Annotated in this window: 51 protein-coding genes and 1 pseudogene (1 of these 52 only partly in view); 35 read left to right on the top strand and 17 right to left on the bottom strand. The window is 35.8% G+C overall.

What is annotated here, in order from left to right; all coding sequences use genetic code 11:
- The first annotated feature begins 96 nt into the window (after window positions 1-96).
- From DRF60_RS21380 to DRF60_RS13030, 6 genes and pseudogenes are all read left to right on the top strand, one after another.
- Window positions 97-333 (top strand): hypothetical protein, encoded by a 237-nt coding sequence (locus DRF60_RS21380; protein ID WP_116012469.1) that lies wholly within the window; start codon window positions 97-99, stop codon window positions 331-333.
- Between the two features lie 97 nt (window positions 334-430).
- Entirely contained in the window at window positions 431-1,459 is a 1,029-nt protein-coding gene (locus DRF60_RS13045) for a terpene synthase family protein (RefSeq protein WP_116012468.1), read from the top strand.
- A gap of 190 nt (window positions 1,460-1,649) precedes the next feature.
- Window positions 1,650-1,823, top strand: a complete 174-nt coding sequence (locus DRF60_RS21895) for a transposase (protein WP_202974460.1) — start codon at window positions 1,650-1,652, stop codon at window positions 1,821-1,823.
- A complete protein-coding gene (gene tnpA, locus DRF60_RS21445) occupies window positions 1,792-2,031 on the top strand; it encodes an IS200/IS605 family transposase (protein WP_202974459.1) in 240 nt (79 codons plus the stop codon). Before DRF60_RS21895 ends, tnpA begins: the two co-directional genes overlap by 32 nt.
- Window positions 2,032-2,117: 86 nt before the next feature.
- Window positions 2,118-2,946, top strand: a pseudogene (locus tag DRF60_RS13035) (transposase).
- 367 nt (window positions 2,947-3,313) lie between these two features.
- On the top strand, window positions 3,314-4,342 hold the full coding sequence (locus DRF60_RS13030; RefSeq protein ID WP_116012467.1) for a terpene synthase family protein: 1,029 nt from the start codon (window positions 3,314-3,316) through the stop codon (window positions 4,340-4,342).
- 37 nt (window positions 4,343-4,379) lie between these two features.
- On the opposite strand, the gene DRF60_RS13025 is transcribed toward DRF60_RS13030, so the two are convergent.
- Window positions 4,380-5,990 carry a hypothetical protein gene (locus DRF60_RS13025; protein ID WP_116012466.1) on the bottom strand — a complete coding sequence of 537 codons (1,611 nt, stop codon included), beginning with the start codon at window positions 5,988-5,990 and terminating at the stop codon, window positions 4,380-4,382.
- Between the two features lie 1,092 nt (window positions 5,991-7,082).
- Entirely contained in the window at window positions 7,083-7,295 is a 213-nt protein-coding gene (locus tag DRF60_RS13020) for a hypothetical protein (RefSeq protein ID WP_116012465.1), read from the bottom strand.
- Between the two features lie 101 nt (window positions 7,296-7,396).
- Here DRF60_RS13020 and DRF60_RS13015 point away from each other — a divergent pair, with 101 nt between their 5' ends.
- Window positions 7,397-9,079 carry a helix-turn-helix domain-containing protein gene (locus tag DRF60_RS13015; protein ID WP_116012464.1) on the top strand — a complete coding sequence of 561 codons (1,683 nt, stop codon included), beginning with the start codon at window positions 7,397-7,399 and terminating at the stop codon, window positions 9,077-9,079.
- Window positions 9,080-9,082: 3 nt separating this feature from the next.
- Here the strand turns inward: DRF60_RS13015 and DRF60_RS13010 are convergent, their stop codons facing one another.
- Entirely contained in the window at window positions 9,083-9,301 is a 219-nt protein-coding gene (locus DRF60_RS13010; protein ID WP_116012463.1) for a hypothetical protein, read from the bottom strand.
- 301 nt (window positions 9,302-9,602) lie between these two features.
- Between DRF60_RS13010 and DRF60_RS21025 the strand changes: the two genes are divergently transcribed.
- The 6 genes from DRF60_RS21025 to DRF60_RS13000 all read left to right on the top strand — a co-directional run bounded on the left by DRF60_RS21025 (window position 9,603) and on the right by DRF60_RS13000 (window position 17,204).
- Entirely contained in the window at window positions 9,603-9,803 is a 201-nt protein-coding gene (locus DRF60_RS21025; RefSeq protein ID WP_123902685.1) for a hypothetical protein, read from the top strand.
- A gap of 261 nt (window positions 9,804-10,064) precedes the next feature.
- The gene (locus DRF60_RS21020) at window positions 10,065-10,277 is read left to right on the top strand and encodes a hypothetical protein (protein WP_123902684.1); all 213 of its coding nucleotides are present in this window, start codon (window positions 10,065-10,067) and stop codon (window positions 10,275-10,277) included.
- Between the two features lie 21 nt (window positions 10,278-10,298).
- Window positions 10,299-10,481, top strand: coding sequence for a hypothetical protein (locus DRF60_RS21015; protein ID WP_123902683.1), 183 nt, complete (start codon window positions 10,299-10,301; stop codon window positions 10,479-10,481).
- Window positions 10,482-10,546: 65 nt separating this feature from the next.
- A complete protein-coding gene (locus DRF60_RS21170) occupies window positions 10,547-10,720 on the top strand; it encodes a hypothetical protein (RefSeq protein ID WP_157967963.1) in 174 nt (57 codons plus the stop codon).
- 111 nt (window positions 10,721-10,831) lie between these two features.
- Window positions 10,832-12,406 carry a vitamin K epoxide reductase family protein gene (locus tag DRF60_RS13005; protein WP_116012462.1) on the top strand — a complete coding sequence of 525 codons (1,575 nt, stop codon included), beginning with the start codon at window positions 10,832-10,834 and terminating at the stop codon, window positions 12,404-12,406.
- Between the two features lie 490 nt (window positions 12,407-12,896).
- Complete coding sequence (locus DRF60_RS13000) at window positions 12,897-17,204, top strand: PKD domain-containing protein (protein WP_116012461.1); 4,308 nt, start codon at window positions 12,897-12,899, stop codon at window positions 17,202-17,204.
- Between the two features lie 250 nt (window positions 17,205-17,454).
- On the opposite strand, the gene DRF60_RS21950 is transcribed toward DRF60_RS13000, so the two are convergent.
- On the bottom strand, window positions 17,455-17,658 hold the full coding sequence (locus tag DRF60_RS21950) for an ISAon1 family transposase N-terminal region protein (protein WP_449384867.1): 204 nt from the start codon (window positions 17,656-17,658) through the stop codon (window positions 17,455-17,457).
- A gap of 181 nt (window positions 17,659-17,839) precedes the next feature.
- Window positions 17,840-19,498 carry an NUMOD4 domain-containing protein gene (locus DRF60_RS12995; protein ID WP_123902682.1) on the bottom strand — a complete coding sequence of 553 codons (1,659 nt, stop codon included), beginning with the start codon at window positions 19,496-19,498 and terminating at the stop codon, window positions 17,840-17,842.
- 1,112 nt (window positions 19,499-20,610) lie between these two features.
- Between DRF60_RS12995 and DRF60_RS12990 the strand changes: the two genes are divergently transcribed.
- Entirely contained in the window at window positions 20,611-21,648 is a 1,038-nt protein-coding gene (locus tag DRF60_RS12990) for a L,D-transpeptidase (RefSeq protein ID WP_116012459.1), read from the top strand.
- Here the strand turns inward: DRF60_RS12990 and DRF60_RS12985 are convergent.
- From DRF60_RS12985 to DRF60_RS12975, 3 genes are all read right to left on the bottom strand, one after another.
- Complete coding sequence (locus DRF60_RS12985) at window positions 21,641-22,168, bottom strand: hypothetical protein (protein WP_116012458.1); 528 nt, start codon at window positions 22,166-22,168, stop codon at window positions 21,641-21,643. The two genes, DRF60_RS12990 and DRF60_RS12985, sit on opposite strands and share 8 nt — an antisense overlap.
- A 3-nt stretch (window positions 22,169-22,171) precedes the next feature.
- Window positions 22,172-23,500 (bottom strand): PDZ domain-containing protein, encoded by a 1,329-nt coding sequence (locus tag DRF60_RS12980; RefSeq protein WP_116012457.1) that lies wholly within the window; start codon window positions 23,498-23,500, stop codon window positions 22,172-22,174.
- A 121-nt stretch (window positions 23,501-23,621) separates the two neighbouring features.
- The gene (locus DRF60_RS12975; protein WP_116012456.1) at window positions 23,622-24,260 is read right to left on the bottom strand and encodes an alpha/beta hydrolase; all 639 of its coding nucleotides are present in this window, start codon (window positions 24,258-24,260) and stop codon (window positions 23,622-23,624) included.
- A 225-nt stretch (window positions 24,261-24,485) separates the two neighbouring features.
- Between DRF60_RS12975 and DRF60_RS12970 the strand changes: the two genes are divergently transcribed.
- Complete coding sequence (locus tag DRF60_RS12970) at window positions 24,486-24,908, top strand: hypothetical protein (RefSeq protein ID WP_116012455.1); 423 nt, start codon at window positions 24,486-24,488, stop codon at window positions 24,906-24,908.
- A gap of 46 nt (window positions 24,909-24,954) precedes the next feature.
- Here the strand turns inward: DRF60_RS12970 and DRF60_RS12965 are convergent, their stop codons facing one another.
- The gene (locus DRF60_RS12965) at window positions 24,955-25,599 is read right to left on the bottom strand and encodes a response regulator transcription factor (protein WP_116012454.1); all 645 of its coding nucleotides are present in this window, start codon (window positions 25,597-25,599) and stop codon (window positions 24,955-24,957) included.
- The gene (locus tag DRF60_RS12960; protein WP_116012453.1) at window positions 25,589-27,556 is read right to left on the bottom strand and encodes a tetratricopeptide repeat-containing sensor histidine kinase; all 1,968 of its coding nucleotides are present in this window, start codon (window positions 27,554-27,556) and stop codon (window positions 25,589-25,591) included. The genes DRF60_RS12965 and DRF60_RS12960 overlap by 11 nt, the downstream gene beginning before the upstream one ends.
- Window positions 27,557-27,754: 198 nt before the next feature.
- Here DRF60_RS12960 and DRF60_RS12955 point away from each other — a divergent pair, with 198 nt between their 5' ends.
- Complete coding sequence (locus tag DRF60_RS12955; RefSeq protein ID WP_116012452.1) at window positions 27,755-28,171, top strand: hypothetical protein; 417 nt, start codon at window positions 27,755-27,757, stop codon at window positions 28,169-28,171.
- Window positions 28,172-28,249: 78 nt separating this feature from the next.
- Here DRF60_RS12955 and tyrS read toward each other — a convergent pair whose 3' ends face one another.
- Window positions 28,250-29,545 (bottom strand): tyrosine--tRNA ligase, encoded by a 1,296-nt coding sequence (tyrS, locus tag DRF60_RS12950; protein WP_116012451.1) that lies wholly within the window; start codon window positions 29,543-29,545, stop codon window positions 28,250-28,252.
- A gap of 145 nt (window positions 29,546-29,690) precedes the next feature.
- Here tyrS and DRF60_RS12945 point away from each other — a divergent pair, with 145 nt between their 5' ends.
- Complete coding sequence (locus DRF60_RS12945) at window positions 29,691-30,251, top strand: RNA polymerase sigma factor (RefSeq protein WP_116012450.1); 561 nt, start codon at window positions 29,691-29,693, stop codon at window positions 30,249-30,251.
- A 96-nt stretch (window positions 30,252-30,347) separates the two neighbouring features.
- Here the strand turns inward: DRF60_RS12945 and DRF60_RS12940 are convergent, their stop codons facing one another.
- A complete protein-coding gene (locus DRF60_RS12940; RefSeq protein ID WP_116012449.1) occupies window positions 30,348-30,980 on the bottom strand; it encodes a hypothetical protein in 633 nt (210 codons plus the stop codon).
- Window positions 30,981-31,089: 109 nt separating this feature from the next.
- Between DRF60_RS12940 and lipA the strand changes: the two genes are divergently transcribed.
- The gene (gene lipA / locus DRF60_RS12935; RefSeq protein ID WP_116012448.1) at window positions 31,090-31,956 is read left to right on the top strand and encodes a lipoyl synthase; all 867 of its coding nucleotides are present in this window, start codon (window positions 31,090-31,092) and stop codon (window positions 31,954-31,956) included.
- A gap of 198 nt (window positions 31,957-32,154) precedes the next feature.
- Here lipA and DRF60_RS12930 read toward each other — a convergent pair whose 3' ends face one another.
- Window positions 32,155-33,015 (bottom strand): AraC family transcriptional regulator, encoded by an 861-nt coding sequence (locus tag DRF60_RS12930; protein ID WP_116012447.1) that lies wholly within the window; start codon window positions 33,013-33,015, stop codon window positions 32,155-32,157.
- Window positions 33,016-33,209: 194 nt separating this feature from the next.
- Between DRF60_RS12930 and DRF60_RS12925 the strand changes: the two genes are divergently transcribed.
- Window positions 33,210-34,412 (top strand): MFS transporter, encoded by a 1,203-nt coding sequence (locus tag DRF60_RS12925; protein ID WP_185144590.1) that lies wholly within the window; start codon window positions 33,210-33,212, stop codon window positions 34,410-34,412.
- A 100-nt stretch (window positions 34,413-34,512) separates the two neighbouring features.
- Here DRF60_RS12925 and DRF60_RS12920 read toward each other — a convergent pair whose 3' ends face one another.
- Window positions 34,513-34,893, bottom strand: coding sequence for a SpoIIAA family protein (locus tag DRF60_RS12920; protein ID WP_116012446.1), 381 nt, complete (start codon window positions 34,891-34,893; stop codon window positions 34,513-34,515).
- 115 nt (window positions 34,894-35,008) lie between these two features.
- Here DRF60_RS12920 and DRF60_RS12915 point away from each other — a divergent pair, with 115 nt between their 5' ends.
- Window positions 35,009-36,214, top strand: a complete 1,206-nt coding sequence (locus DRF60_RS12915) for an NAD(P)/FAD-dependent oxidoreductase (protein WP_116012445.1) — start codon at window positions 35,009-35,011, stop codon at window positions 36,212-36,214.
- 91 nt (window positions 36,215-36,305) lie between these two features.
- Here the strand turns inward: DRF60_RS12915 and DRF60_RS12910 are convergent, their stop codons facing one another.
- Both DRF60_RS12910 and DRF60_RS12905 read right to left on the bottom strand, forming a co-directional pair.
- A complete protein-coding gene (locus tag DRF60_RS12910; protein WP_116012444.1) occupies window positions 36,306-37,502 on the bottom strand; it encodes a vWA domain-containing protein in 1,197 nt (398 codons plus the stop codon).
- Between the two features lie 200 nt (window positions 37,503-37,702).
- Entirely contained in the window at window positions 37,703-38,377 is a 675-nt protein-coding gene (locus DRF60_RS12905) for an SIMPL domain-containing protein (protein WP_116012443.1), read from the bottom strand.
- 369 nt (window positions 38,378-38,746) lie between these two features.
- Here DRF60_RS12905 and DRF60_RS12900 point away from each other — a divergent pair, with 369 nt between their 5' ends.
- From DRF60_RS12900 to DRF60_RS12875, 6 genes are all read left to right on the top strand, one after another.
- Window positions 38,747-40,528 carry a histidine kinase gene (locus DRF60_RS12900; RefSeq protein WP_238640208.1) on the top strand — a complete coding sequence of 594 codons (1,782 nt, stop codon included), beginning with the start codon at window positions 38,747-38,749 and terminating at the stop codon, window positions 40,526-40,528.
- Window positions 40,529-40,624: 96 nt separating this feature from the next.
- Window positions 40,625-41,359 (top strand): LytR/AlgR family response regulator transcription factor, encoded by a 735-nt coding sequence (locus DRF60_RS12895; protein WP_185144589.1) that lies wholly within the window; start codon window positions 40,625-40,627, stop codon window positions 41,357-41,359.
- Between the two features lie 73 nt (window positions 41,360-41,432).
- Window positions 41,433-41,975 (top strand): lipocalin family protein, encoded by a 543-nt coding sequence (locus tag DRF60_RS12890; RefSeq protein ID WP_116012441.1) that lies wholly within the window; start codon window positions 41,433-41,435, stop codon window positions 41,973-41,975.
- Window positions 41,976-42,402: 427 nt separating this feature from the next.
- The gene (locus DRF60_RS12885) at window positions 42,403-43,653 is read left to right on the top strand and encodes a CinA family nicotinamide mononucleotide deamidase-related protein (protein WP_116012440.1); all 1,251 of its coding nucleotides are present in this window, start codon (window positions 42,403-42,405) and stop codon (window positions 43,651-43,653) included.
- A gap of 115 nt (window positions 43,654-43,768) precedes the next feature.
- Window positions 43,769-45,826: a M13 family metallopeptidase gene (locus DRF60_RS12880; RefSeq protein WP_116012439.1), complete on the top strand. Its 2,058-nt coding sequence runs from the start codon at window positions 43,769-43,771 to the stop codon at window positions 45,824-45,826.
- A gap of 325 nt (window positions 45,827-46,151) precedes the next feature.
- On the top strand, window positions 46,152-48,248 hold the full coding sequence (locus DRF60_RS12875) for a M13 family metallopeptidase (RefSeq protein WP_116012438.1): 2,097 nt from the start codon (window positions 46,152-46,154) through the stop codon (window positions 48,246-48,248).
- A 63-nt stretch (window positions 48,249-48,311) separates the two neighbouring features.
- On the opposite strand, the gene DRF60_RS12870 is transcribed toward DRF60_RS12875, so the two are convergent.
- The gene (locus DRF60_RS12870; protein WP_116012437.1) at window positions 48,312-49,358 is read right to left on the bottom strand and encodes a hypothetical protein; all 1,047 of its coding nucleotides are present in this window, start codon (window positions 49,356-49,358) and stop codon (window positions 48,312-48,314) included.
- Between the two features lie 354 nt (window positions 49,359-49,712).
- On the opposite strand from DRF60_RS12870, the gene DRF60_RS12865 reads away from it, so the two are divergent.
- The 9 genes from DRF60_RS12865 to DRF60_RS12825 form a co-directional block, all read left to right on the top strand.
- Window positions 49,713-50,159, top strand: a complete 447-nt coding sequence (locus DRF60_RS12865; RefSeq protein ID WP_167443735.1) for a type VI secretion system contractile sheath small subunit — start codon at window positions 49,713-49,715, stop codon at window positions 50,157-50,159.
- A gap of 21 nt (window positions 50,160-50,180) precedes the next feature.
- On the top strand, window positions 50,181-51,542 hold the full coding sequence (locus DRF60_RS12860) for a DUF5458 family protein (RefSeq protein ID WP_116012435.1): 1,362 nt from the start codon (window positions 50,181-50,183) through the stop codon (window positions 51,540-51,542).
- A gap of 28 nt (window positions 51,543-51,570) precedes the next feature.
- A complete protein-coding gene (locus tag DRF60_RS12855) occupies window positions 51,571-52,080 on the top strand; it encodes a hypothetical protein (protein WP_116012434.1) in 510 nt (169 codons plus the stop codon).
- A gap of 195 nt (window positions 52,081-52,275) precedes the next feature.
- Window positions 52,276-53,310: an A/G-specific adenine glycosylase gene (gene mutY, locus DRF60_RS12850; protein ID WP_116012433.1), complete on the top strand. Its 1,035-nt coding sequence runs from the start codon at window positions 52,276-52,278 to the stop codon at window positions 53,308-53,310.
- Window positions 53,311-53,354: 44 nt separating this feature from the next.
- Window positions 53,355-53,912, top strand: coding sequence for a gliding motility lipoprotein GldD (gene gldD, locus DRF60_RS12845; RefSeq protein WP_116012432.1), 558 nt, complete (start codon window positions 53,355-53,357; stop codon window positions 53,910-53,912).
- Window positions 53,913-53,939: 27 nt separating this feature from the next.
- Window positions 53,940-54,863, top strand: coding sequence for a PfkB family carbohydrate kinase (locus DRF60_RS12840; protein WP_116012511.1), 924 nt, complete (start codon window positions 53,940-53,942; stop codon window positions 54,861-54,863).
- A gap of 87 nt (window positions 54,864-54,950) precedes the next feature.
- Window positions 54,951-56,315 carry a peptidylprolyl isomerase gene (locus tag DRF60_RS12835; protein ID WP_116012431.1) on the top strand — a complete coding sequence of 455 codons (1,365 nt, stop codon included), beginning with the start codon at window positions 54,951-54,953 and terminating at the stop codon, window positions 56,313-56,315.
- A 90-nt stretch (window positions 56,316-56,405) separates the two neighbouring features.
- Window positions 56,406-57,395: an NAD(P)H-dependent flavin oxidoreductase gene (locus tag DRF60_RS12830; protein ID WP_238640207.1), complete on the top strand. Its 990-nt coding sequence runs from the start codon at window positions 56,406-56,408 to the stop codon at window positions 57,393-57,395.
- Window positions 57,396-57,405: 10 nt separating this feature from the next.
- Window positions 57,406-57,671, top strand: partial view of an alpha/beta fold hydrolase gene (locus DRF60_RS12825; RefSeq protein ID WP_116012430.1) — the start only. 502 nt of this gene lie beyond the right edge of the window; 266 of the gene's 768 nt are visible here — the first part of the coding sequence; its start codon is at window positions 57,406-57,408; its stop codon lies beyond the right edge, outside the window.

Below are 57,671 nucleotides of genomic sequence, written 5' to 3'. Positions count from 1 at the left end.
TACCTAAACTATAAGAGCCTGTTTAAATCCACCGTTTACAAACGTTGGCTTGCCACTTAGTTACTTTTTTCAATGAAGTACAATCGGTAATAAAAGATGAAGCAACCGACAGTATTTATTACCATATCGAAGGTGATCCAGCATGAGCGCCAAATGTCCTTGAAAGAAGTCTGCCTTGAAGATTTGCGTCTACATAACGAAGACTTGAAAGAATTTGTAGAATTACAGACTTCTCTTCCAGATTTTGGGATATGGCAGGATGCAGTAGTAAATTGGGGTACACTATATGAGCGTCGTTTTAAGTGGTTGGAAGAATATTTCCACAAAACTTGATCGTTACAATGCTATGGAATTTCCAAATGCAGCGGAATTAAAAGAAAGACTAAGCCAAATATAATTTATTTTTCATTTACAAATAAAAATCAAATCCATGAGAGAAGAATTAATTGTTCCCGTATGTCATTATCCTTGGCCTACGGTGAATAGCCCAATTGCCAATGCCTTTGACGAGGAAGAAAAAGATTGGTATGATAATGATTACACTTTTATTTCTGAAGAAGGGATAAAAAGATGTAAACCACAGTTCCTGTCGCGAGTTGCCACATACATGAATCCGACCTGCGACAGCATAGAGCGTATGCGTCCCTGTGCCAGAATGATGATCTATATCACATTATTTGATGACTATTTCGGAATGACACCAGCCAAGGAGTTGGAAGCTATTGCGGACCGGGTATATGAAGTGATGATGGGCGAAGATCCACGTGAAGATGAAATCGGTATTCTACGTCAGATGGCAGAAGCAAGAAAGGAGTGGATTGCAAATGGCATGCCCCAATTCTGGATAGAGCGTATTTCCATCAATTTTTATGAATTTATCATGTATGGTATAGCGGAAGAAATACCTTTCAAACAGTCTGAAAACAGAACGTATCCTTTGCTAGCTCATTATCTTAGTTTCCGAAGATATTCAATCGGCATGATGCCTTATGGTGACCTTACGGATCCAGCCATTAATTTCGCATTACCCGTTCATGTTTACAATCATCCTATTATGCAGCGCTGTAGGGAGCTTCTATGCCTACTTATTGCGGTTCAGAATGACTTTGTTTCTCTGAAAAAAGAAATAGAAATAGATCATGAATGTCTGAATATTATCTTCGTTCTAAGAAATCAGTATAAGCTTTCTTATCAGGAAGCCTGCACGGAGGCGATGAGAATACATAATGCTCATGTACAGGAACTCGATCATCTACATAATAATCTTCCTGATTTTGGCGATTTCCAGGAAGCAGCATATGATCATGTTTATCATATTAAACTTCATGTAAGTGGCTGTGCAAATTGGTATTATAATTCCGGGACCAAACGGTATGAGCCTAAAGCATTTATTGTACCGAAGTACGGTAGAGAAGGAGATGACATCATTATTCCACACAGTATTTTTGTGAAAAAATAACTATGAAATTTTCGAATATGTTTTTTTGTAATACTAACTGTTGTGTATTTGTAAAAAATTAACCAATTTATAATCAGTGAATTAAATTTAATCTAAAGAATTTCTCGAGGCTCTACCTAGGGGTTAAAAGAGGAAGAGTTTGAAAAGCGGATGGTTTTTCAAAATAATAAAAAAGCTGTAGTTTTGATTTATGGACGATCATATTTTGAAAAGACATAATAAAACCTTACTTCTTTACCATATTGTTTTTCCTGTGAAATATAGGAATTCGGTTATTAGTGAAGAAGTTGGAATTGGCTTGAAAGAAATATGTATTGAATTGTTTCATCGCTATGAAATTCATTTTTTTAGAAATTGGTTATGAAGAGAACCATGTTCATTTTTTGATACAAAGTGTTCCAAATTTGTCAATTAGTGAAATTTGTATGAAAGTAAAAAGTATCATAGCTAAAGAAATTTTCAAACGTTTTCCTGAAGTTAAAGCTAAGCTTTGGGGTGGAAATTTTTGGACAAGTGGTTATTACGCAAACACAGTAGGTCAATATGGAAACAAAGATGTAATTAAAAAATAGAAGTGATCTTGACTTTTGAAAGATTATGAAAACTAAAAAGGGTTGTCGATATTTGTTTTGCGAACTATATCAAAGACAACCCCATTATGTACTATGTACTTAGCAAAGATACGATAGAAGATGAAATAATTCCAAATTTATCAAAAGGCAAACGAGGTTTTAAGCCAACAGCTTCTTTGGCTGAGATTATTAACTGTATTTTGTACAAATTAAAGACAGGGATCCAGTGGCACCTTTTGCCCGTTAGGAGTTTGTTCAGCCGTATTGTTCTTAGCTATAAAACAGTTTTTGGGCATTATAGAAATTGGTGCAAACAAGGATCATGGAAAAGTTGTTGGATACAATTATTAAAAAAATATAAATCCTTGTTAGATCTCTCAAGTTCAGATCTGGACGGCAGTCATACCACGGCATTACGAGGCGGCGAAGAGGTAGGATATCAAGGGCGAAAAAAAATAAAAACGACTAATGCTTTATACCTAACTGACAGACAGGGTCTCCCTATAGCAATGTCTTCACCTGTATCAGGTAACCATAATGATCTCTATAATATCAAGCTTCAATTTGAAGAAATAACGGATACCCTTGAATCAGCATCAATTTCCGTAAAAGGTCTTTTTATGAATGCCGATGCAGGTTTTGATTCTGTAGATCTACTTTTGGCTTGCGAACAAAAAGAAATAATTCCTAATATAGCATATAACAGAAGAAATAATAGCCAATACACTGAGCGTATATTAGATAAAAAGCTTTATAGAGAACGATATTTGATCGAAAGAACAAAGCTTGGAGAATAGTTATCGAACTATTCTTAATCGATTTGAAACAACTGTTTCAAGTTGGATAGGATTTAATTTTATCGCATTCATAATCATTGCAATTAAGAAATTTATAAAAACTAAAAAGTCAAGATGACTTCATATAGAAAATCAAGGAAAAGAAAAAGAATATCAAAAAGTGCATGAGGCTCAACTTACACTTTTTGACTTTTAATACTTCGGGCCCCTGCCCCGGGGTAGTTTATTATTTTTTTTGCAAATTTTATTCATGTTCTTATCCCGAACTCAGGTTATATTATTAAATTAAAACAAAGTCATACTTTTATTTCACAAAATTAATTTCACATATAAATATATTCTAAAACTACATACCCATAAACGAATAAAATATGAAAACACCAATTAATCAAAAGACTCCACTTCGTTATTATCTGCGTGCCTATTATGAACCATTCCAATATAAATGCTGTCCTCATTACGGTCGAGAACTTGCAAAAGAATTAATGGAATGGGCTATCAAAATAGGAAAACTCAAAACGGAAGCACAGGCAATCCACACAATCGGGTGCGACTTGGTATATTGGACTGCTTTGTGTTTTCCCTTGACAAAGAATAAAGACAAATTTATTCAGCTGAGCAACTACTTCCAGCTCTATTGTATCTTTGACGACCAGTCAGACGAACCTTGGGGAGAAGGTCAGGGTGATCCGGAAATCATCCAAAAATACTGGGACAAAAATATTGCCATAATCGAAACATTGAGAGATGAAAGTCCGTGGTTGAAAAAACACCTATACGATATTGTACTGAAAACCTCAGGCCATTCTTATCAGCGCCTTATATTTAAATATATGAAACAGATTCTGAAATCAGGAACACCTTCTTTTCGCAAAAGATATATTGATCGTTTCAGAGAGTATATGGAAAATGCAGCCATGCAAGGTCATATGCGCGGAAAGGAAAATGATCTGACCATAGAAGCATACAAACAGTACCGCCTTGCTTGTATAGCATGCATCACCAGCATATTAATGGCTGAATATCTGTATGAAATACAGTTGACTGATGATGAATACTATCACCCTGTAATGCAAGAGTTGGAAAAGGCCTGTACCTGGCAGGTCACATTGACAAATGACCTTTTTTCTCTGTATAAAGAGTGTAAAGAAGGTACACTGGAAAATGTGAACAACATTATCCCTATACTTGTTTCTGGCGGAATGACGCTCCAAGAAGCTGCGGAGGAAACCTGCAATCAGATTGAAACAACATATCGGGATTTTATAAGAATAAGAGATGATTGGTACGATAGTGGCGAAGCGATATCTCATGACGCCAGAATGTTTGTAACTGCTATGGAACATTTTATGTCCGGAAATACCCAATGGCATCGAATGAGTAAGAGATACCACGGAAAGGATTTTGAAGATGTTGTTACAACTGGTATAATGGAATGGGGCCCTGATGGAACAATCTTTCATAAAGATGTCCAGATAGGTTCAGCCATGCCTCAAACTTTTGAAATGACATAAAACACGACATAATCAATAAAGTCGTGGCTATTACAATTTAGTCAATTCTATAGGCAACAATCTGGTCTTCCTGCCAGTGAAAACCCCCGAATAAACTTAGATCCTTTACACTATTAATAATGTGGTTGTCTCCTGCTACATAATAGTACCTTGTTGTAGCAGAACCTGTATTATTAATTACAATTGTACCTTGTACCAGACTGTATAAAGAACTGCCCGGAAGGTTCCCACTAATCAGATAACTTCCCTGAATATATGAAGGAGCCCCAGTAATAGTCACTGTATCAGCATTGCTTGTTGTAAAAGTGGTTCTCAACCAATAAGATGTATCCGCATTAGTTGTAGCGGCAGGAAGTGTAGCTCCAATTGATCTCATTAACATAGTAACATTAACTCCCCATTTTCCCGGTGGTAAATCAATATAGGCTCCGGTATGCAGAAATTTACCTGAATTGCCATTTTGAAAACCCTGTGTGGTAGGAATATCTCTTCCATCCCATCCGGCTTCCTTCACTCCTAAAACTGTATTGATTGTCTGACTTTTCCAACTGGCATTACCATTTGCGTCAGAGGTAAGTACTTTTCCATTACCCTGTGTGCCATCAACCAGTTTGAATGTTCCGTTCACATCAAGTTTAGCAACTGGAGCGATTGTTCCGATTCCCACATTTACGGCATCTGCACCTGTACCTCCTAACACCAAACTGTTGCTTTGTCCTACTTTTGCATTATATCCTATGGCCGTGGCATTCGTCAAGCCACTCATACTTAAATTAGCCAAAGAGCCTATTAATGTATTTTTTTCACTATTACTGGTTTGTCCTGCGTTGTATCCTATAATAGTATTATCATTACCAATAATGCCGAAACCGGCAATGGAACCTACTGCAATATTCCTGTTATTATCAGAACTTGAGTTCTGAAATGTATTGAATCCAATTCCTATATTATCATTTCCGGTTTGATTTTGAGCCAGCGCAAAACTACCCAATGCAGTATTTCTGGTTCCGGAATTATTTCCGGTTAATGCATAGAATCCAACCCCTGTATTGCGCCCTCCTTGATTATTTTGTAATACTCTATCTCCAATGGCCGTTACTGCAGCTCCAGAATTACTGGCTGCTGCTAAATATCCAAAACTGGTTTGTCCCCCATTACCTGTCGGGCTTGGTCCGCCTGCATAATAACTGATGCGCCCGGAATTCAGGTTATTTACTTTAAATATCAAATGTTGTGCATCTGAAGTGCCTACGAAATTCGTACCTGGAGTAGTTCCTACGTTACCTGTGATATGCCAATCATTTGTATCAGGAACTGCAGGTCCAGATTCAAACTTAATCCAGATTGTACCATCAAAATAATAATAACCTTCTGATATGATGTTGATCGTTTTTCCAGCAGGTATCCCTGTAACTGCTGATGTTGCATAAACAATTGCTCCTTTTTGAGGTGTATCATATTGCAAATCTTTTCCTTTGATTTCATCTCCTGATAATCTCGGGGCGATGATACCCTCTGCTGTTGTGCTGCCTGTTGTTTTTGCAACAATGTCTAAAGTTGCTTTCGGATTTTCATGATTAATACCAACCTGGGAGTAGATTGCTGTAGAAATTGTTAAAGCAACTAAAAGAATAATACTTTTTTTCATTTTAATGTTTTTTATGTTTAATTGGAATTTATATCGTTACAAGAAGGCATAATATGCTTAATTCTGGATGAGAGAAGAATTGTTTTTTACATAAAGAGCAGCTTTGAATTTTCTGTATTAATGTCTATTTGAGCAATAAGTAAATGAATGTAATAAAAGAGGAAATACACCAAATATTTTTCAGATTATTGATATCTGAAAATATGTTTATATAAGAGGAACGCCATTTAATAATATTTGATCGCAAAAGTCAATCATTTTTATCCCTTAAAAAAAATATGCATGTAATGTTTTCAGAAAAAAGCACATCAAAAATTAATATAAAATACATCCTAATATATGTAAATAAGATATTTATTTTTCAATTAAAAATTACTGTTCAGTTGGTACTCTGGTGTCAGAATCTAATTGATAATGGAACAATTCCGCATTGATATAATTTACTGTACCTGCCATCCAATGTACTTCAAGTGATACCAAATAAAGAGTGGAGTTGCTAACTTTGTTAGAGCACAATTCTTATACTCTTTAACTTTAAGAGTATGAAAAAGATCAGAAAAAATTACAGTTTAGAGTTTAAAATAGGGGCGGTATCTTTAAGTGAGCAGTGAGGAATGTATCTTTAGGAGCTCAAGAATTGAGTATTTGTAAAGAAAGTTTAGTCAATTGGAGAAAACTTCACAAATAAGATAAGCTTACCAAGGAAAAACAAATTTCCTCTGACCCCATAAGAGAAGAGCTGTTAAGACTTTGCAAAGAACCTGAAGAAACAAAACCTGAGCGTGACATCTTAAAAAAGAAGGTAGGCATCTTCTCCAAGAGAGAGGTAAGACATAAATTTATCAAAGAATACGTTAGTGTGTTTTCTGTCGGGAAGATGTGCGGGGTATGGGGGCCTCACTCCTTATGATAAAGCGATCATTGATTATTACTGGTGATTATTAGCATAATCTAAAAAAGAAAGAGAGAATTTGGTACACGGAGACAATCATTATGCGATCATCTTTTTGAAATTGTACTATCTTTGAGGATTTACAATGAAGTTATCTTAAGTGATTTCAAAATTGATATCAATCATTCAAAACGATATATCTATTCAACTCCAAACTCCTCCAGCAATTTTTTATCGATCAACCCATCAAGGAAAAGATTGAGAATCCCCTGCTTATACGATTTATTGATTACATTGTACATGAAACGGTAGTTTTCTTTTTGTTCCTGTATAATCTCTTCGACCAGTTCGGGTGTTAAGAACTGGGCCCTAAACTCCTCTGCTATCTGAATTTTTGCCGGGGATTGTTGCATTATTTTGCAAATTGAAAGTTGTCTTTTTAATGAATGATGATCAATAGGAAAGGTCAATAATTAACTCTCTTTTTTTGTTACATTTGTAGAAACCACAATAAATGAAAATTCTTTTTTTTGCATTTTTATTTTTAATAAATCCACTTTTTTTATTTTCTCAAACCTCAAGTAAGATAGAATACTATAAAAGTAGATTTTTCTTATACCCTAGTATAGGAACTGATAGTGCAATAATATATGTGGATAAGGTTTTTATTTCTAAAAAACCTATTGATTTAGCTTTTGCGTATGTTGCTAAAAGACATTTGCTCACTATTACCAACGAAAATTTTAATGATGAAGAATATATTAGTAAACTCCATTCTTTACTAGCAAATATTTATGATGATAAGAATAACTATTTGGATTTGTCCAATATTTACAATATTGCAGGAAATAGCTATTTGTTTAAACAAAACAATAAAGAAGCATTAAATTATTTCTTACCCGCTTTAAAATATGCTGAAAAAACGGATAATATAGCGCAAATTATAAAAGTGAGGAATAATATTATTTCTGTGAAAGGAAATATAGATTTATATAATGAAGCTTTAGAAGAAATAGGGAATAATATTGCATTGCTTGAAAAGAATAAAAATTCTTTGCAGGCAGAATATTATCATTCGCAACAGGTGACCAATTATGTGAATTCAGGTATTTTTAATACAGAAATGTATATAAAGGATAAAAAAAATAACACAAAGTATGCGGAACTTTCCTTTCAAAATTATCAGAAGGCATTAGAAATTTCGGGTAAAATAAAAGATTTTAAAAAGTCGAATATATTATATAAAATAGGAATACTTTTCAATGAAAAAGGTAAATATGACGAAGCAAGAAAATATTTGATGAAGAGTATCATATTGGCAAAAAAGACGAAAAATATTAACGATTTATTATTATCTTATTTCCATAGCGGAGTTAATTTTTTTGAGACCCAACAATATAACCTTTCTAAAAAAAACTTCTTAAAAGTAGATTCTATTTATAAAAAAGATTCTTTGATTAGAGAAGCTTACCTGGATGCGGCTTATTATTTGGCAAAGATATATAATAAGCAAAGAAACAGCGATTCGGCTTCTTTGTATTCCGATATTTATTTAAAGTATAAAAAAGAAGAGTTTGAGAAAAGCAAAAAAGAATTTATTTCCATTACTGATTCCTTAAAACTAAATGAAATACAAAAAATAAATGAAGAAAAGGATAAACTCGGTGCGGGTTTAAAAATAGTTATTGTGGTTTGTCTTTTATTATTAATTTTTGGGATATTTTATTTTGTAAAATACAAAAAAAATAAAAAAACATCTGAAAAAAGACTAAATGAATTATTAGTAAAACTGCAAAATAATCAACCCTTAAAACCGATTATTGAAACCCAACTAATTTCCAACGAACAAGAAGAGAAAATATTAAACAGCATCAAAAAGCTGGAGGACAGTTTATATTTTCTAAAACCCGAATTAAGCCAACATACGATGGCTAAGAAAATAGGCACCAACACCACTTACTTGTCAAAAATAATTAATACCCATAAAAAAATGTCTTTCAACGAATATATAAATGATATAAGAATCAATTATATTATTACAAAACTATATGAAGATAAATCATTCAGAAAATATACTGTACAAGCAATAGCAGAAACGGCAGGATATAAAAACTCCAATTCTTTCCATAAAATATTTAAGGAAAAAACCGGAGCTACGCCTATGCAGTTTATTGAAAAAATCACCAATCAGGATTAACCTTTATGGGCATGAAATGGAAATAGTACCATTTTGTAATCTATTCGTACATTCAAGCCATGCGCAGTATTCTAAGGATTGCTTATCCTTCGGTGGTTGCCCGCAACTACCACCTGTTGGATTAAGATGACCATCAATACTCGCAGCACCATTACCCGCTTTCATTAATTTCAATTCCTCTCTGGTTAGTTTCGTGCCAGAAAAATTCATTCTTTTTCTCATAATTCATTAATTTAATATTAGTCCCTTAAAATTAATATTTTGCTCACCTTTAGAATCAGATCATGCACAATAATCTAGTCTTTTGGTTTTAAATGATTTAATATCAATAATTTATAATCATTTTTATGTCTCATTATTTATAAATCCACAGTCAAAATTTGTAAATAATTAATCCTGTTATTATTTTTTTTAGTCAAAAACCATAATATTTGTTTTTAAGATTTCTTGCAAGAGTCCGAAAGACAAAAATCTCAATGTCTTTAAATGTTTGGGGTACATATTTAATTTAAACATTTATAAAATGAAAAATTTAAAGAATTTAAAGGGTGTTCAAGTATTGAATAGAGAAAATCAAAAATCTATTACGGGAGGTTGGGATTCCGGTTATTGTGCAAGATTATATTTAACCCATAATTGCAATCATACAAATTGGGTTAGATGTGGTTTCAATCCAAATGATCCAAGTTGTTATACTGTAGGATGGGAAGTTAAAAATAATTAATTCACAAAATATAAAATTAGTGTTTAACAAAAATCAATCATTATGAAAAAAATATTTTAAACTTAAAAGGAGCTAAGAAATTAAACAAAAGTGAACAGAGTTTAATTACAGGAGGTTATTTGGAGGCAATAGAAAAGTGCTGCAAAGATGGTCATATTTGGATTTGTAATTCTACTCCCTCTCCTAGTTGTAGAAAAACAAACAATCCTATTTGATAGTTCGAAAGGCTAAAAGAATATTAAAATTAAAAAATTAGTAAAAATGAAAAATTTGAAGAATATAAAAGGCGTTCAAAATTTGAGCAAAGAAAATCAAAAATTTATTACAGGAGGCTACTATTATGGTCCTTGTTGTAGATGGGATACCAATGGTAACTGTATCTGTCACAGAGGATTAGTTTTAGCGGGAGGGGGAACTTCTTCACCTTGTAATGTTGGACCGCATTGTAATGTATTTGAACCTACTGAAAAATAATCTTAATCAAAAATAATTATTATGAAAAATTTAAAAAACTTAAAAGGCGTTCGTGTTTTAGGAAATATAGAACAAAAAGAAATTTCTGGTGGAAGGATGATTGGTAGATTTTGCTGCCTGTATTGTCCAAATACAGGTTGCCATGCATGGGCGGCAAGCAGTACATCTCCTTGCCCAAGTACAATTGGATGTGGGGGACAATAAAAAAATACTAAAAAAAGCGGAATCCGAAAAGCTAAAGAGTAGGAAAATATTTAAAAATTTATAAAATGAAAAATTTAAAGAATTTAAAAGGTATTCAGAAATTGAACAGAAAAGATTTGAAAGAAATTATTGGAGGTCGTAAAAACGGCGGACTAGTTTGCTGTGAATGGTGTAATGATGGTTCTTGCAACGGTTGGAATTCTGGAAGCGGACCTTGTGCATTGGCAGTGGCTTGCTAATTAGTTCAAAACAAGATTATATAATTTTACTAAAAGGCGCAATTTAAATATACTAAAACAAACAATTCCAAATTTTTGGAATTGTTTGTTTTTACCTCAAGAAAGAGAATTATGATAAAATTAGTAGAAAAATACATTCATGACAATAAGTATTTCCCAAACAGTGAAGAGTTTAATGATTATTACAATTCTCATCCGGATTATCCCAGTTTATATGCGGTAACGGATACTTTGGATTTTTTTAATATCGAAAACCTCGCAGCCAAAGTCCCCATAGATCAATTTGATAATCTTCCAGAAAAATTCATGACCCTGTTTAGTACCGAAAAAGGCGAAGAATTTATCTATATTACTTCAAAAAAGGATGCTTCTATTACCTATCTGAATGAAGAAAACAAAACCACCACAATCACTAAAAACCAGTTTCTATCCAATTGGAGAGAAATTATTGTAGCTATTGATGAAAATGAAAATCCTATTGAAAGTAAAATTTCAAGCCAGAATAAATTCCAATGGACTGTCATTTTTATTATCGCATTGGGATTAACTGTTTTTACAAGTTTATTTATAGGTTTCTCTTGGGTTTCCCTAGCATATTCTATTTTATCATTACTTGGTTTAGGTTTAACGATCTTGATACTTCAAGAAAATTTTGGATTAAGCAATCAAATCACTTCCAAAATATGTGGTGTAACCCAAACCGACAAGGGCGGATGTTATGATGTATTATCTTCCGAAGGTGCTAAAATGTATAAAGATTATACTCTTTCCGATGCTTGTTTGGCATTATTTGGAACCTTTTCAATACTTAGTATCTTCAGTATTGGAAATTTACTATATCTACAAATAATCAGTATTTTTTTTATTCCTGCTATATTATATTCCATTTGGTACCAAAAATTTAAAGTAAAAAAATGGTGTCCGTTATGTTTAGGAATCTCCATTGTATTGATTGGAATAATCATAATTTCTTTTTTACATTACGATTTCAGTAGCATAAAAAAAACACTTATTTCTCTACTCTATTTCACTCTTTCGTTTGCTTTTACAACAGCAGTTTGGGTAAGTCTAAAGCCCCTAATAAAAGGATATTTTGAGTTAAAAAAATCAGATAGAGACTATAAACGTTTCAAACGAAACGTAAATACCTTTAAAGCCATATTAGATACAACACAAAAGTTACCCATACAAGAACTAGAATCTTTACAAAAAATAGAAATAGGAAATTCAAGTTCAAATGTAGAGTTAGGGCTATTTTTAAGTCCATCTTGCGGGCATTGTCACAAAGCTTTTGAAGATGCATATCATTTATTTCAGAAATTTCCGAAAAAATTAAAACTATCCGTTTATTTTAACATTAATATTGAAAATGAGCAAAACCCTTATTCAAAAATTTATGAAATTATTGTAGAAAAATATCTTTCTGAAGGACAAGAAAAAGCCATAGAACTATTAAAAGACTGGCATATAAATAGAATATCCTTGGAAAATTTCAAAAAGAAGTATATCGTAGAGACCTCTGAGAAATCCCAATCCATGATTTTGTCCCATTTCAATTGGTGCAGAAATAATGATTTGAATTATACACCCATAAAGATTTTCCAACAAAAACTAATGCCTAATGACTATAATATTGAAGAGTTGAAATATTTTATAAATGAATATTTTGATAATGATAAAATGTAAAATACACTAAATGATGAATTTTATCACTATAAAAAGATCGCAATTTTACTAGGCTTTTATTTTAGTAAGGTTACATGAGAATGGAGTATGTATTTTATTGATAATAAGTGATCTGTGTTTGTTTTTTATGTCTTGATATTTATAAATATACAGTCGAAATTTGTAAATTACTAACCCTGTCATTATTTTTTTAAGTCAAAAATTCTAACATTTGTCTCAAAATTTCTTGCAAGAAACAGAAAAGACAAAACCTCCATTTTTTTAATGTTTGAGAAAAATTTAAAATAAAATTCACTATTTGAAAAAAACTATTGAAATCTGAACCCTAAAACAATCAATGGAGGAATACAGGGATGTTATGATTTAGCAAATGAAACAAAATTTTCCCTTATAGAGATGCATATTTAAGATGTAGTTCTAATGATCCTTGTGTAATCCAAGGTACATCATGTCTTAAAAATATTAAAACTTATAAACCTAAAAAAACATTATGAAAAAAAGTATTTTTCTTTTTTTGCTATTCTGTGCAATGCTTATAAATGCACAAAATACAATTGCTAAGTTTTTAATAGAAACAGGTACAACAACCAATTCTGTTAAATATACAAATCAGAGCTCTGATGTCCCATCAGGCGCAACGTATGAATGGGAATTTCCATCAGGTAACCCAATTACTTCTACAGATACCGCACCGCTAATTACCTATGCCGGTTTAGGTAATTATACTGCAACATTGAAGGTGAAAAATGCATCCGGAGAAATAATTTCTACAGTTACCAAAACATTTTCAATTTCGGAAAGAACAAAAATAGATTTGAGTACCGGAAGGAATGACGACGGAACATTAATGCCTATCACTAGTGTAGCAGATAATGATTGGAAGTATACAGATCCTAACGGATTGGTAAGTACACCAATAACCAGATATAAAGCTTCTGGTTGGTCTTATGCCCAATTGTTGCAAGGTGTACAAAATAGTGAATGGATAACAGGAAATAATGTGATTGCCGGAAATCATATTTATGAAAGTAAATCATTCATTATTCCTGAATCAGTATCGGATGCCAAACTAAGTCTCAGAGCCTTAACATTTCTTAGAAATTGGGTTTATTTGGTAAAAGAAAATCAGGATAATACGACTACTGAAAATCAAATAATTAGTACAGAGCTCATGTATGGAACGAAATGGTATGGTTGGCTCAACAGTTGGAATCCACCTGTCAACGAACTCCCAGTCAGCCCTGGTAAATATCATTTAAAAGTAGTTGGCTACACAAATAGTACGGCTCAAAGACAGGCTATAGATGTAAATGCTAATGTGGTTTACGGAACAGGCATTGTAGAAAACCCTTCAGTAGAGTTTACAACAAATAGTTCTTCACTATGTATAGGAAACCCCGTTACTTTCACCACATCCACACAAGGGAATTTATATAACTGGACTTTTACCAATGGAGCAACCACGCTAAATTCAACGAACCAAAATCCGGTAATTAATTTTACTGTTCCCGGAAAATATGATGCAACACTTCAGGTTACTTATCCAAATGGACAAATTTCCACGCTATCTATCTCAGACTATCTAGATGTGCAAAATTGTGATAATACAAGAGCTCCCAATAGTTATATTTTTACAGGAAAAGACAAAAGTGGAAATGATGTTGATGGATTATATATTCCTGTAAAAAAAGCATATGCGATGTGGGATAATGATGCATACATAGGAGGAGAACCTATTATAGCCGGTACTCAAAATGCATCTTTATATTGGGAAGATGTTTCCGGACTTGTAAAATCTGTAAACTTAGAAGGAAGCGGAGAAAATTCTAAAATTAAAATACTGATAGACAAAGCTAAAGGAAAAGGAAATGCCGTGATTGCTTTCAAGGTAAATGGAGAAATTAAATGGAGTTGGCATATATGGGTGACTGATGATCCTACCCATGGAAGTACTTACAGAAAAGGTTTTGAAAAAAATAAGAATGGACAATTAATTCCGGATAATCAATGGCAGTGGATGGATAGAAACCTCGGAGCCACAAATGCCTCATTTTTAGGCAATGACTGGAACAAATCAGCAGGTCTTATGTATCAATGGGGAAGAAAAGACCCTTTTCCGCCACTTCAGTACAAAGACGGAACAGGCTATGAGATATATGGTGAGATAGGGGAAAAACAATATGGAGATTTTAAAAAAATAGATGAAAACAATACTACCAATCCAATCGGTTGGGTATTCAGACCTTTCAACAGTGCAGGAAATCATAATGAAGTAGCACAAAATCTAAAATATGCTGTAAAAAACCCATTAAGAATGATTACGTTTTTGGGGAGCGCGGGGAGTACTAATAAAGAAACATGGTTTTCTGACAGCAGATTCAAAGTTGATGCTTCAGATGTTTTGCAAAGGGTTAATTTTGATTTGTGGGGAGACACCAGAAAAGGTTTCGCTTCTCGTGTAAACACAGGTGATGCAGCTCTTAAGCTAGACTCTGAAACCTATGAATTGAAGTCTGCATTTGATCCTTGTCCTAATGGCTGGAGAATACCTTCTCATTATGGCAGTTCCAATGGAGCATCTGGTGGAATGAACTTAAGCAGTCCTTGGGGAAGAGGAGGTGGAGGAAATGATGACATTTGGAATGACTATTCAACTACATTTTTCCTAAACAACAATAAAAACAAAAACTATCAAAATATAGGTTCTCCAAGTTCGAACTTTACGATAGGAGGCTATGATGCAACCACTACCAATAACATGCTTCCAGATGTTAAAGTATATCCATCGCTTGGATTTGATTTTAATGATCAGGCAAACAGGAATTTAGGATTTATGCCAATGCCTGGTGCTTATTGTTTTGTAGGACCTTATGAAGTGGGTGATTATGTGAACGAAACACCACAATTAAAGTATTTTTTATCGCTTAACAGAGGAATTTTACATACTTCTACATTATCAACTTATAGTAGTAACGGAGAAATGGGTCTTTGGTTTAGAACAGATAATTATAAAACGGCACAAGAAGGAAATTTTATATTTGCAGTAGGACAAACAACCTCATTGAAAGGAGCCGAACCCTGCAGATGTATCAAAGATCCTAACCTTGAATTCATAGGAGATTTTGAAACAGAATATGTAGCGGCTACGAATTCTGTAGATTATGAATTATTGAAAGAATGGTCAAAAGATGCAAATAGCTACATTGTGATGACCAATGAAACTCAAAATCAAAAAATAAAAACAAGAAAAGCCTATGCGATGCATAAGTTAAAATTGTCAGGAGAAAATTTCGAGTTTCCAAGTAATTTATCTGTACATGCAGTTTGGACAACCAATGCGAATTTGATAAATAGTCTCACATTGACTAATACGACTATTGAAAATTCAGAGATAAACGTTAAGCTGAATGCAAATCAATTTGGAAATGCTGTAGTTGCACTTCACGCAGGAAATTCTAACGAAGATCCTATACTGTGGAGCTGGCACATTTGGGCACCAGAAACAAATCCGGAAGAGAACACTATAACCTATCAGACGGAAAGTGTTGTAAACCATCCGAATTCCCAAATCATCAATCATACAAAACACGCTGTAGTTCCACCATTAAAAACAATTTTTATGGATAGGAATTTAGGAGCAATTGATGTTTTACCTGTAGAAAACCCTACACAACAGGCTTATGAAAAGTCAATTGGGCTGCATTATCAATGGGGTAGAAAAGATCCAATACCTACATTTTTAGATCAAAGCAATATAATGATCAAAGGTTTAAGTAATACCTCTTCTCAATACAATACTTCATTTATAACCGATATTTCTCATTTCAATTCTATTTTTAATGATGCGGGGTTGAGACAAAACGAAAAAGACAGTAAGGTTATAAAATATACGGTTGAAAACCCCTTGAATTTCATTTACAATTCTTCCAAAAAAGATTGGATCAGCAATAAGCAAGGGATGAAAACTGACAGATGGGGGCATGCTACGGAAAAATCACCTTATGATCCTTGTCCTGAAGGATGGAGAGTTCCAGATACTTCATTAGTGTTTTTTAATTATTCATATGTTGGGAATGGCAGTACAAACCATATAGCCAATGACGGACGGAAAGGCTATTCTCCATGGTATTTGGGAGATGTACTAGATCCTAATAACAGCCAAGGAAGATATGGTATTAATCAATTTTCTGTAAACAATAATGATAATGCAGCCACCCATAGCTCATATTACAGAGGTAGTTATATAGGAAATGACTATGGATGGAGTTTTAATGATCCTTTATATAAACTTGGAACTTTTCCAAGAACAGGCATTAGAGGAGAATCTACGAGTGGTGTTTCAAATGATTTCCCCAAAACATTAGTCTGGACAGCAGCCTTAGATGATGATATGGTTGGTAAAGCTTTTGGGTTATCAATCCGTTGGAGTAAAATGCAGACAGGAGGACAGGCATCTCCAGCCTTAGGAGCATCTTGTCGTTGTGCCAAAGACGAAGCTCGTTATTCAGGATTACCTGCATCTGCCCAAAATAATGAAAAGAAACAAACAAATATTTTGAAAGAAAAGGAATCAATCAATCTAAAATTAGATGACATTAAATTATACCCCAATCCTGTTGATGATATTTTATATATTAATACAGAAAAAGAGATGAAATATAAAATCTATGATATGAGTGGGGTATTGGTAAAGTCAGGAAGGTTTGAAGATAATCGAATCAATATTTCTAATCTAAAAGAAGGTGTATATATAATTCAATTAAACAATGAAATAACATTCAAAATTATCAAACAATAAAAACTTTGATGTTATAGTATATTGACTAAATGTGAGGATATATTAAATATTTAAATAATAAGGCTGTTTCGTTATTAACTAAGCAGCCTTTTATTTATTGAATTTAAGCACCCATCATTAATTAGTTATTCCTTGGAAATCAAATAATATTTTGATTTTCAATTTAATAATGAGCACTATTGACGGGATTTTAAAAGCCACTGAGGGGTAAAAATAATAACATTTAAACTGTGCTATAACAATAGATTCACTACAAATTAAGAGGGTTTTCTTGGCCATCTTCCTCTTTTACATGAAGTTTTACGATTTTACCTCTTAATGGATAATCATCCACAATGATTTCAGGTGAAAAACCTTTGGACTCTAATAATCTATCTTTTAATTCCTCAGGAATGCTGCTTTTTTCTTCAAAATAAATATGAAGTTCAGCATTATGCTCTTGTGCTTTGATGATATCAAAGTGCTTATACTATAAAAGTCCTGTTAATACCAGAACAATCGTGCATACTTCTTGAAAAGGTTTATCATTATTATTATTATTATTATTATTATTAAGATTTGCTTTACAGTACCAATCTAAATACTATTAAACATAGGCCAGCTATCCTAAATCCGATTGTGAGAGGTTTAATATTCTACGTTTTAGTTTTCCTTTCATTCAATGCATCTGCCATTGAGCGTAACGATAACTTTGACAGATCCATATCCCATAGAGTCTCATTTTCATTAATTATCCATAGTGTTCTGTCATTCAGATCAAATTCTTCAAAAAAACAATAGTAAAGCATTCTTGGAAGTCTTTTTTTAAATCGTCCTTCATTCGTACGAAGATTAAAATAAAGATAAGGAGAATCTGTTTTTTTTAATTTCAGAGATAGAATCTGTTCCTCTTCATAAAATTCAACACCAGATCTCCATCCAATCAGACGTTTTACCCTGCCTTTATTAGATATAACATATTTACCTTCAAAGCCGGGTAACGGCCTCCAAGATTCATCCGGTAAATCTCTTAAATTTAAATCGAAAACGGCTGGAGGACTCTTCTTATTAATCCGGGGTTTATCCAGTTTTTCCCAAAGAGAATTGTTGAATACTTCTTTGGAATTAAGTACGGTCCTAAGCTTAGTAGCATACAGTTTATTTCTTTCAGTAAGGATGTTAGTAACAGACTGTAAGGTCAATTTCGAAATATCTAAATCCCATTGTGGGTCATTTTTGTTGACGATCACCAGATGTCTGTCTTTAAGATCAAATTCTTCTATAAAACAATAATAAAGTATTCGAGTAATTGCTATATTATAGCTTTTTCCATTACAACTTAACTTAGTATAAAGAAAATATTTTTCACTATCAGACTTTTTTACAAGGAGCGAGATAATATGCTCTTTCCAAAAAGTTTGACTTACATTCTGTGTCCAGGTGTTTAACCGTTTTACTCTTCCTTTATTGGAAATGTTAAAATATTCTTCGAGACCTGGAAACGGCTTCCATCTTTCACCGGGAAGATTTTTCAGCGATAAATTCATGCAGGCTGGTGGATTGCTTTCATCAATAAGCGGCTGTCCGAGCCTTTTCCAAAGTATTGTATTGAGTATCTTTTCCGGTTTACTTTTTCTCTCCGGTATGAAATCTTCTTTAGTAGGCTTATATCCTTTCTCAAACCATAAAAATCTTCCTGTGGTAATTTTTTTTTTATTGAGTACTGATAGAATATGAGGGGGATAAATTCCAAGAATTTCACTTGCTGCATAAATATTTTCATAAGTAGCCACAAAATCACCATGAACCGTATATTGGCTTACTGCCTGCTGATAGTTCCCTTTCTTTCCTCTACCAGCGCTCAGTGATTTACTATGCAACTTACTTACAGTTAGCTTTTCCAGGTTGCTAAAATGTACATTAAACCGATTATCATCTTTAAAAGATATAAGAAATGAATGGTCATCCATATCAAATTTTTCAACAAAATGATAGTACACCAACCGCGCTACTGATTTTCCATATGATTTCCCTTCAATAGAAAGGTTGCATCTCACATTATAAAAATGGGCATTTAGATATTTATTAAAATATTTCAAAGCTTGTAGTTTCATAATCCTATCTAATATTTTCTGCTTTCCTCCCTGGGGATTTGGAACCCAGCGTTCCAGACTTTTCACCCTTCCATAATTTGAAATACTGTAATTTTCAAAACCTTCTATCAGTTTCCACTCTTCACCCGGAAGATCTTCCAAGGAAAGATTGGAAAGAACTGTTTCTATATATTTATCTCCTAATTCAGTAGGTAATTTCATTAATTGGAAATTTTTATTGGAAATTATTTTGATATAATTCAAAAACTAATTTAACACGAAATTTTATAAGATCAAAATATCTTTAGGTACATAATAGAATATGATAAGATACTGATGGTAAATATCACATAGGGGGCCAAATTTGCATATGAATTTATTGACATGCCGATAGAGCGAGACAGGCTTATGTTTTATGTTCTGCTTCTCAAAAAGCTACAGAAGCTTAATAGGCTTTAATCAATACGATGCTTCATTAAATTGATACTTATTCATACCTGAAAATTATTCTATATTGAACCTGTTTAAACTTAGAGTTTCCAAAAAATTAGCAATTTAGAGTTGCAAAAAAAGAACTAAAATCTGGAACTCATAAGCAAAGATAAACTGGAAAAATGGATTTTACCTTATTTAAACAAAGGCAAACGAGGGTTTTCTATGAGATTTGATTAGGAAAAATCTTTAAACTCATTATTAAACGATTGAAAGCAGATTGCCAATGGCGCGAATTAAGTCTCAAAGAATATTTTTTCAAAAGAAACAATAAGCTGGCAATTGATTTATTATTATTTCAATAAATGATGTAAAGACGGTTCTTTCAAAAGAATTTGGATTTCTCTTTTGCAGAACAATAAAAAAAATTGGATCTTTCCAGCGTTCAATTGGATGGAAATCATATCCGTAGCAGGACAGGGGGGAATCGATAGGATATCAGGGAAGAAAATGATCCAAGATCAGTAATTGTATTTTCCTTTGTGATAACCAAGGGTAAATGCTTTCAATGAGAATTCAATAAGCGGATAGGATCATGATTTATGTAATATTAAAGAAAATTTAGATGAGATTTTCGGCCTTCTAAATGATGCAGATATAGAGTATAAAGGATTATTTCTTAATGCAGACTCTGATTTTAGGAATCTACATTATCTGGCTTTTTCTATTTTTGTTTCTCAGGAAAATAAAAGTTTAAACAAGTTTATAGTTACGAAATCAAGGAAAATAGATAAATATGCTTAATACCGTTTTTTTACGGTATTTTTTATAATGTCTTTTGAGATTCAAATTAAGGTCTGATATTTGCAATGGGTAACCAAACTAAATGACCTGTTTTATTTATGAAAAACATATCTGTGAAAAAATCATTTTTATACGCCCTGTTTTGCGCAGCAATGCTGATTTCTTGTAAGAAAGAAATCGAAAAATTAAGCGATACTTTTAAAGATACGGTTTCTTCGTCAGAAATTTCTGCTGTAGAAAAAGATTCTATTAAGAAAGATTCTGTAGTGAAAAAAGAGTCTGTACCGCCGGCAATGCAGGAAAACGGTTTTTATAATGCCCTTGTTCTTCCTAAAGATAAAAAGCTAAGAGATTCCATCTATGCAGAATTCAGTAAAAAATACAGTGAGAAGGAACGTTATGCAATTCTGGCATTAAATAGGCTTGATTCTAAAAATAAATGGAACGCCGATACATTGGTAGTTCCTGCAAAAATAGACACAACGCTCATGGAGTACTCACCTTTTCCAATGCAGATTGATATACTGAGCGGGGTGAAAAAATTCGTCATCTTTTCCTATCCTATACAGGCTTACGGGGTTTATTCCAATGGCAGCCTTGTTAAATGGGGACCAACAAGCATGGGAAAAAAAGCTGCGCAGACAACGCGTGGACTTACTTTTACCAACTGGAAAAAGAAACTTTCCATTTCAACGGTAAGCAGTGAATGGAAGCTTCCTTATAACTTTAATATTCATAATATCGGAGGTATTGGATGGCATCAGTATGATCTTCCCGGTTATCCGGCATCACATTCATGTTTGCGTTTATTGATGAAGGATGCACAGTGGCTGTATTCTTATGCAGATACCTGGATTCTGAATCCCGGAGGTGCTACAACCAAAGCAAAAGGAACACCTGTGATGGTATTCGGAGATTACAAATGGGGTGGAAGAAAACCATGGAGAAAGCTTTTGGATGATCCCAATGCCAATAATATTTCAGTGGAAGAAATGACCAAGCTTTTGGAGCCCCATATTGATAAAATGATCAAGGAACAGGACAACAGGGAAAAAGTAGCTGACTCCATCAAAACAGCTAAAGCTATGGCGGTTCCAATCCAGGATGAAAAACCTGTAGAAGTTCCTGCTAATTAATTTTCTTTTCAAACTGTGAAGTAGATTCTTCAGCAAACTTTCTAAGCTTAAGCATCTCTTCTTTACCTTTGTACTGTCCGAATCTGGCCGCTGCATAGGTAAGAAAGATACAGAACAACATAACAAATGAAGCGCTCAGAGCCCACGGGAACTCAGCGCTTTTTATTTGATTTTCCACGTAATACATGGTGAAAAAAGTCATCCACATGATAGAAAAGAAAAAATAAAGGAACATAAAAAAAGTCCACACCGCAGAGCTGGGACCAAATACTCCCCGTATAACAGTCTCATCATCTTCAATTTCTATCCGTAAAGACAGTCTGGGTTTCCAGTAATTGTCATATTCAGTTTCAACGCAGATCGTGGCCATTTCCTTGTTGATATTTCCGGAAAATTCATCCTTATGGTCTGCAAGGTATTTTTTCAGGTTCTCCGCATATTCTTCTTTGGTAAGATGCGTAAACATCTTGAATCTTGGGCGGGTTCTTATTTTGTCTATTGTGCTTTCTTCGGTTTTCATATTTTAATCTTGATAGGGTATAGGGTCTTCTAACACAAAACTAAATGTCATTTCCTTATTCTTTCTCTGGATCACCATTGTGATATTTCTTCCTTCATCAGATTTCATAAGCTCCATGATCTTTTCCATGGTCATATCGGAAGTCCGGCTCCCGTTAATGGTGATGATGCGGTCATCTTTTTTCAGTCCTGCAATAAATGCCGGAGAATCTTTTCTTACTCCTGCAACAGAAAAAATAGGTTTCAATGTAAATTTATACTGGAAGTTATTTCCCATTGAAATTTCAGTGCCGGAAGAAGCTTCCGATAATTGTTTAGGTTCTATTTTCACCCGGTCTTCCTGCCATTCCAGCCCATCCTGCTTAAAGTCCAGTCCGCTCATATTAAAATGAAAAGGATCATTAAAGTTCCTGTTTTTTTTCAGATATAATTTTCCGTCTGTATAATCGAAAACGACCGAAAATCTACGCATTATTTCTCCCCCGACAGATCCCTTTCTATCCTTTACCAGATTCACATGCTGGATAGAATATTCATCAGGCATTGCTGTGAGCGGCTTTTCAAACTTGAAATTCCCGAGATAAAAATTATGGATACGGCTTCTTTTACCGTAAATATCTCCATTGAACCCGCGGCCCAGATAATCATCAATATTTGGCCTGTTGTACACAAAATCTTTGATAAGGGTCGGAAAAAGCCATATAGCATCACTGTTGCCAAGATCTATAAGCAGTTTCGAGCTTTTCTTTTCCCTTGTCATTTCTACATCAGCATTAATGTAAGGTTTGTCTTTTTCCACACTCATGGGAAGCTCGTCAAACTTTCGGACCTTCTTTTTGAACGCATTGGAATCCTGGTAGACCGTTATTTTTTTTGAGGTGTAATCAATCGAAATAGGATGGTTCTTAAAAAAATGATACCCGATAACCCCGTTCACTGGAATTCCGATATGAGATGAAATATTGAACTCTTCATCAATGACAATAAATAGAAGCATGGAAGAATTGATAATATGATCACCTATTTTTGCAATATTACGATCGGATTTAAAACCGTCTATGCTTACATTTCCTCCAAGCCCAGAAAATTTGATCTTCTCAATATTCTCCAGCTTAATCTCTTTATTCTCTAGACTGAAAAGAATCGTTTCCGCTACTCCCGTATCAAGCATAAAGGTAAGCTCGGCACCATTAACATTGATAGGGATGAAAATAAGATTATTGATAAGCTTAAAAGGAATGACAGCTTTTTTAACGTTAACCAGTTCAAAAGAATTTTGCGCACCTATAAAAATGCTGAAGAATAATGTCAGTAAAAAAAACAAAAGTTTCATTTACTGAATTTACTGAAATTATCCTTACTATCAATAAAAAAACATTCCAAAAACAGGAATGTTTGTATAAACTGCAATGAAGCGGTGGTGTTGATTGAAAATTATTTTACATGGACTGATGTTATTTTGAGAAAAAATCCATCAGATCCATATAGTTTTTCTGATTCACACCGTGCCCGCTCATATACTCTCTGAACGTAAAATAACAGCTCAGGTCATACAGAAGATCTGCCGCTTTTCTTCCCCATTCCATCGGGATAACGGCATCATCTGTTCCGTGTGATACAAAGAAACGGAGTCTTTCCAGCTTCTTTTTGTCTTTCACAATACCGTCCAGAAGCTTTTCCTCAGGATAACTGCTTAAGCAAGCCACATAATTGAACAGATCGGGGTGCTTTAAGGCTAAAGCATAACAGAGTATTCCGCCCTGGCTAAAGCCGCACAAATGTACCTTACCTTCAATAAGACCGTAATGATTCACAATTTTCAGAATATTTTCTAGCACTGCATCTAAAGATTCCTTAGCCTGGGAAATGTCAATGAAATTTTCAGGATTGTTAAAATCAATATCAAACCAGGAATATCCCTCAAACTGGGTATTTCTGGGTGCCCTGAAGCTTACAATAAGCCAGTCGACGGGAAGAGTTTCCCTAAAGCTGAAAAGATCCTGCTCATTACTGCCATAGCCATGTAGCATGAAAAGGACGGTAGTATTTGGAGTGATATGTTCCGGTTCTCTTACTATATAATCTAAATTCATACAGCAAATATAATTAATAAATCATATTGTAAATTCAAAACTTAGGTTCCAGGTTTTGCACTTGATAACTTAGTTGAATACACGCTCAAATATAGGCTGCTACTGTAATTGTTCTTTTTATTGATTTGATATTATTTAGAAAACTTTATTGGAAATTTTTCATAAAAGTTATTTTTATATTAATAAAAAACTTATATTTGAAACATTAAAAATCTATTTGGAGAAATGAAGCAATTTTACAAATCAAAAAGTTTACTTAGACTTTCTTTTTTATTCGTTTTATTATTTTCGGTAATTACTGTAGTGAATTCTTGTAAAAAGGATGACGACGATGAAGAATTCAAAGATCATGTTGTCCAGTTTGAAGTAAAAACAACTGCCGGAGGAGTTATTAAAGCTATCGTAACACAGGTAGGAACATCTAAAACTGATATTTTCGATCCTGTAGGAACTGTTTGGACCAGCGGTGAATTCTTTGTAAATTCCAGCCAGGCTCAGTTAAATCTTGATGCCAAAGCCGATCTTCCGGATGCAGATTCTGAATTGGTTGTGAATCTTTGGATAGATGGCGAAATCGTAAGAACTGATAAGAAAGTAGGAGCGGGGCCTATGGTCGCTTCCATTGATTACAGCTTCTTAGAATTGTAAGATATTTACTTATTATAAATGATCAAACCGCTTTTAAGCGGTTTTTTTATTTACTGTTTTCAATCATATTTTGTTGGACAGCAAGGTTGATGAGTTCGGTAGAATTTTTTGCATGGAACTTCTGTAACAAATTTTTACGGTGGGTATCTACGGTAAGCGGACTCAGGAAAAGTTCATCTGCAATGATCATGCTGGTTTTACCTTCAGCTACCATTTGGAGAATCTGTTTTTCCCTTTTCGTCAGCCTTGGCACTTGTAAATCGTTTTGAGAAGGTTTGCTGATGATTTGCTTAGTTTCATTGCAGAAAACAATATTTCCGGAATAGGCACCCTGAATGCATACCACCAGTTCATCTATAGAGGTGTTTTTAAGAATATAACCGCTGGCACCGTTTTGTATAGACTGCATGATAATACTTCTTTCAGAACGGTTACTGAACATGATTACTGAAGTATCCGGCGATATTTTCTTTATTTCCCGGCAAAGCTCTGTACCATTGGCATCAGGTAATGTAATATCCAAAAGGATAATATCTACTTTATGATTCATAATACAATCAATCATTTCCGAGCCCGAAGCAAAACTTTTGGAAACAATGAACCCAAGCTGGCTGTTAAGCATCATTTTTAACCCTTCTATCACAATGGGGTGGTCGTCTACAATGACGATATTTATTTTTTTATTCTCCATCCGTGTTAAGTTCAATATTAATCGTTGTACCCTGGCTGTCGGAACCTACCTCCATTTTACCCTTCAGATAATTCACCCTGTTTTTTAAGTTTCGGAGCCCCATACTTTTTGTCGTCTGCTCAATTTTTTGATCAAACCCCTTTCCATTGTCTTCAATGGTAATCATAAAGCGTTCTTCGGACTGGGAACACTGAAGCAGAATACTGCTGGCCTCAGCGTGTTTTAGGGCGTTTGCCAATAACTCCTGTACAATTCTGTAAATATTAAGCTGAATATTTAGAGGTAGATCTTTCTTAATGTTAATAGATTGAAAATCAATGTTTAAATCTTTTCTGGAGTAAAATTCACAAAGATCATTTAAGGCTGTTTCCAAGCCGAAATTAAGAAGTGATTCAGGCATTAAGTTTCTTGCTATGTGGCGGAGTTCACCTACAGATTGGTCCAATTGTCCCAAAATCGTATAAAAGTCTTTATCTTTTTCAGGGTGTAAATGGCTGGATGACCATGTAGAAAAATTAATTTTAACGCCGGCAAGCATTCCGCCTAAACCATCGTGAAGGTCTCTGGCAATACGCTCTCTTTCCCTTTCTTCACCATCAAGAATAGCTTTGGTAAGAGACAGTTCTTCCTTCTGTTTAATGTCGTTTATTCTTTGTTCAGAGATTTTTTTATTCTTTCTGAACAGGATAAAAAGGAAAACCAACAGACTTAACGCCAGTAATAAGATAAGGCTCAGTCCCCATAAATAAGAGTTCTTCTTATTCATTTCCAGATCTTTCTGATTCTTTTCGGCGTTCAGCGTCGCTATTTTTCTTTCTTTTTCAGCAGTATTGAATTTTGCTTCAATTTTGTTAATCTCAAGTCTTACATTTTCACTGCTCAGGCTGTCATTGAGTTTAGAATATCTCTGCTCCCACATCAAAGCTTCTTTAGCATTTCCCATTTCTTCATTCAATGCTGAAAGTTGTTTATAGATGGTTTTTCTGTTATTAAGATCAAGAACAAGAGATTTTTCTGTTAAAATATCTTCCAGAACATTTTTAGCTTCCTCATACCTTTTTAGTTTCTTTAAAATATCATACTTGTTAAAATAGAACATTTGTGCCTGAAGATTCTGATTAAATTTTTTGGTATAATAAAGCCCTTTTTCAATCATGGATAATGCCTCTGAATTTTCCTGCTTGGTAATATAGTAAAGTGTTTTACCATAATAATAAAACGAGTTGGATGACGATTCAGGATAAGGCGTAATTAATTTTTCAGCTTTGTCCAGAAACTTTTTAGCTTCATTTCCTTTGGCCTGGTAGCAGAAATTGCTTGCGGAATTTAAGTAGGTATAAAATAATTCAGCAGAGCCGGGATAGTTCTTCTCAAGAATTTCTAAAGCTTTATTATTGTAGTTACCGGCCTTTTCAAACTGTGCATTGTACGTAAGGATGATCGCAAGCTGAGTGTATGCAAATCCCAAGTTTCTGCTGTTTCCATATTTTTTAATCAATGGAATACATTTTTCAACGACGGTCTTTACTAAAAAAGGGTAGCCTTCCTTATCTTTTTGCGTCACCCCATAGCTATACCAGGCCAAAGACTGATAGAAATCAGATTGCCTGGTTTTTAATTCTGATAATGCCTTAATGGCCTTTTGATAGGAACGGGCTGCCTTTTCTTTATTCCGGTCAAGATTGTATTGTCCTTCGTAGTAATCATATTTAGCTGTAAGAAAAACATCATTTTTAATGAATGCTTTCCCGTTTGTCAGGTACTTTTTGCTTAAAAGAGAATCACTGTTTCTGTAATAATTTGATAGAAGAAAAAATGCTGTTGCTTTTGAAGTATTTGCTGCCGTCTTTGTAATATTCTGTAAGCTGTCTACATAAGATTTCTCATCAAGAGGGATAACCTGTGCCTGTAAAGTAAAAGACAATAATAAGCTTAATAGAATAAGTAATCTCTTCATTGGATCTGGATCTGTATATTTTTTTTAAAACTGCTCAATTTAATTAAAAATTTCAGCAAATAAAATACCTGATTTTAGGTAGAAAAAATTACACCTTTTTCAGGATTGATAAAGTTTGGCGACTCTAATAGCTTTGCAGGTATCAAATCACTGATCATAGAATATTAAATAATTAATTAAAAATTTAAACAAAAGATTATGAAAAGAATGAGAATGAGCCAGCTGCTTAAAGGTATGTTTGTAGTATTGCTGACCACCATGTTTATTGGGTTTGCAACATCTTGTAGTAGCGATGATGACGATGACAACGGTCCGGCAAAAAGCAGCCATAAAGTTGTTTTTAAAGCCATAGCTTCTTCAGGAAGTAATATTGAAGTAGCAGTATATGGAATTGATGGCAATCCAACCACAGCTTCAAGTCTTAGCGGAACAACATGGACAAGTCCGGAGGTGACATCAGAAGCAGGTGCTTATAATGCTAATGTTGCTGTAAATGCAATCGGAGCAGATGCTTCTTCTACGTTGAAGGTTCAGATCTGGGTAGATGGCGAGCTGAAAAAAGAAGGAACTTCCAGCGGACAATATTTATCTGCTTCTGCAAGTTATGTATTCTAAAAACTAAATAACTTCATAAATAAAATCGGCGCTGAGATCAATCTCAGCGCCGGTCTTCTTATTATAGGTAGTAGTAAATTAAATAACCTTTACAATGAAATAGCTTTTCTTACCCTTTTGAAGCAGTAAAAATTTCCCATCAATAAGGTCGCTTTCATTAGCGGTGTAAGTATCATTTACCTTTTCTTTATTGACGGAAATTGCATTTCCTTTGATCTCCCTTTGAGCCTCACTTTTAGACTTTAAGAATCCTGATTTCTCAGAAAGAAGATCAACAATACTTATTCCCAAAACATCAGCTTTTACAATTTCTTTTTGCGGAACACCATCAAAAACCTCAAGGAAAGTTTCTTCATCCAGGCTTACAAGATCTTCAGCTGTAGAACGGCCGAATAAAATTTCAGAAGCTTTTACTGCCTTTTCATATTCTTCTCTGCCGTGTACCCATACTGTTACTTCCTCAGCCAGTCTTTTTTGAAGTTTTCTTTCGTGAGCAGCCGTTTTGTGTTCTTCAATTAAAGCTTCAATTTCTTCCTTTCCAATGAATGTGTAGAATTTAATGAATCTTTCAGCATCTTCATCCGTAGCATTCAGCCAGAACTGGTAGAATTTGTACGGGGATGTTTTCTTTTTGTCCAGCCAGTAATTTTCTCCGCTTTCAGACTTTCCGAATTTAGAGCCATCAGCCTTAGTAATTAAAGGCACCGTTAATGCAAATGCTTCTCCCTGGGCCTTTCTGCGGATCAGTTCAGTACCTGTAGTGATATTTCCCCACTGATCGGAACCTCCCATCTGAAGTTTCACATTATTATTTTGGTACAGATGAAGGAAATCATATCCCTGGATAAGCTGGTAAGTGAATTCCGTAAAACTCATTCCGTCTGCACCGCTTTCCCCGGAAAATCTCTTTTTCACAGAATCTTTCGCCATCATATAGTTCACCGTAATATTTTTTCCCACATTTTTAGCAAAATCAAGGAAAGAAATATTCTTCATCCAGTCGTAATTGTTGACTAATTCTGCCTTATTAGGACCATTACCGTCAAAATCCAAAAATCTTGAAAGCTGGTTCTTTAAACAGTCAACATAATGAAGAAGAGTGGCTTCATCCAGCAGATTCCTTTCTGCAGATTTCCCTGAAGGATCTCCGATCATTCCTGTAGCACCTCCTACCAAAGCGATAGGTTTGTGTCCATGCTGCTGGAAATGCGCTAAAATTTTGATCTGGATAAGACTTCCGATATGCAAAGAATCAGCAGTCGGGTCAAAACCAATATATGCAGTAGTTACCTCTTTATTTAGTTGTTCATCGGTTCCTGGCATCATATCGGCAAAAAGACCACGCCATTTTAGTTCTTCTATAAAGGAATTCATCTATAATTTTCTTTAAAATTTTACGATGCAAAGATAGTAAATTCAGGAGTATAGAGAATAGATGTCAGAAGGTAAAAAAATCAGAGGATAAAAAGGACTGTCTGCACCTTTGTGCTTTCACTTAAAAAAATTATATTTGTTACTCATGAACGACGAACAGCTATTTTTGCTTATTCAAAAGGCAAAAGAAAAGGACCAGAAGGCCCAGACTAAGCTCATCAATATTTTTTGGGTGGATGTTTTCTCTTTTGTCATGAAAAAAGTAAAAGATGAAAATGATGCAGATGAGATTACGGTGAATGTTTTTTCCAAAGTGTTGTCGAAGCTGGATATGTACGATCCTCATTTTCAGTTTAAAACCTGGGTGCTAACCATTGCCCAGAATACCGTCATTGATTTCTGGAGGAAAAGAAGCCGCGAAAACCAGGATCCTACCGAAAACCTTGATGAGGTTAAAAACCAGTTTGCAAAATCTCCGGAAGAGCTGATGATCTCCAATGAAGAGCAGAAAAAGATCATCAAGACCATCGAATCGCTGGACGCCAACTACCAGGATATTATCAAACTAAGATTCTTCGAAGAAAAAAGCATCAAGGAAATCGCAGAAGAGCTTGGGATTTCCGTTGCCAATACCAAAGTAAGGGTGATGCGCGCCAAGAAAGTTCTTGCCGAGCTGCTGAAAAATAATGAATTTGATGATAATTAATATCTCTAAGTAAGATAATCAGTCTCATTCAGTCTTAAAAGCAAAGCTTACCTTAATAATCTTAACAACTTGATAGAATCTTAATGGTTCAAGATTTTACAAATAAACTTCCTCCTTTGTCTTAGGAAGAACAATTTTCCTAGGCTCTTTCTGATTCCTGTTCTGCATATCTATTTTCAATCCTTTTTTAATATAGGTTTCCTGCTTGGATTTACCATATTCAGCAGTATTTTCAACCTCTTTTTTATAATTAAGCTGCCCTGTGGAAAGATTAAAGTCTATCTCTGTCCAATAATCTCCGGGTCTTCCATATGTTGAAGAATGGCCAATCAGTTCAAAATGTCCGTTCTGAAACCGGTATTTATCCGTGTAGCCCCATTTCCAGCTGCTTCCGCCTGCCTGGGTGATACTCAGTATCCCTTTTTCTACAGTTGTTCCCTGATAAGGATCACCCATCATCCCTCCGCCTGCACTTTCAAGAATGGCATTTCTTGATTTACTCAAGATCATCCATGTTCCGCCATTTTTTTTCTGAATCTGGATTTCGCGGATCTTACCCAGTTCACCTTCATCTGCTGTAGTATAAATAACTACTTTTTCAGGAATTTTATCACCATCCAGATCTCCTTCCACAGTTTCAATGATCTTCGAACCTGCCGGTTGAAGCTCCTCCTGAGCAAAGCAAAATGTACTGATAATAACGGATAGGGTAAAAAGGATCTTCTTCATAATTTAATTTTGGTAATTTAAAATTATGAAATTATATGTTTCATCGATGTTTGTCTTTGATTGTTTCGATAAAAAAATCACTAACTTTGAAGCTCAATTTGAGAAATAAATGGAGAATTTAGTTCAAGATACTACCGTTCAAAAACCAAAGTGGATCCGCGTAAAACTTCCTACCGGAAAGAATTACAGGGAGCTTAGGACTTTGGTCGACAAATATAAATTAAATACCATATGCCAGAGCGGAAGCTGCCCGAATATGGGTGAATGCTGGGGAGAAGGAACGGCAACGTTCATGATCTTAGGAAATATCTGTACAAGAAGCTGCGGATTCTGTGGTGTAAAAACAGGAAAACCGCTTGATGTTAATTGGGATGAGCCAGAAAAAGTGGCACGTTCCATTAAATTAATGAAGATCAAGCATGCTGTTCTTACGTCTGTGGACCGTGACGATTTGAAAGATATGGGGTCTATCCTTTGGGCTGAGACGGTAAATGCAGTAAGAAGAATTTCCCCGGGAACGACGATGGAAACTCTTATTCCTGATTTTCAGGGACTTACAAAACATATTGACAGGTTGGTAGATGTGGCACCTGAAGTAATTTCTCACAATATGGAAACCGTAAAACGGCTGACAAGAGAAGTAAGAATCCAGGCTAAATATGAAAGAAGCTTAGAAGTTTTGAGATACTTAAAAGAAGCTGGCCAGAGAAGAACAAAAACCGGGGTAATGCTTGGTTTAGGGGAAACTAAAGATGAAGTTTTCCAGACCATTGAGGATATCAGAAATGCTAATGTAGATGTAATTACGCTTGGACAGTACCTTCAGCCTACTAAAAAACATCTGCCGGTAAAAAGATTTGTTACACCGGAAGAGTTTGATGAGCTGGGAGATTTTGCAAGAAGCTTAGGTTTCAGACATGTGGAAAGCTCACCATTAGTAAGAAGTTCTTACCACGCTGAAAAACATATTCACTAAAAATATAACCGCTTCACTCGAAGCGGTTTTTTATTTTAAACACTTAATATTTTGAGTAATGAACTCGGTGATGAGAGATATTTCTTAAATTAAAAAATTGATAACTTTCCTCCTGACAAATCTGTCGGATCATATTCCCCTCCCGTGGAGGGGTGGCAAAAATTCAAAGAATTTTGACGGGGTGGTTAAAAAAAATAATCAATTCCGAACCTCAATATTCTTCAAATGCTTTTTCCTGAATTCTGAAGGGGTTTCACCCATATGCTGTTTGAACAGTTTATTAAAATAAGATAAACTTTCAAAACCCACCTGAAAACAAACCTCCGTCACAGAATAATCCTTAAGCAGAAATATTTTAGCCTGATTGATCCTGTATTTATTAACGAAATCCGTGAAAGTCATATTCGTCTGCTTCTTAAAATAACGGCAGAAAGCGGGAGTACTGAGGCTGACAATCTTTGCAATTTCGTTGACGTTAGGTTTTTTATCATAGTTTTCGTGGATGTAATCGTAGATGGTTCCCATTCTGATCTTGTCATTGAGGAACCATTTGATTCTGGTATCTTCCTTATTGAGTTCCTTTACTTCATTCGAATTGGCAAGAGTTTGCAGAATTTCAATCAGTCCCACCAGAGATTCAAATGAGTTTTTATTTTTGATCTTATGGAGTTTTTCTATGACTATTTTTTTTGTTTCTCCGGAAAATGAGAGCCCCAGATAAGATCTCTCCAAAAGCTGCCTAATATTTTGAAATTCCGGAACGGGAACAATGATTTCCTGAAGAAAATTTTCTCTCATCTGAAGCACCAATTGTCTGCATTCGGTCTGGATACCGTAATCAAAATTAAGATGAGGGACATTGGATCCTATTAAAAGCAGATCACTCTCTGTAAAAACGGAAATATCCCGTCCCACATGGCGAATCCCGTTGATGGCTTCTACATAGACAAGCTCTATTTCCGGGTGATGATGCCAGAAAAAACAATTCTTTAAAGACGGTGAAAAAAGTTTGAAAGATTTTCCGTTCTCAAACGCTATGACTTCTTTCTGGATTTTCATCTTGTTCTTATTTGATTGATTCTGATTTTAAAATTACATAAAAAGGTTAATATGGAGCAAATTTTTATCATTTCAAGAGAAGTGAAAACCGATATTTCTCGCGAATTTTGCATTTTAAAAGTAAAGATGAAAATCCGTTTTTATTTTTCACAAAAAAATCATTTAAAATTAATTCGAAAAGAAGTTTACTGACAATGAAGATTGATAAAAGAATAATACCACTGGCCATAGGCGGTCTTGGAATTGGAACTACAGAATTTACCGTAATGGGACTGCTTCCTGATATTGCAAATACCTTAAAGATTACCATTCCTGAAGCTGGACATCTTATTTCAGCCTATGCGATGGGAGTGGTGATCGGAGCTCCGATCCTGATCGGGTATTCCGTGAAATTTCCGCCTAAAAAAGTTCTGATGGTTTTAATGATCCTATTTACGTTGTTTAACGGGCTTTCTGCGGTAGCTCCTGATTATACAACCATGCTGGTCATCAGATTTATGTCCGGACTTCCTCACGGTGCATTCTTCGGAGTAGGAACGGTGGTAGCATCCCGTATGGCTGGAAAAGGAAAGGAGGCATTTTATATATCCTTAATGTTTACGGGGCTTACGATAGCCAATTTAATCATGGTTCCTCTGGTCACGTATATCGGGCATGCTTATCATTGGAGATTCTACTTTGCAATTGTAGCATTAATAGGCCTTTTTGCCATATTATTCCTGAAATTATGGCTTCCCGCCACAGAATCAAATCAGAATACCCATTTTCTGGAAGAATTGAAATTTCTTAAAAATAAACAGTCATGGCTGGTTTTAGGAATTACAGCGATTGGATTTGGAGGACTGTTCACATGGCTCAGCTACATTAGTCCTTTAATGACAATAGTTGCCGGAATCCAAAGTAATCATATGGCTTATGTAATGATTCTTGCCGGAGCCGGAATGGTTGTTGGGAATCTTGCCGGAGGATTTATTTCCGACAGGCTGGGACCTGAGAAAACATGTGCATTGCTGATCTTTCTGATGATGATTTCTCTTGCAGGAGTATTTTTATTTTCAGAGAATCAGAATATAGCACTTATACTTACCTTTATCTGCGGTGCGCTATCGATGTCTGTTGCCGCACCTATTAATATCATGATGATGAAGGCGGCTCCAAAGAGTGAAATGATGGCCGCAGCATTCATGCAGGCAGCATTTAATATTGCCAATGCGATGGGAGCATTCCTGGGCGGAATTCCTTTGGAATATGGTTTTTCCTTTAAATACCCTTCGTTAGTAGGAGTGGGGATGACATTCATAGGTCTGGTAATAAGTTTGAGATACAGATATCTGTACGGGAAAGAAACTCCTGACAATCATGATGCAGCTATAGAATGTGTGCCTTGTGATAAATAATAGTTTTAAAACTGGATTATAAAGCACTTTAAAGATTTATAGATATAAAAGAGGCTTTGTTCACGACAGAACAAAGCCTCTTTCTCTTCATAGTATAATGCTAAACTTCTACTTCATTACCGTTTTTACACCAGTAAAGTGCATTATATAAGTTTTCTTTAGGAAAGGATTTGAATTCTCCCGGCATCAGAACGCTGAAAATATCTGTGAAGTTCTGTACCCCTTCTTTATCTGTAACAATAGCCGTACGGTTCCATTTTGTAAGATTTTTTAATCCTAAAAATGCGTCTTCAAGCCATGCGCCCATGGTAAAATTATCCAGATCAGTATCCAAATACAATAAGTAATTCAGCTCGCCAAACTGATCTACTTTTTCTTTTACATGAGGAATGACAAGGTTCTCAAAATCTTCTTTCGTCACATCTCCGGTCGCACTGAATGCTGCAACATTTTCCGGAGCTTCTGGAATAATCGTTATCATACTAATTATTTTAAATGGTTGGATTTTAAAACTGGGTACAATAATTGCACCATAAATTGATAAAAAATCGTTAAAATACTTATAAATGTTATTGTTTTAAATGTATTATTCAATTATGGATCTAAAATCAAACAAACCTTTCTGGCTTTTAAAAAACGGATTGACAGCTTCTTACCCGTCCCTGAAATCAAATAAAAACTGTGATGTGTTAATTATAGGAGGTGGCATTACCGGAAGTCTGATTGCTCATCAAATGGTTAGTGACGGCTATAAAACGATCCTGATTGACAAACGTGAACTCTGTAACGGAAGTACTTCAGCAACTACCTCCATGTTGCAGTATGAGATAGATGTTCCTCTTTTTGAACTGGAAGAACTGATTGGTAAGGAAGGAGCTATAGAAAGTTACAAAGCCTGTTCCGATGCAATAGATACTCTAGAAAAACTTTCAAAACAGATAAGATCTGATGCGGGATTTAAACGAAAGAAATCTCTGTATTTCGCATCAAAAAAGAAAGATGTCAGCTGGCTTAAGGATGAATATACTGCAAGAAAAAATGCCGGTTTTAATGTAAAATGGCTGGAAGCAGATCAAATTGTAGAAAATTTTGGACTTGAAAATACATATGGGGGAATTGTGTCCAGACAGGGAGCCAGTATTGATGCTTTTAAGTTTGCTCATGAACTATTTAAACATAATGTAAGAAAAGGTTTAGAAATATTTGATAAGACTGAAATGATAAAGGTGGAATATCATAAAGGTTTTAATCTGGTCACGGTAGACAGCGGTTTTCAGATCAAAGCTAAAAAAGTGATCTACTGTACTGGTTATGAAAGCAAAAACCTGCTGAAGGAAAATTTTGTTAATTTGAAAAGTACGTTCGCTATCGTTTCAGAAATTGATGACAACAAATTCAAAAATATCAGCAGCACATTGGTATGGAATACCGATGATCCTTATATCTATATGCGGACAACAGATGATGGCCGACTTCTGATTGGCGGTGGAGATGAAGATTTTAGCGATGCCGGAAAACGTGATTCTCTTCTTGATAAAAAGGAAAAAGACATCCTGAAAAACCTGAAAAAAATAAAACCCGGTTATCATTTTTATACAGATTTTGTCTGGGCCGGAACTTTTGGGGAAACCAAGGATGGACTGCCTTATATTGGGGAGCATAAAAAATTTAAGAACTCTTATTTTGTCCTGGGTTTCGGGGGAAATGGGATCACTTTTTCTGTGACAGGGATGGAAATGGCTTCACAGTTTATGAAAAATAAAAAACACGTGTTGTCTGAATATTTTCAATTCGGGAGATAAAACTGGTAGCTTCTGGAACCTTTGTCGCCAGTGTAAGCGGGTATTAAGAAAAATGCAATAAAAAATGGTGGCTGCGAAGCCACCATTCCTGTTATTTCGAAGTATATCCATTCGTTTTTGCCTGCTCCAGAATAGATCTTTCAATTGCTTTTCCAAGATCATCAGAATCTGCATTGCCCCGTTTTTTCATTTCGGTATCAATGTATTCCTGACGTTTTCTTGACAGCTCTTCAATATCCTTCTGGATTTTCTCACGCTCTGCAGATTTTACAGCAACTGCTTTTTTAATTTCTTCCTTGCTTTTGCCTTTTAATTCAGCTGGCAGCGCATCATCCTTCACAGTAGCAATAAATCCTGCATCACTTTCAGCTTTGTCCACCAGGTCCCAATGGTCGTTTTTATAAGCATTTTTTTTAGACTTGGCTACGGTTCTTTCTACGTAATTGGAAGCCGACTGAACTTCTGCATTCCTGTCCTGGGTAACCTGCTTAAGCTTATATTCAGAGCCATGACTTCCATAATAAATGTAGGTATCATTCAGCTTTGTATTGCATTCTGAGATTTTTACATCATAAGGCGTTTCGATATAAATCACCTTTCTGTTACTGTCAATATTGAAGTATTTGCCGCCGCCTATTACTGCTCCGTTCTGCCAGAAGGTTTGCGTCCCTTCTTCTCTGTTCCCACAGAAAATAGTATTGGTATAAATGTTTTTGCTTTTAGCTTTGGAAATGGCTTCCTTGTAATTCACTTTTCCCTGATCAAACGGCTCATTGCCGGCGATATAAATCAGTTTCATGCTTTTTTCGTTGCTATCCCAGTTCAGGTTCATCGAGGCATCGCGGATCACGGCACCGCAATATTCACTTCCCCCATTAGTTCTTAATGCAAATAACTTCTCGGAAACCAGATCCAGATCCTGCGTAAGGGGAGTAACCTGGCGGATATAATTTTCATCCCGGATACCGTCATTCCCATATTCATAAAGGGCAATTTCAACCTGTGGAGCCTGTCCGTTATACTTTAGGGTGGTTAAAGTATTCACAATATTCCAAAGCCTCGATTTGGTCTGATCGATCAGGCCGTCCATACTGTTGGAAGTATCCAATAGAAGGGCAACCTGGATTTTGTTATCCTTTGATGTTACCATACGCTGTGCTACCGAAGCATTTTGTATAAATGCTTCCCTGCCTGATGTATTGCTGTTTGAGCAGCGGATGTCTGAAAAACTGCCGGAGCTTGAAAAAGCGGTAACAACTGTCATTGCTAAGATTTTTAAAGTTGTCATAATTCTATTTTTTATTGGTTATCTGCTGTAATATTGAATCTTAACTTTTTTATTGTTTTAATTCCTGAAGTAAAATTATCTGTATTTAAGGCTGAAAATTGGGAGACTTGGTGAAACCTGACTTTCACTTGGTAAACTTTATAAAGCCGGTTTAAAACAAAAAAACAGCCCTTCCGGGCTGTCTGTTAAATCTGTTAATTTTAAAGGATTTCGTATCTCGTTTTGATGCTGTATTTCAGCTTGATATTTTCAATATTGTCAAAGGAAAAATCCGTTACGGCATCTGCTGCTTCAAGCTGTATATTTCTGATACTGCCTTTATAAGCTACTGGAAGAACTGTATCGCTGGTGTAATCTTCAATTTCGATAATCTCAATCGGGGCTCCGGTCTTTTTGCCCATGCTTTCCAACAGATAATCTGCTTTTTCTTTTGCTGCTTTTAGAGCATTGATTTTAACGGTTTTCTTAAAATCAGCAATTTTAGTGTTCTTTACTTCCGCAACGTTCAGGCTGCTCACCCATTTCTGGTTCAGATCTTCGAATATTTTACTGATATTTGCTTTTGCATTGGCCTTGAACTGGTAATTTTTTGTGAATTTTCCATTTTTAGCATATATATTCTGGTACATTGATTTAAATTTGATATCCTCGTTCTTCACTCCGGAATTCTTTAATGTCTCAATCAGCTTCTTTTCATTGTCTGCCAACTCATTTTTGTTATCTGCTTTGATGCCGATGCTGAAGATAATTTCATCCGGCTCTACTTCCATTTCTGCAATACCTGTAACTTCAATTGCATTTTTCTTTACTTCCTGTGCATTGGTAAAACTTCCCAGGGTAAAGATTCCGATCAATAAAAAATGTCTCAATTTCATAATTTCTTGTTTTAAATTCTGAAGTAAAATTACGGCGATCTGAAACCGGAAATGAAGAGACTTGGTGAAATAAGGTTTTCACTTGGTGAATTGCTGTAAAAATATGTTCCCCCAGAGAATCGTCTTCTTCAGACTATTTAAAATATAATTAGATCTATTAAGTGATTAAGAATATAAGCAAATAAGAATATGTTTGACTCGTTTCCGCAGCGCATAATATCTTTTCTCTTGCTGAAAAATCTCAAAGCTGAAAAATTAAATATTCTCATTTTTTGATCGGCAAACTTGGTGAAATAGAGTTTTGACTTGGTAAAGAATAGGAAAGGATACCTAAAGTTTTACTTACTTTGCATTCAAGATCTGAAATCCGTGAATTTAGTTTTTAAAATACTGTTAATCTTCATCCTTGCTACAGGAAATTTCTATATAGCACAGGACACTACGCGGGTTACTCAGGCCTACAAATCTGCAGCCAGACTCAAAAAAGCTGTAGACAACAATGATAATAAAGGCATTGCCGACACCTATGTAGGAATTGCTAATGATTATTACAATCAGGGAAATTATGCTAAAAGTGAAGAATTTTTAGTCAAAGCCAGAACCATTTATAAAGACCTTAACGACAAGAAGAATCTGGAGTCTGTCACCCGGAAAATTGCCCAGTCACAGGAAAAGCAGAACAAAATAACTCCCGCCATCAGCAATTACAGCATGGCAGCCGAGATGAGCTATACTGAAAAAAGCAGGGCTGTCAATGCCAATGACGTGGCAAGACTTTCTTCTCCCACGCCCGAACAGAAAGCAGAGGCCATTCAGGAGAATATCAATATAGGTCTCAAAACAAAAGACAAAGGTGATCTGGCAGCAAGTTACAGCCAGATGGCAGATGTCAATATACAACAGAAAGACATTCCCAAAGCAGAAGAAAACCTTAACAATGCCTATGTTCTTTCTAAAAAAGAAGCTCCACAGCAGGCATTGGAAATCAATCAGAAACTTACTAATTTCTACATTGAAAACAGAAATTTCGAAAAAGCTATTGAAGCCAAAAAGAAAGTTCTGAAAGAAGATTTTGTAAAAGAAAACTCACAGGAAAAAGTCAACCAGATTCAGGAACTGGCTGATATTTACATTAAAAAAAATGACCCTGAAGAAGCTGTTACCTTATTAAAGAATGCCTATGGAATTGCCCTTGAAAAAGGACATACACTTGAAGCTCAGAAAAGTGTAAAAAGGCTGGACAGCCTCTATAATATTGCAGGAGATACTGATGCTTCGGTTTCGCTGTACAGGGATTTTCTTGGGAAACTTCCCGACCTGGTTTCAAAGGACCGAAGTCTGGTTGATAATAAAATACTGGAAGATACCGAGCAGAAGATCTCACAGCTTGAAAAAGAAAAAGAGCTGAAAGACCAGCTGATCCGTAAGAAAAATGTCTTTAATTACAGCCTGATTGGAGTTCTGATCCTGTTAACCGGACTGATTATCTTTATTTTCAGAACGCTGAAAAAAGTTCAGATCAAAAATAAAAAAATAGCGCTCCAGTCATTACGGCGTGAAATGAATCCGCATTTTATCTTTAACAGCTTAAACAGTGTCAATCATTTCATCGCGACAAATAACGAACTGGAAGCTAACCAGTATCTTACGAAATTCTCTAAATTAATGCGTGGCGTCATGGAAAATTCCACCGAAGATTTCATTCCTCTTCAGCAGGAGTTGGATTTGCTTCAGAATTATCTTGCTCTTGAAAAAACACGTTTTGCCGATAAATTTGATTATGAAATTAAGGTAGACGAAAGCCTGAATATGCAAAGCCTGAAAATTCCCGGAATGCTTGTCCAGCCGTTCCTTGAAAATGCGGTCTGGCATGGCCTGCGCTACAGAAGTGAAAAAGGATTTTTGAAATTAAGCTTTGAAAAAGAAGACCAGCATTTAAAAATCAACATTGAAGACAACGGAATAGGGATTGAAGAAAGTAAAAAACAGAAAACCCAACATCAGAAAGCAAGAGAAGGCCGTGGAATGAAAAATACACTGGAAAGGATTCAGCTTCTGAATGATCTTTATAAAAAAGATATTACCTGCTCTGTAAAAGACAAAGAAAACAACAGTGGAGTTTTGGTGACTATAAAAATTAATATTATTTAAAGAAAGAAAGCCTTAAAAGCTTCCTGTTACATTCTGAAATTAAAAGGGAAATATCAATAAAAATCTTCACTCATTCCAACCTCTAACCTGAAAAAAATGAAAATAAAATCAGTAATTGTAGACGATGAGATTATTGCAAGAGAAGTTCTCAGAAATTATATCACGAAATACTGCCCGCAGGTAGAAATTGTAGGCGAGGCAGAAAATATCAAAGAAGCTGTTCCTTTAATCGCTGAAAAACAGCCGCAATTGGTTTTTCTTGATGTAGAAATGCCTTTCGGAAATGCCTTTGATGTATTGGAAGCTACCAAAGAATTTTCCTACGAAACTATTTTCATTACAGCATTTTCCCAATATTCATTGCAGGCGCTTAATAAATCTGCAAGCTATTATATTTTAAAACCAATTGATATCCAAGAGCTTATTATTGCAGTGAATAAAGTAGCGGAAAGCCTTGAAAAAAAAGAAGAGCTCAACCGTAACAAAATACTCCTCGAAAATTTAAAGCTAAAGCCTGAAAAGCAGCAGCTCATTCTCCCGACACTTCAGGGATTTGATGTCGTAAAAACTGAAGATATCTTAAGGCTGCAGGCAGACGGAAATTTCACACAGGTTTATCTTACCGATGGATCAAAAAAAATGGTCTGCCGTTTCCTGAAACATTTTGATGACCTGCTGGAAAACCCTTTTGTAAGGGTTCACCGTTCCCATATTATCAACGCAGGATTTGTAAAATCTTACCATAAAAGTGGAACTGTGATGCTTTCAGATGGTACGGAGATTGAGGTGTCAGGAAGTTTTAAAGATAATTTTCTGAAAGTATTTTCCTAGAATTATCTTTCCTTAACAGCTTAAAGGCATTATTTTTGAAGTTTTCAGGACAATCAAGCAAAATATTCTCATTATGAAAACTTTTCAGAAAATTGCGGTTCCGGTTACATTAGGTATTCTGGGGCTGGTTGTTTACAATTCCTGTTCTCCCGGAATTACAAAAGGAGCTGTTGCCATCCATAACTTTGATGCTAAAAAATATCTCGGAAGATGGTATGAAATTGCCCGTTTCGATTACAGGTTTGAGAAAAATATGGATAATGTCACCGCTGAATACTCTGAAAATCCAAACGGTTCTATCCGTGTCCGCAATAAAGGCTATGATTACGTTAAAAAAGAATGGAAAGAATCCATCGGAGAAGCCAGGTTTGTAAAAGATAAAACCGAAGCCCGTCTTAAAGTTTCGTTCTTCAAACCAATCTGGGCCGGTTACAATGTGATTGATATTGACGAAGATTATCAGTATGCCCTGGTGGCAGGAAGCAGTGTAAAATACCTGTGGATCCTGTCCAGAACAACCTCGATTCCTGAAAGTATAAGACTGCGTTTCATGGAAAAAGCAAAAAAATTAGGGTATAACACGGATGAGCTTATTTGGGTAAAACATAATCAGTAATTAGGAATTAAGATTTCAGATATAAGACATCAGATACAAGACTGAGGTTGAAAAGGAGGTTGAAAACGTCAATTGTGAATTTTGTTTTGCAGGTGAAATGTGAATTTTTTAGTGCCAAGATCTCAGACTGCAGGTAAGGTTAAGAAGATTGTCTAGCATACTCAGACTGTTTAATCAAGAAAGCTCGAATCCCAAGACATGAAATTCATAACTTAAATCTGCTTTAAACCTTATAGCGCTCAAACTTGTATTCCGAAACCTGAATCATAACTATACTCAAACTTTCAAACTCTCAAGCTTGCTTTGCTATTGCCGAATAATTATAGTTTTAAACAGTATCAGCCAAAGATAGAAAAAATCATTTTATGTTGTCGCAGCCGTAGATTTTTACGTCATTTGCAGGACATTTTCTTTCAAGAGTTTATATATGGAAAAAGCTGTTCTGATTACTATAGGTGATGAAATCCTTTCCGGAAACACCGTTGATACCAATTCTAATTTTATTGCCACAGAGCTTAAAAACATAGGCATACAGGTTACACAGATCTTCACCATTTCAGATGAGATCAATACTATTAAAAACACTTTAAATGCTGCTTTCGAACTTGGAGACCTGATCATCACTACGGGTGGTTTGGGCCCGACAAGAGACGATAAAACCAAAAAAGCACTGGCGGAATATTTCAATGATGAAATTGCACTGGATGAGGTCACTTTCAACCATCTTAAAAACTATATGGAAAGGCGCGGCCGGATGGATATTCTTGAAAGAAACAGGGAACAGGCTTTTGTTCCTACAAAATCTGTTGTTTTTCAAAATCATTTCGGAACCGCACCATGTATGATGATGGAACGGGATGGAAAATTATGTTTCAGCCTTCCCGGTGTTCCTTATGAAGTAAAACCGTTGATCAGGGACCAGATCATTCCTTATTTAAAAGATAAATTCAACCTTTATTATATCCATACCAGGATAGTTTCCGTGGTGGGTATTCCAGAAAGTATTCTCGCAGATACTATTGAAGATTGGGAGCTTGGCCTTCCTGAGAACCTTGCATTGTCTTATCTGCCGGTAGGAACGCGTGTAAAACTGAGACTGACTGCTTCGGGGGGAAATGAAGCAGCCCTGAAACAGCAGGCAGAAAACGAGATCCAGAAGCTACTTCCTTTGGTAAAGGATCATGTTATTGCGGTATCGGAAGATAAAATAGAGAAAATTCTGGCGGAGCTCCTTACAGAAAGAAAACTGACTATTTCAACTGCGGAAAGCTGTACGGGGGGTGAGCTTGCAAAAATGATCACATCCAATTCCGGAAGTTCAAAATATTTTATCGGCGGGATTATACCTTATGCTACAGAAAAGAAAATAGAGATTTTAAAAGTTTCTCAAGAGACCGTAGACCAGTTTACAGTTGTAAGTGGGCAGGTAGCCAGTGAAATGGCAGAAGGCTGCCAAAAATTATTTGGTGCTGATATTTCCCTGTCCACAACAGGTGTTGCGGGTCCGGGTAAAGGTGAGGATGGCAAAGAAGTGGGAACGGTTTTTTATACGATACGGATTAAAGATAAAGAAGTCACTTCAAAATTATACATGCCTCATCTGGACAGGCCTGATTTTATGAATTTCGTTTCCCAGAAAATCATTCAGGATCTGGTGGGCTTATTAATTTCGGAGTAATTTTTTAATTCTTAAGAAATAAAATAATCAACAGTTATAGTTAGTAATTTTTTATTGAAAGGAATTGTAACAGATTATTAAAAAGACAGACATATACTATAAATTTGCTATCATAATGAAAAAACTAACGCTTTCTTTGTTTTTACTGGCAGGAGTTTGTTCACTTAATACAGTGAGCGGACAGGCAAAAGCCGTGAAAACAGCAGTTAACAGCACAGATAAAGGCTTGGACATTAGCCTTATGGATACTTCTGTACGCCCGCAGGATGATTTTTATAACTACGTAAGCGGAACTTGGATGAAAACAGCCAAGATTCCGTCTGATAAGCCGACGTGGGGAAGTTTCAACAAACTGGCTGAAGATACAGATAACAACTCAATGACTATTCTGAACTCTCTTCTGAAAGATAAATTTGCAGATGGAAGCGAGGGCAAGAAGATCCAGGATTTGTATGCTACTTACATGAACATGGAGAAGAGAAATGCAGACGGGATCAAACCTATTCAGGCTAATCTGAATAAGATTGACGCGATTAAAAATCTTGCTGACCTTCAGAACTATTTGATTTCTGTAACAAAAGACGGCGAAAATACTTTGTACGGATGGGGCGTTGATGCAGATCTTAAAGATTCTAAAATGAATGCCGTGTACTTAGGAAATGCTTCTCTGGGATTAGGAAGAGATTATTACCAGAAAGTAAACGAAAAAAATACAGAAGCTATAAATGAATATCAGAAATATGTAGCTTCCATGCTTAAAGAATTAGGCTACAAAAATGCTGATGCAGCGGCAAAAGGAATCGTTGATTACGAAAAAAGCATTGCAAAAACTTATCTTACCAACGAACAGAGCCGTGACAATACACTGCAGTACAACCCAAAAACAATGGCCGAGCTTTCAACATTGGTAAAAGGAGTTGATATTCCTGCTTACCTTAAAAACGTTGGGGTAAGTACAGATAAAGTAATTATCGGGGAAATCGGATATTACAAAGAATTTGATAAATTGGTGTCTGCTCAGAACCTTCCTGTGATCAAAGATTATTTAAAATTCCACATGATTCACGGAAGCTCAGCTTACTTAAGTGAAAAATTAGGTAACATGAGATTTGACTTCTATGGTAAATACCTGAGAGGCCAGCAGGAGCAGAGAGCATTGAACAAGAGAGGTTTTGAATTGATCAATGGTACGCTTGGTGAAGCTTTCGGAAAATTATATGTTGAAAAATACTTCCCGGCTGAAGCAAAAGCACAGATGGTAGAATTGATCGACTATTTAAAGAAAAGCTTTGCTGTTCACATCAACAATTTAGCGTGGATGTCTTCTACAACGAAGGAAAAGGCAATGAACAAACTGAACAAGTTTACGGTAAAAGTTGCTTATCCTGATAAATGGAAAGATTACTCAAAATTAGATATCGTTTCCGAAGCTAAAGGTGGAAATCTATACAGCAACCTTCAGAATATTACCGAATGGCAGTACAATAAAGATCTAGCAAAAATCGGTAAAGCTGTGGACAAATCAGAATGGGGTATGACGCCGCAAACGGTCAATGCATACTACAACCCGGTAAATAACGAGATCGTATTCCCGGCTGCAATTCTTCAGCCACCTTTCTTCAATTCTAAAGCCGATGCTGCTGTTAATTTTGGTGGTATCGGTGCTGTTATCGGTCACGAAATGAGCCATGGTTTTGATGATTCAGGAGCACAGTTTGATGCAGACGGAAACTTGGTAGACTGGTGGACACCGGAAGATAAAGCGAACTTCGAGAAAGCAACAAAAGCTCTTGCTGCGCAGTATGACAAATACGAGCCGGTAAAAGGAACTTTCGTAAACGGTACTTTCACAAACGGAGAAAATATCGCTGACTTAGGAGGAGTAAATATCGCTTACGATGCGCTTCAGATGTACCTGAAAGATAAAGGAAATCCAGGGAAAATCAGTGGTTTCTCTCAGGATCAGAGATTCTTCCTGAGCTGGGCAACCGTTTGGAGAACTTTATCCAGTGAAAAATATATGGTGAACCAAGTGAAAACTGACCCGCACTCTCCGGGATACTTCAGAAGTTTCGGTCCACTCATCAACGTTGATGCTTTCTATAAAGCATTTGATGTGAAAAAAGGAGACAAATTATACAAAACTCCGGAAGACAGAATCAAAATCTGGTAAAAATAACAAACCGCTCAGCAATGAGCGGTTTTTGTTTTTAAGTTGCAGGTAGCAGATGCGAGTTTCAAGATACGGGTTATTGGGGTACAAATTCCGGGGTTAGGATTGAATAAATAAATTATTCTGATTCATGGACAGCCCAATTTCTCACCTTAAAGCTCTATAATGCTTATACGCTCAAAATGGGATTGACTCGTTCCTCGCAGCTCGAACCTCGTGTCCGATTGCTAATTCTTTATCATATATCAATTATCATTTATCATTTATTACCTATCGTTAAAGTTTGTATATTTGGTAAGTTTGTATACAATCAAAATTATCTTTAATGAAAAAGCTAAATATTGGAGTACTTGCCCTTTCCGGCATTGTATTTTTAAACTCATGCGGAACGGCTAAAACTGCCGCTACAGAAACCAAAACTGAAACTACGGTTGCTGTTGCAGAATCCGTGAAAGGTGAAATAAAAGATGAGGGAATCAATGTATCTTATATGGATAAAAGCGTTCGCCCGCAGGATGACTTTTTTAGCTATGTGAATGGGAATTGGGTAAAAACCACCCAGATTCCTTCAGACAAAGCAAGCTGGGGTTCTTTCAATGCTTTGAGAGAAAATGTGGATGATGCTTCCCTGGATATTCTGAACAAAATTCTATCAGAAAGCTATTCCGAAGGATCTGAAGGGCAGAAGATCCAGAATCTGTATGCCTCTTTTATGGATGTAAATAAAAGAAATGCAGATGGGCTGGCTCCAATCAAAGGAGATTTAGCAAAAATTGATGCCATTAAAAACCTTAATGACCTGCAGAAATACCTTCTTGAAGCCACAAAATTAGGAGACAATTCCTTCTATGGCTGGAGAGTAGGCGCAGATATGAAGAATTCTAAAATGAATGCCGTATATCTTGGCGGTCCGGATCTTGGATTAGGGAGAGATTATTATCAGAAAGTAAATGAAGCCAATACTAAAACTTTAACAGAATATCAGGCTTATGTCGGGAAATTATTCGGAGTTTTAGGAAATAAAAATTCAGAACAGGCTGCCCAGAATGTGGTAGCATTTGAAAAGCAGCTTGCCAATTACCTGTTGACCCTGGAGCAGAACAGAGATGCCAATCTGAGATACAACCCTAAAAATATAAATGAACTTTCAGGACTGGTTAAAAATGTCAACCTTGCCAAATATCTGAAGGATGCAGGAGTAAATACCGACAAAGTAATCATCGGTGAACTGAAATATTACCAGAATATGGATCAGTTTGTGACTGAAAAGAATCTCCCTCTGTTAAAAGATTATCTGAAATACCACTTGATTAATGGGAATGCCAGCAATCTTGATGATAAACTGGAGCAGATCAGATTCGATTTCTATTCAAAATATCTTCAGGGCCAGAAAGAGCAGCGTCCGATGGACAAAAGAGGCCTTTCTCTTGTAAATGGAGTTCTTGGCGAAGCTTTCGGGAAACTATACGTTGAAAAATATTTCACTCCTGAAGCAAAAGCCCAGATGGAGATGTATATTGATTATATTCTAAAATCATTCAAAACACATATCAACGATATGGACTGGATGTCTCCGGCCACTAAAGTGAAAGCTCAGGAAAAACTTTCTAAATTCACTGTGAAAATTGCTTATCCGGACAAATGGAAAGATTATACACAGTTAAAGGTAGAGTCTCCAAAACAGGGAGCAACATTATATTCCAATCTTCAGAATGTTTCCGAGTGGCAATACCAGAGAAACCTTGATAAAGTAGGAAAACCGGTCGATAAAACAGAATGGGGAATGTCTCCGCAAACTGTAAATGCTTACTACAGCGGATCAAACAATGAGATCGTTTTCCCGGCTGCCATTCTTCAGCCTCCTTTCTATAACCCTAAAGCTGATGCTGCCGTAAACTTTGGAGGTATTGGAGCCGTTATCGGACACGAGATCTCTCACGGTTTTGATGACAGCGGTTCACGTTTTGACGGTGACGGAAACCTTAACAACTGGTGGACGGATGAAGACCGTAAGAACTTTGATGCGAAAGTAGGACAGTTAGCTGCTCAGTACAGCGCTTACGAACCGGTAAAAGGCAGCTTTGTAAACGGTAAATTTACAAGCGGTGAAAATATTGGTGACCTTGGTGGAGTAGCAGTGGCTTACGATGCGCTTCAGATGTATCTGAAGGACAAAGGAAATCCCGGAAAAATCAGTGGATTTACACAGGATCAGAGATTCTTCATGAGCTGGGCAACCGTTTGGAGAACCAAATCTACTGACCAGTATATGATCAACCAGGTAAAGACCGATCCACACTCTCCGGGGGTGTTCAGGGCATTTGGGCCACTGGTCAATCAGGATGCATTCAGCAAAGCATTTGACATAAAACCTGGGGACAAAATGTACAAAGCGCCTCAGGACAGGATAAAAATTTGGTAGAATAACCAAAAATTGTTAGAAAAGAAAGAATCCATCCCAATTCATGTGAGATGGATTCTCTTTTTAATAGGCTTTCTTATAATTCCGTAGGACAAAATTTATTCCGGTTTCAATAATATCTCCCATGGTTTTACAATACTTGAAGTTGACGTCGTAGGTGAGTTTTTGTAAAGCTGTTTTCAGCTCTGTGACATTGGCTTCCGGCGCAATATCTTCTTTTTTCATAATGGCAATAAGTTCATTGAATCTGTTTTTGCTGCTGGTCACTCTTTTTACAATTTGCGAACGGACTTCTTTACGATACTGTTCTATAGAATTGGGTTTCAGTTTTTCCAGTACCATCTTAACCATTGCATTGTTTTCTTTGAAATATTGGGGAAGATAAACTTTCAAATTCCCTTCATAGCTTTGCTGATCAAAATCGATAGGTCGGATTCTGTAAATAACCTGATCGAAATCGTGAATAGGAATAATGACATAATTATAAGAGCGCATATCACCCAGTAGCCCAATAAGGCAACGTTCATTGAACTTTACAAACTCCTTGGAAATCTGCGCCTTCTCCAGTTCCGTACACTTGTGCAAATGATTCTGAATAAAAACATCTCCGGGAATTCCTAAGATATGTTCCTCTATCAAAGTGTTTTTGTAAATCAGAAAGTTAATTCGGTTGGGAGAAAGCAGGTCTTCAATTTCCAGCCCGTAGATGCGGGAAGCATCGGCCTGTTTAATATAAAAATTGGTATGATTGTCATTGAGAATATTCCTCACCCGGATCCGGAAAGGTTTGGAGTTTCCGAAAGTGCAGAAGTCGATGGTATCTACCTTCAGATAGGGTAAAGTAGCTTCGTCCCCATCAGAATGAAGAAGCGTATAAATCTTATTTAAATTAGCCTCTATTTCTGTAAATTCATGTTCAGAATACAATACACCGAGCCACAAAGTATCTTTGCCCTCCTTATCCAGAATATTTACACTGTCGCTGAATCTTAGCAGGTCCTCATATAAAAACTGAATCTTAGTCGTTCTGTTATGTCTTTCCAAATACTGATTTAATGCTTCAGAAACAGGATATATTGGTTTTCTAAACGCGATCTTTACATCTTTCATGACTCTGTTACTTTGTTTAAATATAAAGAATTTTTTTTCCTCACATCGGAAGAATTCCTATTTTAATATATAGTTAATGCTTTTTCATAAATGCAAAGCATACAAAGATTTATTTTTATTTTCCCACAGCTTATTTTATTTATTTTTCATAGTTTAGTGATATCGTAAAGTCATGATTTTACGTTATATATAAATTAGGTTAAATTAAATATTTCAAGAAAAATCTTTACAAAATTTTGTATGTTACAGTTTTTTTTTAAATTTAAACATTGGATTGGTAATTTATTTGATTCATCAGTAAATTACTCAAAGACAGATCCAAACCAAAATCAGAAATCTCAAAATAACAATAATATGGCAATGTTTAATTATGGTGTTGGCGGCAACGAGGTAAAAGTAGACGCTAATGAAGCTATTCAGGAAATACAGGAAAACAAATCGCTGATAGTAAGCCAGCTTACTACAGAAGAATCTTATACCCCTGAAATCGTAACAGGATTAAAAACTGTGGACGACGTCTTCAGACATTTTCAACCATCCGTAGCAGTACAGCACGAAACGGAAGATGGCGGTGTAGTAGAGGAGGAATTCCGTTTTCAGAATCTTGCAGATTTTACACCCAAAAATCTTACTCAGAAATCAGACTATTTACAACAGCTTAGCATGGAGCAAGAGCAGTACAATAAGATTGTACGCCAGCTGAAGACCAATAAGATTCTGCGTAATATGCTTGAGAATGAACAGACCAGAGCTGCATTCATCGAAGTATTGAAAGATGTGGCACAAGAACTTGAAAAATAATTATTTACACTAAATCAAATCATGGATAGCAAATTACAGGCACAAGAAAGCCAACAGCAGGGTCAGCAGCAACACTCAGGGCAGCCGAAGGGCAACCCGCTTGCGGAGCTTAATAAAATAGGAGGTTTTGGCTTTGTTGAATCCGTTGTAGACGGTATCGCCAATATGAACCCTACAAGAAAAGCCAGGAAAGAAATTTTCCTGACAGATACCAATAAATCAGACGAAAGAAAAGAGCTTCTTCAAAAAATAAACCTTTGGGTGAGTCTTTTAGAAGGAAATGAGTCTGCAGATAAAATGGCAGAGACCTGCAAAACCAAAGCGCAGGCAGCAGACCAAAATCTAAAGACCAATCTGAAAAATACACTTGATGCAGTACGTTTGTTGGAAACCAACTACAGAACTGTAGCTCAGTTCTATAAAAATACAGAATTGGATAAAGTGGATAACGTAAGCATCGTTAACGCAAGCCTTGAACAGGTTTCAGATCTGGATAATCCTTTATTCATTGATGCTATTTCCGAAGAATTCAAAAACTATTACGACCGTTTAGATCTTAGAGACAACTATTCTATCCTGGCAATACCCGGATATTTAGGCTCAAACAAAGTCATTGAAAAATGGGCCAAGATCTGTAACGAAAACAAAGTAATGATGGTGACCGACTTTGCCAATCTGGATAAACCGGATGACGTAGTCGACTTATTCCACTCTGCCAACCTTACCGGTGGCGAGCTTCATAGAAGTAACGTTATTATGACATGTAACTGGCTTGTAGGAAGAGGAAGAGCTGAAGAAGTAGGGGAAGAAGAGAATGTAGAGCTTCCGCCTTCCACTTCATTGGCAGGAAAAATCCACAAAACTTTGATGTCTCAGGTGGCAGCAGGTAAAAAGCATGGTAATATCAACGAAGTAGATGCCGTAAAATTCGAATTGAAGAAAAGTGAAATTTCTCAATTGGAAAAAATGGGTCTTGTTCCAATGGTGAACGAGTATGGAAAAATCATGGCATTCTCTGCAAAAACACTGTTTACAGGAGACAATATTGGTCTTCAGACCTATTCAGTAGTACGTGTATTCGACTATGTAACTAAAGTTTTACTTGACTTCCTGAACAGAAGAGCATTCGAAAACTGGAATGCTAAGAATGAAGACGATTTGAGAAGGCAGATCGTAACCTTCCTTGACAATATCAAAGGTCCGGACAAGCTTATTGAAAAATTCAAAATTGTTCGTTTCGAGCAGGACAGAGTTAATAAAGACAGAGTATGGCTTGATATCCGTATGACCCCTTATTTCCCTACAAAAAGTTTCGTTATTAAATTGGACGGACATAAAGGAGATGATGGTAACGAGTGGGATGCACAATATACTCAGGAATAACAACAATCTAATTTTAATAACAAAACCGATGCATTTTTACATCGGTTTTTTACTGCCAATTCATATGAAAATTAATGTGATCAAAAATAGTTTAAGCCTCTTTCTGACTGTATTTCTGCTGATTATATTGACCGGATGCGAGAAAAAATACCAGGCACCGGATCATTATGCCGTGGATCTTTTTAAGGATGAACGGCAGCAGGGAAAAGCTTATATCATGAACGAAGAAGAATGCTTTGACGGTAGCGAGCTGGTTATTGCAAGTTCCAATGTGAAACTGACTGACAGCTCAAAAGGAAGAGGAAAAACATTCTTTCTTTACAAAGTAAGATCCGGAAAAGTATTGAAAACAATAAGAGATTCTGTGATGGATTATCCGTTCATGTTTCTTTCCGATCAAAGACTGAAGCTTAAACCAGATTCAATTTACCTTTACCTGAAAAAACTTGAAGGCTACCGGTTTATTGCTGCAGAAAGAAATCTTAAATATCAATGGTTGAAAGCAGCTCCCGTATATTCCGTGAAAAAGGATAAATAATTTTATCTTTGCAGAACGGGAACTGACAGCATTTTAAGCTTTTTAAAAAGAGGTTGCAAAATATGCTTCGACTCCGTTCAGCATGACAATCTGCAGCTATATGGTATTAGAGGTGTCATGCTGAGCGAAGTCGAAGCATCATAAAAATAGTTGCAGTTAAGAATTCCCTCAAATCATTTAAACAGACAAAGGTTTTTGGAAAGAGATAATAAAAGTTCAGAATTTCTCCATATTGGAAATAAATTACTGAGCTGGTACGGAAAAAATGCAAGAGATCTGCCTTTCAGACAGACAAAAGACCCTTATAAAATCTGGATCTGCGAAATTGTTTTTCAGCAGACAAGAATCAGTCAGGGACTCAACCATTATAATAACTTTATTAAAAGATTTCCGGATGTAAAGACACTGGCTGATGCGGAAGAAAATGAAGTGCTGCTCTACTGGAAAGGACTTGGATATTATTCAAGAGCCATTAATATCCATAAAGCTTCACAGCAGATCATGAATGATTATCAAGGTGTTTTTCCTGCCGATTATGAAGAGATTTTAAAATTAAAAGGAGTCGGAAAATATACCGCTGCGGCAGTTTCAAGCATCTGTTTTGGAGGTAGAATGCCGGCTGTTGACGGTAATTTTTACAGGGTCTTAAGCCGTATTTTTGCGGACGATTTTGATATTTCCAATTCAAAAGCCTTTTCCTATTTCTCTCAATTGGCAGCAATGGTCATGCCAGATAATGTAGGCGATTTTAATCAGGCTATGATGGACCTCGGTTCAGAAATCTGTAAGCCTAAAAATCCACTTTGCAGCGAATGTCCGGTAAATGATGACTGTCTTGCATTTTCCATGCAGAAAATATCAGAGTATCCTGTCAAAACAAAAAAGGTCAAAACAGAAGATCTTGCCCTGAAATATTATTTTGTGCACAGAAACGGACAGTTTCTGATCCGGCAGAGAAAAGACGATTTCATCTGGAAAAAATTATTTGAATTTCCACCGGTAATTTCTGTAGAGCTGGAACCGTTTATCAGGAATGTAAAAACCATCAACCATAAGCTTACCCATAAGAATCTCATCATTGAAATTTCAAGTGTTGAGGTTCATTCAGAAGCGGTTTGGAACAGTTTTATAGCCGAAAATCAGTACCTCATTACAGACTTTGAAGCTTTTCACGATAAATCTTTTCCCAAGCCTTTGGAAAACTACATCCAAAACTCACTGAAAGACTGAAATTTGTCTCCCAAAATCTAAAATCTAATTTGTACTTTTGCAAAATGATAAAAAACGTCATTTTTATTTTTGTATCACTGCTTTTAATTTCATGCGGAAAAGATCATGTTCCAAAACCTTACGGGGAACTCCGCCTGGAGTATCCGGCACCCAAATATCAGAAATTTGAGAATAACTGTGCCTATACTTTTGAATATTCAGACTTTGCATCCATTTCTGATGCTAAAAAGCCGTGCTGGTACTATATCAATTACCCAAAAATGAAAGCCAAGGTCTTTGTGACCTATTATCCGATACAGAATGATTTTGCAGACCACATCAAAGAAGCTGAGAAAATGGTTTATGAGCATACCATTAAAGCGAGCTCCATAGATACCAAATCATTCGAATACCCGGACAAAAAGGTGTACGGAAACTTCTATGAGCTTAAGGGGCAGAGCGCTTCTAATCTTCAATTTTACATGACTGACAGCACAAAACATTTTGTGACTGCTTATTTATACTTTAATACAAGGCCAAAACCTGATTCTTTGGCCCCGGCAGTGAACTATATCAAAGATGATATGAAGCATCTGCTGGACACTTTTGAATGGAAAAAATAATTGACTTTAAAATACATTGAAAAATATATGAAACTTTTAGTTGTAGGAAGCGTTGCATTTGATGCAATCGAAACGCCATTTGGTAAAACTGATAAAATTTTAGGAGGGGCAGCTACTTATATTAGCATCACTTCATCCGTTTTAGGCGTTAAATCTGGTATTGTTTCCGTTGTTGGAGGAGATTTTCCACAGGAGCACCTTGATATGTTCACAAACAGAGATGTAAATATTGAAGGAATTGAGATCGTGAAAGAAGGAAAAACATTCTTCTGGTCCGGGAAATATCATAATGATCTGAATACCAGAGATACTTTGGCTACAGAAGTGAATGTTTTGGAGAATTTTGATCCGAAAATTCCAGATTCTATGCAGGATGCAGAGATTCTTCTGCTTGGTAACCTACACCCTGGCGTTCAGCTGTCCGTACTGGAAAAAATGAACAAACGTCCAAAACTTGTTATCCTTGATACCATGAACTTCTGGATGGATTCAGCATGGGATATCCTGATGGATATGATTGCTAAAACAGATGTTATTACCATCAATGATGAAGAGGCAAGACAGCTTTCAGGAGAATATTCTTTAGTAAAAGCAGCTAAAAAGATCCATACCATGGGTCCTGACTATGTAATCATTAAAAAAGGAGAGCATGGCGCTTTACTTTTCCATGACAATAAAGTGTTTGCTATTCCTGCACTTCCATTAGAAGAGGTTTTTGATCCAACCGGAGCCGGAGATACTTTTGCAGGAGGTTTTGCCGCTTATCTTGCTAAAAAAGGGAAGTTTGATTTCGAGACCATGAAGTCTGCTTTGATTGTAGGTTCAGCCATGGCTTCCTTCACGGTTGAGAAATTCGGAACCGAAAGAATTCAGGAAGTAAATGAATCTGATATGTTCAGCAGATTAAGACAATTCAAAGAATTAACGACATTCGATGTTGAACTGCAATAAATAAGTCTTTTTAAGAAATATTTATAATAAAAAATTTAGACTAATTCGTTAAGTATTCTAAATTTGCAACTTGTTTAAAATAGTAAAATGATAAATAAACTAAAAATCACTTTTCTTCTTGGGATTTTCATGATGATATTCTCTTCAAACATGAATGCTCAGCTAAAACCCGGAGAATTAGTGGATGGTATTGCTGCTGTTATCGGTGATGAAATTGTTTTGGAATCGGATGTTAATGAGCAGATGAACTATGCCAAACAACAGGGAGCCTCTGAGACAGACAAATGCGACTTCCTTGAAAACCTGATCAGCAACAAGCTTCTTGTATACGAAGCCAAAAAAGATACATTAATTGAAAACCGTTCTGCTGCCATTAAAGAGCAGGCCAATGCAAAATACCGTCAATTGCTTTCTCAGTTCCCCGATGAAAAAACTATGCTTGCCGCATATAAATTCAGAAATGCGTATGAAATGAAAAACGCTATCGAAAAGATAGATGTGGATCAATACTACGGACAGGCAAAATATCAGCGTGTTACTGAAAAGGCAGACGTAACCCCAAATGAGGTTACTGACTTCTATAACCTGTATAAAATGCAGCTTCCGGAAGTAAAGGATGAAATATCTTTAGCGCAGATTATGATATATCCTAAACTGACCGATGCGCATAAAGATGATCTAATCAAAAGATTAAATAAAATCAAGCAGGATATTGCCGCCGGCGAAACTTTTGAAAGCCAGGCGAGAATATATTCTGAGGACGAAGGATCTGCGGCTAATGGAGGACTTTATAAAAATATATTCAAAGGACAGATGGTAAAGCCATTTGAAGCGGCCGCACTAAACCTTCAGGAAAATGAGATCTCTGAGCCTATTGAATCTGAATTCGGGTATCATATCATACAGCTGATCAGAAAATCCGGGAAAGTATATGATGCAAGACATATTTTGTTGAAGGCAACCCCTACTGACGATGAAATGAAAACAGCAAAAGCAAAACTGGACAGTATCAAGAACCTTGTTCTGGATGGTAAAATAACATTTAAAGATGCCGCTTTTAAATTTTCAGATGATAAGAAGACGAAATTCAACGCAGGAATTATTTCAGGGGCGGATGGTTCTGATAAAATTGAAAGAGAAAGTATTCCCGGATCTATCACTTATGAACTGGCAGGTTTGAACAAAGGAGATATTACTTCTGCTTTTGAGGATGAGGATAATAAAAGAAAAGTGGTGAAGATCATCAAATTAGAAGATGTTATTCCTGCCCACCAGATTACACTGGAAACAGATTATAACAGAATCAAGCAGATGGCGCTCAACAAAAAGCGTAACGAAATGATTGAGAAGTTTGTCAACTCTAAATTACCGACAACCTTTATATCCATTGACGGACGCTATGATAACTGTAAATTCAAAGCCAACTGGAAAAAAGAATCGATCAAAAAATAAATAAAAAACCTTCAGAATTTCTGAAGGTTTTTTTATACTGAAAAGTCAAGATATTTCCTTTAGAAACCGCGTTTTTTATTATTTTTACGCATGAGCAATTTTATAGATTTCAATTCAGCAAAAAAACTTCAGGAAATGAAGACAGATCAAAATAGAATTAAAGAGCTTTTTAACATACAATATCCTATTATTCAGGCAGGAATGATCTGGCATTCAGGCTGGAGGCTGGCTTCGGCGGTTTCCAACTGTGGTGGTTTGGGGATCATAGGAGCGGGAAGCATGTATCCTGATATCCTGAGAGAAAATATTCAAAAATGCAAATTGGCTACAGATAAGCCTTTCGGCGTTAATGTGCCTATGCTGTACCCCAACCTTGAAGAGATCATTCAGATTATTCTGGAAGAAGGCGTAAAAATTGTTTTTACTTCAGCCGGGAATCCTAAAACCTATACAGAGACCCTTCAAAAAGAAGGAATAAAAGTTGCCCACGTTGTTTCGTCTACTAAATTTGCTGTAAAATGCGAAGAAGCAGGAGTAGATGCTGTCGTAGCCGAAGGTTTTGAAGCAGGAGGGCACAACGGAAGAGACGAGACTACGACTTTCTGTCTGATCCCGAATGTAAAGAAACATATTTCTAAACCGTTGATTGCTGCCGGAGGAATTGCATTGGGTTGCCAGATGAAAGCTGCTATGATCCTGGGCGCAGACGGTGTACAGATTGGCTCCAGATTCGCTGCTACCGTTGAAGCAAGTGCCCACGAAAACTGGAAAAAGAAAATTACCGAACTGAATGAAGGCGATACCCACCTTACTTTGAAAGAACTGGCACCTGTAAGGATGGTGAAAAATAAGTTCTTTAGTGAACTGGAAGACATCTACCAGTCAGGAAGAAATAAAGAAGCTTTAATAGCTTCATTGGGACGCGCAAGAGCAAAACGAGGAATGTTCGAAGGAGATATGGAAGACGGCGAGTTGGAAATAGGACAGGTTTCCGCTTTAATAAACGATATATTACCGGTAGAAACCGTTTTCAGTAATTTGCTGAAGGAATTTGAAGCAGCGAAAGTTCCAAGCTTATAGAACTGAATGAATGGAAGAGAGGATAATAGAAGTAAGAGGACAGAAACTTTATATCACACACAATAACATAACCGGAGAAAAGTCTGTTATCGTTTTTCTACATGATTCTTTGGGCTGTGTTCAACTTTGGAGAGATCTGCCGGCAAAACTGTCTGAAATTACAGGCTGTAGCATTCTCATGTATGACAGACTAGGCTATGGGAAATCCGGACCTATGCCGACCCACGAAAGGCCGGTGAATTATATGGAACTGGAAGCAGATTTACTGAATGATCT

The organism is Chryseobacterium elymi, from assembly GCF_003385495.1.
GTDB classification, from domain to species: domain Bacteria; phylum Bacteroidota; class Bacteroidia; order Flavobacteriales; family Weeksellaceae; genus Chryseobacterium; species Chryseobacterium elymi.
Note: the sequence above shows the minus strand (reverse complement) of the source record. Positions and strands in the feature narration are given on the sequence as shown.

What these genes read in the sequence shown, in the direction of transcription:
- DRF60_RS21380 (WP_116012469.1), top strand. Translation starts at nt 97, where the DNA reads ATGAAGCAACCGACAGTATTTATTACCATATCGAAGGTGATCCAGCAT.
- DRF60_RS13045 (WP_116012468.1), top strand. Translation starts at nt 431, where the DNA reads ATGAGAGAAGAATTAATTGTTCCCGTATGTCATTATCCTTGGCCTACG.
- DRF60_RS21895 (WP_202974460.1), top strand. Translation starts at nt 1,650, where the DNA reads ATGGACGATCATATTTTGAAAAGACATAATAAAACCTTACTTCTTTAC.
- tnpA (WP_202974459.1), top strand. Translation starts at nt 1,792, where the DNA reads ATGAAATTCATTTTTTTAGAAATTGGTTATGAAGAGAACCATGTTCAT.
- DRF60_RS13030 (WP_116012467.1), top strand. Translation starts at nt 3,314, where the DNA reads ATGGAATGGGCTATCAAAATAGGAAAACTCAAAACGGAAGCACAGGCA.
- DRF60_RS13025 (WP_116012466.1), bottom strand. Translation starts at nt 5,990, where the DNA reads ATGAAAAAAAGTATTATTCTTTTAGTTGCTTTAACAATTTCTACAGCA.
- DRF60_RS13020 (WP_116012465.1), bottom strand. Translation starts at nt 7,295, where the DNA reads ATGCAACAATCCCCGGCAAAAATTCAGATAGCAGAGGAGTTTAGGGCC.
- DRF60_RS13015 (WP_116012464.1), top strand. Translation starts at nt 7,397, where the DNA reads ATGAAAATTCTTTTTTTTGCATTTTTATTTTTAATAAATCCACTTTTT.
- DRF60_RS13010 (WP_116012463.1), bottom strand. Translation starts at nt 9,301, where the DNA reads ATGAGAAAAAGAATGAATTTTTCTGGCACGAAACTAACCAGAGAGGAA.
- DRF60_RS21025 (WP_123902685.1), top strand. Translation starts at nt 9,603, where the DNA reads ATGAAAAATTTAAAGAATTTAAAGGGTGTTCAAGTATTGAATAGAGAA.
- DRF60_RS21020 (WP_123902684.1), top strand. Translation starts at nt 10,065, where the DNA reads ATGAAAAATTTGAAGAATATAAAAGGCGTTCAAAATTTGAGCAAAGAA.
- DRF60_RS21015 (WP_123902683.1), top strand. Translation starts at nt 10,299, where the DNA reads ATGAAAAATTTAAAAAACTTAAAAGGCGTTCGTGTTTTAGGAAATATA.
- DRF60_RS21170 (WP_157967963.1), top strand. Translation starts at nt 10,547, where the DNA reads ATGAAAAATTTAAAGAATTTAAAAGGTATTCAGAAATTGAACAGAAAA.
- DRF60_RS13005 (WP_116012462.1), top strand. Translation starts at nt 10,832, where the DNA reads ATGATAAAATTAGTAGAAAAATACATTCATGACAATAAGTATTTCCCA.
- DRF60_RS13000 (WP_116012461.1), top strand. Translation starts at nt 12,897, where the DNA reads ATGAAAAAAAGTATTTTTCTTTTTTTGCTATTCTGTGCAATGCTTATA.
- DRF60_RS12995 (WP_123902682.1), bottom strand. Translation starts at nt 19,498, where the DNA reads ATGAAATTACCTACTGAATTAGGAGATAAATATATAGAAACAGTTCTT.
- DRF60_RS12990 (WP_116012459.1), top strand. Translation starts at nt 20,611, where the DNA reads ATGAAAAACATATCTGTGAAAAAATCATTTTTATACGCCCTGTTTTGC.
- DRF60_RS12985 (WP_116012458.1), bottom strand. Translation starts at nt 22,168, where the DNA reads ATGAAAACCGAAGAAAGCACAATAGACAAAATAAGAACCCGCCCAAGA.
- DRF60_RS12980 (WP_116012457.1), bottom strand. Translation starts at nt 23,500, where the DNA reads ATGAAACTTTTGTTTTTTTTACTGACATTATTCTTCAGCATTTTTATA.
- DRF60_RS12975 (WP_116012456.1), bottom strand. Translation starts at nt 24,260, where the DNA reads ATGAATTTAGATTATATAGTAAGAGAACCGGAACATATCACTCCAAAT.
- DRF60_RS12970 (WP_116012455.1), top strand. Translation starts at nt 24,486, where the DNA reads ATGAAGCAATTTTACAAATCAAAAAGTTTACTTAGACTTTCTTTTTTA.
- DRF60_RS12965 (WP_116012454.1), bottom strand. Translation starts at nt 25,599, where the DNA reads ATGGAGAATAAAAAAATAAATATCGTCATTGTAGACGACCACCCCATT.
- DRF60_RS12960 (WP_116012453.1), bottom strand. Translation starts at nt 27,556, where the DNA reads ATGAAGAGATTACTTATTCTATTAAGCTTATTATTGTCTTTTACTTTA.
- DRF60_RS12955 (WP_116012452.1), top strand. Translation starts at nt 27,755, where the DNA reads ATGAAAAGAATGAGAATGAGCCAGCTGCTTAAAGGTATGTTTGTAGTA.
- tyrS (WP_116012451.1), bottom strand. Translation starts at nt 29,545, where the DNA reads ATGAATTCCTTTATAGAAGAACTAAAATGGCGTGGTCTTTTTGCCGAT.
- DRF60_RS12945 (WP_116012450.1), top strand. Translation starts at nt 29,691, where the DNA reads ATGAACGACGAACAGCTATTTTTGCTTATTCAAAAGGCAAAAGAAAAG.
- DRF60_RS12940 (WP_116012449.1), bottom strand. Translation starts at nt 30,980, where the DNA reads ATGAAGAAGATCCTTTTTACCCTATCCGTTATTATCAGTACATTTTGC.
- lipA (WP_116012448.1), top strand. Translation starts at nt 31,090, where the DNA reads ATGGAGAATTTAGTTCAAGATACTACCGTTCAAAAACCAAAGTGGATC.
- DRF60_RS12930 (WP_116012447.1), bottom strand. Translation starts at nt 33,015, where the DNA reads ATGAAAATCCAGAAAGAAGTCATAGCGTTTGAGAACGGAAAATCTTTC.
- DRF60_RS12925 (WP_185144590.1), top strand. Translation starts at nt 33,210, where the DNA reads ATGAAGATTGATAAAAGAATAATACCACTGGCCATAGGCGGTCTTGGA.
- DRF60_RS12920 (WP_116012446.1), bottom strand. Translation starts at nt 34,893, where the DNA reads ATGATAACGATTATTCCAGAAGCTCCGGAAAATGTTGCAGCATTCAGT.
- DRF60_RS12915 (WP_116012445.1), top strand. Translation starts at nt 35,009, where the DNA reads ATGGATCTAAAATCAAACAAACCTTTCTGGCTTTTAAAAAACGGATTG.
- DRF60_RS12910 (WP_116012444.1), bottom strand. Translation starts at nt 37,502, where the DNA reads ATGACAACTTTAAAAATCTTAGCAATGACAGTTGTTACCGCTTTTTCA.
- DRF60_RS12905 (WP_116012443.1), bottom strand. Translation starts at nt 38,377, where the DNA reads ATGAAATTGAGACATTTTTTATTGATCGGAATCTTTACCCTGGGAAGT.
- DRF60_RS12895 (WP_185144589.1), top strand. Translation starts at nt 40,625, where the DNA reads ATGAAAATAAAATCAGTAATTGTAGACGATGAGATTATTGCAAGAGAA.
- DRF60_RS12890 (WP_116012441.1), top strand. Translation starts at nt 41,433, where the DNA reads ATGAAAACTTTTCAGAAAATTGCGGTTCCGGTTACATTAGGTATTCTG.
- DRF60_RS12885 (WP_116012440.1), top strand. Translation starts at nt 42,403, where the DNA reads ATGGAAAAAGCTGTTCTGATTACTATAGGTGATGAAATCCTTTCCGGA.
- DRF60_RS12880 (WP_116012439.1), top strand. Translation starts at nt 43,769, where the DNA reads ATGAAAAAACTAACGCTTTCTTTGTTTTTACTGGCAGGAGTTTGTTCA.
- DRF60_RS12875 (WP_116012438.1), top strand. Translation starts at nt 46,152, where the DNA reads ATGAAAAAGCTAAATATTGGAGTACTTGCCCTTTCCGGCATTGTATTT.
- DRF60_RS12870 (WP_116012437.1), bottom strand. Translation starts at nt 49,358, where the DNA reads ATGAAAGATGTAAAGATCGCGTTTAGAAAACCAATATATCCTGTTTCT.
- DRF60_RS12865 (WP_167443735.1), top strand. Translation starts at nt 49,713, where the DNA reads ATGGCAATGTTTAATTATGGTGTTGGCGGCAACGAGGTAAAAGTAGAC.
- DRF60_RS12860 (WP_116012435.1), top strand. Translation starts at nt 50,181, where the DNA reads ATGGATAGCAAATTACAGGCACAAGAAAGCCAACAGCAGGGTCAGCAG.
- DRF60_RS12855 (WP_116012434.1), top strand. Translation starts at nt 51,571, where the DNA reads ATGCATTTTTACATCGGTTTTTTACTGCCAATTCATATGAAAATTAAT.
- gldD (WP_116012432.1), top strand. Translation starts at nt 53,355, where the DNA reads ATGATAAAAAACGTCATTTTTATTTTTGTATCACTGCTTTTAATTTCA.
- DRF60_RS12840 (WP_116012511.1), top strand. Translation starts at nt 53,940, where the DNA reads ATGAAACTTTTAGTTGTAGGAAGCGTTGCATTTGATGCAATCGAAACG.
- DRF60_RS12835 (WP_116012431.1), top strand. Translation starts at nt 54,951, where the DNA reads ATGATAAATAAACTAAAAATCACTTTTCTTCTTGGGATTTTCATGATG.
- DRF60_RS12830 (WP_238640207.1), top strand. Translation starts at nt 56,406, where the DNA reads ATGAGCAATTTTATAGATTTCAATTCAGCAAAAAAACTTCAGGAAATG.